Source organism: Streptomyces sp. NPDC001568 (genome assembly GCF_042893755.1).
Classification (GTDB): domain Bacteria; phylum Actinomycetota; class Actinomycetes; order Streptomycetales; family Streptomycetaceae; genus Streptomyces.
This window is the reverse complement of sequence record NZ_JBIAVF010000027.1, coordinates 1-46,872: the sequence shown is the minus strand read 5'-3', so window position 1 is coordinate 46,872 and position 46,872 is coordinate 1. Positions and strand designations below refer to the sequence as shown.

Annotated in this window: 42 protein-coding genes and 3 pseudogenes; 27 read left to right on the top strand and 18 right to left on the bottom strand. The window is 73.9% G+C overall.

Features of this window, described 5'->3' with window-relative positions:
• Positions 1-197: 197 nt before the first annotated feature.
• Together ACFY0I_RS36290 and ACFY0I_RS36285 are read right to left on the bottom strand one after the other, a co-directional pair.
• A complete protein-coding gene (locus ACFY0I_RS36290) occupies positions 198-560 on the bottom strand; it encodes a PRC-barrel domain-containing protein (protein ID WP_388903852.1) in 363 nt (120 codons plus the stop codon).
• A 335-nt stretch (positions 561-895) separates the two neighbouring features.
• Entirely contained in the window at positions 896-1,057 is a 162-nt protein-coding gene (locus ACFY0I_RS36285; protein WP_053676175.1) for a hypothetical protein, read from the bottom strand.
• Positions 1,058-1,324: 267 nt separating this feature from the next.
• On the opposite strand from ACFY0I_RS36285, the gene ACFY0I_RS36280 reads away from it, so the two are divergent.
• The 3 genes from ACFY0I_RS36280 (at position 1,325) to ACFY0I_RS36270 (ending at position 3,120) form a co-directional block, all read left to right on the top strand.
• Complete coding sequence (locus ACFY0I_RS36280; protein WP_388903850.1) at positions 1,325-1,978, top strand: GAP family protein; 654 nt, start codon at positions 1,325-1,327, stop codon at positions 1,976-1,978.
• Between the two features lie 112 nt (positions 1,979-2,090).
• Positions 2,091-2,474 carry a VOC family protein gene (locus ACFY0I_RS36275; protein WP_388903849.1) on the top strand — a complete coding sequence of 128 codons (384 nt, stop codon included), beginning with the start codon at positions 2,091-2,093 and terminating at the stop codon, positions 2,472-2,474.
• Positions 2,475-2,604: 130 nt separating this feature from the next.
• Positions 2,605-3,120, top strand: coding sequence for an SRPBCC family protein (locus ACFY0I_RS36270; protein ID WP_388903847.1), 516 nt, complete (start codon positions 2,605-2,607; stop codon positions 3,118-3,120).
• Positions 3,121-3,225: 105 nt separating this feature from the next.
• On the opposite strand, the gene ACFY0I_RS36265 is transcribed toward ACFY0I_RS36270, so the two are convergent.
• On the bottom strand, positions 3,226-3,675 hold the full coding sequence (locus tag ACFY0I_RS36265; protein WP_388903846.1) for a PRC-barrel domain-containing protein: 450 nt from the start codon (positions 3,673-3,675) through the stop codon (positions 3,226-3,228).
• 229 nt (positions 3,676-3,904) lie between these two features.
• Positions 3,905-4,663 carry a helix-turn-helix domain-containing protein gene (locus ACFY0I_RS36260; protein WP_388903844.1) on the bottom strand — a complete coding sequence of 253 codons (759 nt, stop codon included), beginning with the start codon at positions 4,661-4,663 and terminating at the stop codon, positions 3,905-3,907.
• Between the two features lie 243 nt (positions 4,664-4,906).
• Between ACFY0I_RS36260 and ACFY0I_RS36255 the strand changes: the two genes are divergently transcribed.
• The 4 genes from ACFY0I_RS36255 (at position 4,907) to ACFY0I_RS36240 (ending at position 9,192) form a co-directional block, all read left to right on the top strand.
• Positions 4,907-5,578: a DUF4097 family beta strand repeat-containing protein gene (locus ACFY0I_RS36255; protein WP_388903843.1), complete on the top strand. Its 672-nt coding sequence runs from the start codon at positions 4,907-4,909 to the stop codon at positions 5,576-5,578.
• Between the two features lie 51 nt (positions 5,579-5,629).
• Entirely contained in the window at positions 5,630-7,906 is a 2,277-nt protein-coding gene (locus ACFY0I_RS36250) for a DPP IV N-terminal domain-containing protein (RefSeq protein ID WP_388903842.1), read from the top strand.
• 76 nt (positions 7,907-7,982) lie between these two features.
• Positions 7,983-8,732 (top strand): nucleotidyltransferase domain-containing protein, encoded by a 750-nt coding sequence (locus ACFY0I_RS36245; RefSeq protein ID WP_388903841.1) that lies wholly within the window; start codon positions 7,983-7,985, stop codon positions 8,730-8,732.
• A gap of 184 nt (positions 8,733-8,916) precedes the next feature.
• Positions 8,917-9,192, top strand: a complete 276-nt coding sequence (locus ACFY0I_RS36240; protein ID WP_362880992.1) for an isoamylase early set domain-containing protein — start codon at positions 8,917-8,919, stop codon at positions 9,190-9,192.
• Between the two features lie 123 nt (positions 9,193-9,315).
• Here the strand turns inward: ACFY0I_RS36240 and ACFY0I_RS36235 are convergent, their stop codons facing one another.
• Entirely contained in the window at positions 9,316-9,732 is a 417-nt protein-coding gene (locus ACFY0I_RS36235; RefSeq protein WP_388903840.1) for a DUF4232 domain-containing protein, read from the bottom strand.
• On the opposite strand from ACFY0I_RS36235, the gene ACFY0I_RS36230 reads away from it, so the two are divergent.
• From ACFY0I_RS36230 to ACFY0I_RS36220, 3 genes are all read left to right on the top strand, one after another.
• Complete coding sequence (locus ACFY0I_RS36230) at positions 9,722-10,060, top strand: hypothetical protein (protein WP_388903839.1); 339 nt, start codon at positions 9,722-9,724, stop codon at positions 10,058-10,060. The genes ACFY0I_RS36235 and ACFY0I_RS36230 overlap by 11 nt on opposite strands.
• Positions 10,061-10,270: 210 nt before the next feature.
• Positions 10,271-11,506 carry a sensor histidine kinase gene (locus ACFY0I_RS36225; protein ID WP_388903838.1) on the top strand — a complete coding sequence of 412 codons (1,236 nt, stop codon included), beginning with the start codon at positions 10,271-10,273 and terminating at the stop codon, positions 11,504-11,506.
• Between the two features lie 47 nt (positions 11,507-11,553).
• On the top strand, positions 11,554-12,207 hold the full coding sequence (locus ACFY0I_RS36220) for a response regulator (protein WP_388903837.1): 654 nt from the start codon (positions 11,554-11,556) through the stop codon (positions 12,205-12,207).
• A 33-nt stretch (positions 12,208-12,240) separates the two neighbouring features.
• On the opposite strand, the gene ACFY0I_RS36215 is transcribed toward ACFY0I_RS36220, so the two are convergent.
• From ACFY0I_RS36215 to ACFY0I_RS36190, 6 genes are all read right to left on the bottom strand, one after another.
• Positions 12,241-12,576, bottom strand: coding sequence for a transglycosylase family protein (locus tag ACFY0I_RS36215; RefSeq protein WP_388903836.1), 336 nt, complete (start codon positions 12,574-12,576; stop codon positions 12,241-12,243).
• Positions 12,577-12,696: 120 nt separating this feature from the next.
• Positions 12,697-14,208: an MFS transporter gene (locus tag ACFY0I_RS36210; protein WP_388903835.1), complete on the bottom strand. Its 1,512-nt coding sequence runs from the start codon at positions 14,206-14,208 to the stop codon at positions 12,697-12,699.
• 302 nt (positions 14,209-14,510) lie between these two features.
• On the bottom strand, positions 14,511-14,975 hold the full coding sequence (locus ACFY0I_RS36205) for a carboxymuconolactone decarboxylase family protein (RefSeq protein WP_388903930.1): 465 nt from the start codon (positions 14,973-14,975) through the stop codon (positions 14,511-14,513).
• 231 nt (positions 14,976-15,206) lie between these two features.
• Positions 15,207-15,797, bottom strand: a complete 591-nt coding sequence (locus ACFY0I_RS36200) for a response regulator (protein WP_388903928.1) — start codon at positions 15,795-15,797, stop codon at positions 15,207-15,209.
• A gap of 103 nt (positions 15,798-15,900) precedes the next feature.
• Positions 15,901-17,082, bottom strand: coding sequence for a histidine kinase (locus ACFY0I_RS36195; RefSeq protein WP_388903834.1), 1,182 nt, complete (start codon positions 17,080-17,082; stop codon positions 15,901-15,903).
• 5 nt (positions 17,083-17,087) lie between these two features.
• The gene (locus ACFY0I_RS36190; RefSeq protein WP_388903832.1) at positions 17,088-19,400 is read right to left on the bottom strand and encodes an MMPL family transporter; all 2,313 of its coding nucleotides are present in this window, start codon (positions 19,398-19,400) and stop codon (positions 17,088-17,090) included.
• Between the two features lie 253 nt (positions 19,401-19,653).
• Between ACFY0I_RS36190 and lpdA the strand changes: the two genes are divergently transcribed.
• The gene (gene lpdA, locus ACFY0I_RS36185) at positions 19,654-21,045 is read left to right on the top strand and encodes a dihydrolipoyl dehydrogenase (protein WP_388903831.1); all 1,392 of its coding nucleotides are present in this window, start codon (positions 19,654-19,656) and stop codon (positions 21,043-21,045) included.
• Positions 21,046-21,071: 26 nt separating this feature from the next.
• Here lpdA and ACFY0I_RS36180 read toward each other — a convergent pair whose 3' ends face one another.
• A complete protein-coding gene (locus ACFY0I_RS36180) occupies positions 21,072-24,545 on the bottom strand; it encodes a BTAD domain-containing putative transcriptional regulator (protein WP_388903830.1) in 3,474 nt (1,157 codons plus the stop codon).
• A gap of 204 nt (positions 24,546-24,749) precedes the next feature.
• Between ACFY0I_RS36180 and ACFY0I_RS36175 the strand changes: the two genes are divergently transcribed.
• The 10 genes and pseudogenes from ACFY0I_RS36175 to ACFY0I_RS36130 all read left to right on the top strand — a co-directional run bounded on the left by ACFY0I_RS36175 (position 24,750) and on the right by ACFY0I_RS36130 (position 35,173).
• Positions 24,750-25,634, top strand: a complete 885-nt coding sequence (locus tag ACFY0I_RS36175) for an NAD(P)-dependent oxidoreductase (protein ID WP_388903828.1) — start codon at positions 24,750-24,752, stop codon at positions 25,632-25,634.
• Between the two features lie 224 nt (positions 25,635-25,858).
• Positions 25,859-27,220, top strand: coding sequence for a hypothetical protein (locus ACFY0I_RS36170; RefSeq protein ID WP_388903827.1), 1,362 nt, complete (start codon positions 25,859-25,861; stop codon positions 27,218-27,220).
• Positions 27,217-28,128: a hypothetical protein gene (locus ACFY0I_RS36165; protein ID WP_388903825.1), complete on the top strand. Its 912-nt coding sequence runs from the start codon at positions 27,217-27,219 to the stop codon at positions 28,126-28,128. Before ACFY0I_RS36170 ends, ACFY0I_RS36165 begins: the two co-directional genes overlap by 4 nt.
• 120 nt (positions 28,129-28,248) lie before the next feature.
• The gene (locus tag ACFY0I_RS36160; protein WP_388903823.1) at positions 28,249-29,145 is read left to right on the top strand and encodes a hypothetical protein; all 897 of its coding nucleotides are present in this window, start codon (positions 28,249-28,251) and stop codon (positions 29,143-29,145) included.
• 180 nt (positions 29,146-29,325) lie between these two features.
• Positions 29,326-30,750, top strand: a complete 1,425-nt coding sequence (locus tag ACFY0I_RS36155) for an SWIM zinc finger family protein (protein ID WP_388903822.1) — start codon at positions 29,326-29,328, stop codon at positions 30,748-30,750.
• Positions 30,747-33,380: a DUF6493 family protein gene (locus tag ACFY0I_RS36150; RefSeq protein WP_388903821.1), complete on the top strand. Its 2,634-nt coding sequence runs from the start codon at positions 30,747-30,749 to the stop codon at positions 33,378-33,380. Before ACFY0I_RS36155 ends, ACFY0I_RS36150 begins: the two co-directional genes overlap by 4 nt.
• A gap of 205 nt (positions 33,381-33,585) precedes the next feature.
• Positions 33,586-33,729, top strand: a complete 144-nt coding sequence (locus ACFY0I_RS36145) for a hypothetical protein (protein ID WP_388903819.1) — start codon at positions 33,586-33,588, stop codon at positions 33,727-33,729.
• Positions 33,730-33,907: 178 nt separating this feature from the next.
• Positions 33,908-34,333, top strand: a complete 426-nt coding sequence (locus ACFY0I_RS36140; RefSeq protein ID WP_388903817.1) for a hypothetical protein — start codon at positions 33,908-33,910, stop codon at positions 34,331-34,333.
• Between the two features lie 84 nt (positions 34,334-34,417).
• A pseudogene (locus ACFY0I_RS36135) lies at positions 34,418-34,543 on the top strand (hypothetical protein); the annotation flags it as partial.
• A 105-nt stretch (positions 34,544-34,648) separates the two neighbouring features.
• On the top strand, positions 34,649-35,173 hold the full coding sequence (locus tag ACFY0I_RS36130) for a hypothetical protein (RefSeq protein WP_388903816.1): 525 nt from the start codon (positions 34,649-34,651) through the stop codon (positions 35,171-35,173).
• A 42-nt stretch (positions 35,174-35,215) separates the two neighbouring features.
• On the opposite strand, the gene ACFY0I_RS36125 is transcribed toward ACFY0I_RS36130, so the two are convergent.
• The 4 genes from ACFY0I_RS36125 to ACFY0I_RS36110 form a co-directional block, all read right to left on the bottom strand.
• A complete protein-coding gene (locus tag ACFY0I_RS36125; protein WP_388903814.1) occupies positions 35,216-35,752 on the bottom strand; it encodes a GNAT family N-acetyltransferase in 537 nt (178 codons plus the stop codon).
• Positions 35,753-35,972: 220 nt separating this feature from the next.
• Positions 35,973-36,566 (bottom strand): flavodoxin family protein, encoded by a 594-nt coding sequence (locus ACFY0I_RS36120; RefSeq protein WP_388903812.1) that lies wholly within the window; start codon positions 36,564-36,566, stop codon positions 35,973-35,975.
• 186 nt (positions 36,567-36,752) lie between these two features.
• Positions 36,753-36,956, bottom strand: a complete 204-nt coding sequence (locus ACFY0I_RS36115) for a cold-shock protein (RefSeq protein ID WP_281209045.1) — start codon at positions 36,954-36,956, stop codon at positions 36,753-36,755.
• A 159-nt stretch (positions 36,957-37,115) separates the two neighbouring features.
• Positions 37,116-40,631 (bottom strand): BTAD domain-containing putative transcriptional regulator, encoded by a 3,516-nt coding sequence (locus ACFY0I_RS36110; RefSeq protein ID WP_388903810.1) that lies wholly within the window; start codon positions 40,629-40,631, stop codon positions 37,116-37,118.
• A 134-nt stretch (positions 40,632-40,765) separates the two neighbouring features.
• Here ACFY0I_RS36110 and ACFY0I_RS36105 point away from each other — a divergent pair, with 134 nt between their 5' ends.
• From ACFY0I_RS36105 to ACFY0I_RS36080, 6 genes and pseudogenes are all read left to right on the top strand, one after another.
• Positions 40,766-41,515, top strand: a complete 750-nt coding sequence (locus ACFY0I_RS36105; protein ID WP_388903809.1) for an SDR family oxidoreductase — start codon at positions 40,766-40,768, stop codon at positions 41,513-41,515.
• 61 nt (positions 41,516-41,576) lie between these two features.
• A complete protein-coding gene (locus ACFY0I_RS36100; RefSeq protein WP_388903808.1) occupies positions 41,577-42,248 on the top strand; it encodes an NAD(P)H oxidoreductase in 672 nt (223 codons plus the stop codon).
• Positions 42,249-42,266: 18 nt separating this feature from the next.
• Positions 42,267-42,598 (top strand): annotated as a pseudogene (locus tag ACFY0I_RS36095) (TetR-like C-terminal domain-containing protein); the annotation flags it as partial.
• Between the two features lie 3 nt (positions 42,599-42,601).
• A complete protein-coding gene (locus tag ACFY0I_RS36090; protein ID WP_388903807.1) occupies positions 42,602-43,489 on the top strand; it encodes an alpha/beta fold hydrolase in 888 nt (295 codons plus the stop codon).
• A gap of 82 nt (positions 43,490-43,571) precedes the next feature.
• The gene (locus ACFY0I_RS36085) at positions 43,572-43,910 is read left to right on the top strand and encodes a DoxX family protein (protein WP_388903806.1); all 339 of its coding nucleotides are present in this window, start codon (positions 43,572-43,574) and stop codon (positions 43,908-43,910) included.
• Between the two features lie 76 nt (positions 43,911-43,986).
• Positions 43,987-44,601 carry a GNAT family N-acetyltransferase gene (locus ACFY0I_RS36080; protein ID WP_388903805.1) on the top strand — a complete coding sequence of 205 codons (615 nt, stop codon included), beginning with the start codon at positions 43,987-43,989 and terminating at the stop codon, positions 44,599-44,601.
• A gap of 427 nt (positions 44,602-45,028) precedes the next feature.
• Here the strand turns inward: ACFY0I_RS36080 and ACFY0I_RS36075 are convergent, their stop codons facing one another.
• A complete protein-coding gene (locus ACFY0I_RS36075; RefSeq protein WP_388903926.1) occupies positions 45,029-46,471 on the bottom strand; it encodes an MFS transporter in 1,443 nt (480 codons plus the stop codon).
• 240 nt (positions 46,472-46,711) lie between these two features.
• Positions 46,712-46,872, bottom strand: a pseudogene (locus tag ACFY0I_RS36070) (2-oxoacid:ferredoxin oxidoreductase subunit beta); the annotation flags it as partial.

Sequence of the window (46,872 nt, the reverse complement as noted above, 5' to 3'; positions counted from 1 at the left end):
CCGCGGGGGCCCACCGTGGCGAGGTCAACTAGGCCCCCAACCCCCACTAACCGGGCACCACGGGGGGGGGGGGGGGGGCAACCGGTGGGTGGCCCCCCCCCCCCTCCGGGTACTGCCGGTCGTCCGCCTCGCGCCCACGCTCGGACCGCGGATGCGGTCGACGCGCGCGTCGGATCCGTCGCGCGCGTCGAATGTGCTCAGACGCCTCGGGGGCCGTCGTAGTAGCCGCCGACCTGCTGGTGGTACTCCGCGTTGCCGAGGTGCTTGTCCTTGTCGAACTCCGGAGCGTTCTTGATCTGCTCCTTCGTGCGGTCCACGTAGATCTTCTCCTCGCCCGGGTCGATCCGGGTCACCGTGCCGGCCGGGAGGAGTACTTCCTTGCCGAAGATCCACGGGCCGGTGTCGACCACGATGTAGGCGGAGCCGACCTCGTCCGAGTGCTTGTCGACCTTGCCGATGGAGCCGTCGGCGGCCTCGACCTTGTAGCCCGTCAGGTCCGTCAGGTCCACGCCGGTCAGTCGGCCGGACGTCTCGCGGTAGCCCCACACGTTCTCGGTCATACGAAACCCTCCAATAAGGCTTGGAACTCGGCGCCCGTCCCCGGGAATTCCCGAGCTACGGACCGCCTCACACTCACAAAAACTCGCCTGCCCCGGCGAATTCGCCTCACACCCGGAAAGCGATGAATCTTTCCGACGCTCCCGGACGGGCCGGGACCTGGGCGGCCGGCGGGTTCGGAGGCGTCGGTTCCCGACTGCTCCCGGCGACCGCCCAGGCCACCACCGCGCCTACCCGGGAAAGGCCGTCCATAACAATCGCGGCGCACATGGATGTGGGGCCCGCCCCCTCGACCGGGGCGGGCCCCACACCACATCGCCGCAGAACAGCGGCGTGTCTACCAGCGGTACCACCGACCGCTACCACCCTTGGGACGGGCGACGAATCCGACCAGCCACAGCACCAGAACGGCGATGGCGACCCACCAAAGGATCTTCACCGCGAAACCGGCACCGAAAAGGATCAGAGCGAGCAGAAGAACAAGAAGCAGGGGAACCATAGTTATTACCTCCGAGACTCCGAGTGCCCCCGCTTCCCTCGATCATGCATACGAGGTATTCCTGTTCCCCGGGCGCACGGCGCGGCACGCTCGGGGCTTTCGTTCCGGTTGGCGGTGCGCCGCGCGGGGGGCCGGTGGCGCGCGACGCGGCGACACGGCTCGGCGTCGGCGCGGGAGGCCGACGGTCGCACGGACCGACGGGTAGATTGCGCAGCCGAGTCCTGGACCCGCGGGGCCCGCCCGTCCCGGGAGGAAGGTGGCCGGCCCGTGGGCGTCGTACTCGCCGAGGTGACACCGCTCGCGTTGGGCATCGCCCTGTCCCCCTTCCCCGTCCTGCCCGCGATCCTCCTGCTGTTCGCGCCTCGGCCCCGGGCGGCCGCCGGCGCGTTCTTCGCCGGCTGGACGGTCGGAATCCTCATGGTGGCGACCGCGAGCACCGCCCTCGCCTCGGTCATCGAGCGCCAGGAGGAGACACCCACCTGGGCGTCCTGGACCAAGGCCGTGCTCGGTGTCGTGCTCATCCTGCTGGCGCTCGGGCAGTGGCGCTCCGGCGCCTCGAAGGACACCCCGGCGTGGATGCGGGCCCTCAGCGCCGCCACGCCGGCCAAGGGGCTGCGGTGGGGGTTGCTGCTCTCGCTCGCCAACCCCAAGAACCTCCTGCTGACCGCGGCGGCCGGACTGACCGTCGGCGCGGCCGAGTTGGGCACCGCCGGCGCCTGCGTCGCCGTGGCGGTGTTCACCGCGATCGCCGTGTCCACCGTCGCGCTGCCCCTGCTGTCGCACCTCGTTCTGGGCGAGCGCGTCCTCGCCCCGCTGGGGCGGGCGAGGACCTGGCTGGAGACCCACAACTCCGCCGTGACGGCGGTGGTCCTGGCCGTGATCGGCGTACTCCTGACCGTGGAGGGCGCCACCGGCCTCTGACCGGGCCACCGCCACACCACGGGCGCCGGGGTGACGGGTTTCCGGCCCGCCCGGCCGCTTCGCGGGCACAACCCGGTGGCGTTCGGCGCGGGGATCGGGAAGGCTCGCGCTCATGGTTTCGGTAGTGCAGAACGTGGCGATCGATTGTGCGGATGCCTATGAGTTGGCCCGGTTCTGGAGCAGTGCGACGGGCTGTCCACTGCATCCGGAGGACAAACCGGGGGACCTGGAGACCCAGGTGCTCCTGACCGAGGGGCCGGTGCTGTACTTCAACCAGGTGCCCGAGGCCAAGACGGGCAAGAACCGCATCCACCTGTGCCTGCGACCCGAGACCTCCCGCGACGAGGAGGTGGACCGGCTGATGGCCCTCGGTGCCCGCTTCGTCGGCGACCACCGGAATCCCGACGGCTCGGGCTGGGCCGTCCTCGCGGATCCCGAGGGCAACGAGTTCTGCGTTCTGCGCAGCGATTCCGACCGGGCCGCGACGGAACTCTGACGCTCCCGCGCCGGCCCCGACGGTGGTGGTCGACCGCCCGGGCCGGCGGCGGCTGCCGGCCGCCGAAGTTACCGCGGGGTAGCCGGCGGGGGCGTCCGAGGGTAGCGTCGGCAGCCGAGAGGGGAGTCCCATGCCTCGTACGTTCACGGTGTCCGACAGCATCGTCGTCCTTGCCCAGCCCGCCGATGTCTACCGGAGGGTCTCCGATCCCGCCCGGATGGGCGACTGGAGCCCGGAGAACCTCGGCGCCACCGTGCACGGCGGCGCCGCGGACGCGCGCGTGGGCATGGTGTTCGACGGTCGCAACAAGCGCGGCGCCTTCCGGTGGACCACCCGGTGCACCGTGACGGCCGTCGAGGAGGGCCGTCTGTTCCGGTTCCGGGTGCACGCGATCGGCGTCCGCCGGCCGCGCGTACGCGGTCCCATCGCCACCTGGGAGTACCGGTTCGAGCCCGTCCCGGAGGGCACCCGGGTGACCGAGACGTGGACCGACGACCGCCGCTCGTGGCCCGACTTCGTGGCCCACGCCTTCGACCGGATCGCCACGCGGGGGCACACCTTCGCCGACTTCCAGCAGCGCAACATCCGTACCACCCTGCGCAACCTCAAGCGCGCCCTGGACGAACCGGCCCCCGCCGAACGGTGATCCGACCGGTCGCCGGTCCCGGCGTCGGCCACGGCCCGGAGGCCGGCGCGACGCCGGGGTGACACGCTCCTCGGCGGGCGGGCCGCGGGGCTCCCGGCGCCCGACTCATCGTCCCGGCTGTACCGGCCGCAGGCGGGAGACGGCGTGCTCCTGGCCGGTCGTACCCTCACGCATGACCTGTGCCCGGTCCATCACCGCCCACCCGGCGTCGCCCTCCGCGTTGACCTCGTCGCGTGCGGGACGCACCCCGTAGTGCCCGTACAGCTGCTCCTCCTCCGACACGGACAGGACGCTCCCGCAGTCCAGCGCGGCGCAGGGTGCCTGCTCGATCAGGGTCACCGGGTACGGCACCACCAGGCGCCCGTCCTTCCACTCGGCCGTCCGGAGCGGGACGAACACGCCGCCCAGGCCCGAGGCCCGGTCGGTGATCCTCACCCACTCGGGCCTGCCGGTGGTGTCGTCGACCAGGACGTACTCCACCTGTCCCAGGCGCTGCCCCTGGTCCGTGTGCGCCGCGCATCCCGCCATGGCCGTGAGCTGGTCCTGAGTGATCACTACTGCTCCTTACCCGACTGCCGTGTGCTGTCGTTCGTATTCCGTCGTCCGTCTTCCGTCTTCCGTCGGCTACCCGCGCAGGCCGACGGGAAGCACGACGCCCACGCCGTTCGCGTACCGGCGGGTATCCGGGCACCTGCGGCCCGCTACGGGCGGCCCGCCGGGCGTTCCGGTGCGCGAGCCGAACGCGGCGCGGACGCGGCCCCGACGCGGTCGGGACGCGGCACGGTCAGGTGGTGCCGTCCGAAGGTGTCGCGGGCCCCGTGTGGAGGACGGCGCGGGCGTGCTCCGCGGTGCGGGCGACGCTCTCGGAGACGAAGTCGACGAAGCGGGCGACGGTTTCGAGGCGGGCCGCGGCCGGGGTGCCGGGGCCGAGCACGCGCACGCCCTGTCGTGCGGTGAGGCCGAGGTGGGCGGTGGCGCGGGCGGCGGCCACCGTCGATCGGTACAGGGCGTCGTCGTCGATGAGGTAGCGCTCGCGGCTGCGGCGTTCGCCGTGCTCCCGGCGCCCTTCGTGGCGTTCCCGGCGGACGAGCCCCCGGTCTTCGAGGAACGCGATCGCCTTGGAGACCGAGGCGGCGCCGACCTGTAGCCGTCGGACGAGTTCGGGCGCGGTGAGGGCGCCTTCGTCGGTGGTGCAGAGGCAGGCCAGCACGCGGGCCGCCATCCGGGGCAGCCCCGATCGCATGAGCACGGCCGCGAGCTGTTCCTCGTACGCGCGCACCGCCTCGGCGTCACGCCCGCACGCCCGCGCGGACGGCTCCGGGCCCCGGTTCGCGGGCTTCCCGCGGCGGTGGGCGCGGCGTTGCGCGGCGCGGTGGGCCGGGCCGGCGCGGTAGGCGGTGGGGCCGCCGTTGCGCCGTACCTCACGGGTGACGGTCGAGGTCGGCCGGTCGAGGCTCCGGGCGATCTCGGCGTAGGGGAGGCCGTCGGCCACTCCCCGCGCGATCCGTCGACGTTCCCTCGGGGTGAGTCGAGCTGCCGGCATCGCGGGCTCCTTCGGGTTCGATGGTGTCGCCAGTAAAGCGTTCATCGCAGGTTCATTGCAACGCGTGTGATGCCGTTCGTTGCGTTAAAGGCATCCATGTTGCAACGAAATTGAGCATCTGAACTGCATAAATGACAGACATGCGCAACGACGGTGTTGCCCAATAGGTGAACGCAACTTAATGTTTCCCTCATCGGAAACGACGGGCCGACGGAGCGCCCGCCGCAGATGAAGGAGCCCACCATGCTGAAGTTCGCCACCCCCGCCCCGGTCTCGGCCGTCCTCGACGTCCCCGCGGGCCACATCCGGTTCATCGCCGCCGACCGCCCCGACACCACCGTCGAGATCCTGCCCGCCGACCCCACCAAGGCCCGCGACGTCAAGGCGGCCGAACGGACCACCGCCGACTTCCGCGACGGCACCCTGCGGATCGCCGCCGCCGCCGCCAAGAACCGTGTCCTCGGGCACCCCGGATCCGTCGAGATCACCGTCCAACTCCCCGCCGGCTCCCACGTCGAAGCCACGACCGCCGCCGTCGAGTTCCGCGGCGTCGGACGCCTCGGCGACGTCACCCTCGAAGCCGCACAGGCCACCGTCAAGCTCGACGAAGTCAACAACGCCCGCCTCGCCCTGCATGCCGGCGACATCAACATCGGCCGGCTCGGCGGATCCGCCGACATCCGCACGCAGAAGGGCGACCTCCTCGTCACCGAGGCCACCCACGGCACCGTCGACCTGCGCACCGAGCACGGCGACATCACCATCGGCGCCGCCCGCCACACCTCCGCCACCCTCGACGCCGGCACCCGCTACGGCCGCATCCACAACACCCTCAACAACGCCGACGGTCCCGCCGCCGCCCTCACCATCCGCGCCACCACCTCGTACGGCGACATCACCGCCCGCAGCCACTGAACGAGCCCCGCACCCCGTAACCGGTAACGACCCCCGAGGATGACGACGCAGATGAGCACCACTCAGGACTACCGGGCCGCCGAGCAGCTCCTTCGCCGGCCCGCCCGCCCCGGCGAGCTCGTCGTCGGTGACAAGGTCAGGCCGCAGTGGATCGCCGGCGGCACCCGCTTCCGGTACGCGGTGAGCAACGGCGTCGGCCGGCGGTTCGTACGGGTCGACCCCGCGGCGGGGACCCGTGAGCCCGCGTTCGACCACGCCCGGCTCGCCACCGCGCTGGCCACCGCCTCCGGCCAGGAGGTCGACCCGGAGGCGCTGCCGTTCCCGGGCTACGAAGCGGCCGGGGACGCCGTGGAGTTCGGCGCGTTCGGCGCGTACTGGCGCTGCCGGCTGGACGACTACGTCTGCGAGCGGGCCGAGTTCACCCCGGCGGGCAACCCATTGGAGGTGCTGTCACCCGACGGGAAGGTCGCGGTGTCCCGGCGGGAGGGCGACCTGTGGGCGCGCTCCCTGTCCGACGACCGGGAGTGGGAGCTGACCACCGACGGCGAGCCCGATCACGGGTACGGCGCCGGGCCGCAGTCCACCGGCAACAGCACCCTGCTGCGCAAGATCGGCCTGCCGCACCTGCCGCCGGCGATCCTCTGGTCGCCCGACTCGACCAAGGTGCTGGCGCACCGCACCGACGAGCGCGACGTCCGCCGGACCCACCTCGTGGAGGCCGCGCCCGCCGACGGCTCCGCGCCGCTCCTGCACACCCAGCGGTACGCCTACCCGGGGGACGAGAACCTGCCGCGGGCCGAGCTCGTCGTACTGGACGTCGCGGCGGGCACGGTGGTCCGCGCGCGGGCCGAGCCGCTGCTCATGCCGAACGTGTCGCCGATCCTGACCAAGTGGGCGTGGTGGGCTCCGGACGGCTCGGCGGTGTACTACCTCGACCGGCCCCGCGACCTGCGCACGCTCACCCTGTACCGACTGGACCCGGTCACCGGCGAGGTCACCACGGTGCTCGGCGAGAGCGGGGGGACCCGGGTGGATCCCAACCAGTGGCTCTACGAGCCGCCGATCGTCAGGGTGTTGGCCGACGAGGTGCTGTGGTACTCGCAGCGGGACGGCTGGGGCCACCTGTACCGGTACGACCTGCGCACCGGCGCGCTGCTCGGGCAGGTCACCTCCGGGTCGTGGGGAGTGCGGCAGATCCTGCGCGTCGACGAGGCCGAGCGCGTGGTGTACTTCACCGCCGCCGGGCTGATCGAGGAGGATCCGTACCGGCGCACGGTGTGCCGGGTCGGTCTGGACGGTTCCGGGTTCGCCCGGGTCACCGATGACGCCTTGGACCACGTCGTCACCGTCCCGGACCACCAGGAGTACTTCCTCGACTCGGCGTCGACGGTCGACACCCCGCCGGTGTCCCGCGTACGCGACTGGGCCGGTCGGGTGCTGGTCGAACTGGAGCGCGCCGACATCGGCAAGCTCACCGCCACCGGCTGGACGGCGCCGGAGCGGTTCCGCGTGAAGGCGGCCGACGGGGTGACGGACCTCTACGGGGTGCTGTACCGGCCGCGGGGCTTCGACCCCTCCCTGCGCTACCCGGTGGTGGACAACCTGTACCCCGGCCCGCAGGTCAACCGGGTCGCCCCGTGCTTCGACCCCGGCGGCACGGGCCTCGACGCGGAGCCCCTCGCGGCGCTGGGCTTCGTGGTGGTGGCGCTGGACGGGCGGGGCACCCCGGGGCGGAGCAAGGCCTTCCACGACGCCTCGTACGGTCGCCTGGCCGACGCGGGCGGCCTGGCCGACCACGTCGCGGCGCTGCGGCAGTTGGCGGGGACCCGGCCGTGGATGGACCTGGACCGGGTCGGCGCGTTCGGCCACTCCGGCGGCGGGTTCGCCGCCGCGCGGGCGATGCTGGACTTCCCCGACCTCTACAAAGCCGCGGTCGCCCTCTCCGGCTCGCACGACGCCCGCTTCTTCAACCCGGGCTTCGTGGAGACCTACGACGGCGCGGCCAACCCCGAGGCGTGGGCCCGTACGTCCAACGTGGACCTGGCGGACCGGCTGACGGGCACGTTGTTGCTGGTGCACGGCGAGCTGGACGACCAGGTCCACCCGTCCCACACGCTGCGCCTGGCCGACCGGCTCCTGGCCGCCGACAAGGACTTCGAGCTGCTCATCGTGCCCGGGGCGGAGCACACGTTCATCGACTGCCTGGCCCACGTCCGTACCCGAGCCTGGGACTTCCTGGTCCGCACCCTGATGGGCACGCAACCCCCCGCGTACCGCCCGGCCCGCATCCCGATCGGCCCCGAACTGCTCGGTGAACTCTTCGCCTGAGCGGGCGGGGCGGGCCGGGCCGGGCCGCGGTGGAAGTCGTTCGCCCTCGGGTGCGGCGCCTGGCACGCTGAACGGCATGGACGCCCTTCGTACCGCTGATGCCCCCCACGTCCAACAGGCCCGTCGTCTCGTCCGTGACCGGTTTCCCGACGCGCTCTCGGTGATCCTCGCCGGGTCCACGGCTGCCGGGCGCGCCACCGCGAGCAGTGACCTGGACATCGTGGTGCTCGTCGAGGACGGTGGCGTGACCCACCGGGAGACCGTCCGCTTCGAGGGGCGGATCGTGGAACTCTTCGGCCATACCCGGGCCGGTCTCGTCGAACTCTTCGCCGCGGACGTCGCCAACCGGCGGGCCGCCATGCAGAACATGTACGCCACCGGTCTCGTCCTGGTCGACGTGGACGGCGAGGCCCTCCGCGCCCGCGCCCTGGCCGAGGCGGACCTGCGCGGAGGGCCGCCGGCGCTGGACCCGCCGGGGGTCGAAACGAAGCGCTACGGGTTGACGGACTCGCTCGACGACCTCGTCGACGCGACCGACCCCGTCGAGGGCCTGGCAGTGGCCGGGTACGTCCTCGCCACGGCGGCCGACCTGCTCTGCGACCACCGTCGCGCGTGGACGGGAGGCGGTAAGTGGCTGCCGCGGCGCCTCCTGGAGGCCGACCCCTCCCGGGGGGCCGCCCTGTTGGAGGGGCACCTGCGCATGTGTCGGACGGGTGACCCGACGGCCTTGGCCGACGCGGCGTCAGCGGTCCTCGGCCTGGTCGGCGGACCCCTGCGCGAGGGCTACCGCAGGACGTGGCGGGGCTCGGCGCCGTCGGCTCCGTAGCCGCCGCTCGATCCCACCGGCCGGTGTCGGCCGCACGCACCGGCCCGGGCGGAACCCCGGGCGGGTGCACGGGGTGTGGTGGGCGGGTGATGCTGGGGCCCGGGCGGTGGCGTCGGCGGGCGCCGGGCGCGTCCGCCCCGCAGGATGTGCGGGTATCCCCGCCTCCCCCCGTCTGGAGCCCGTCGTGCTGGAACGCACCCTGCGCAAGGACCGCACCAAGATCACCTTCGTTCTCCCCGCGGACACCCCGCCCGGCCCGGTCAGCGTGGTGGGCGACTTCAACGACTGGCAGCCCGGTGTCCACACCCTGCAGCCCCGCAAGGACGGGAACCGCGCCGTGTCCGTCGAGCTGCCCAGCAAGAGCAGCCACTCGTTCCGCTACCTGGCTGCCGGTGACTACTGGTTCAACGACGAGGCCGCGGGCGACCAGGACGGCCCCAACAGCCGCCTCCACACCTGAGACCCGCTCCGGGTCCGCGGGCCGGAAGGCCTCCGGTCCCGGTACGCCGGTCCGCCGCCACACCCGGTCGCGGTGACGGCGGACGGCCGGTGGACTGCCGACCGCGGTCGGCCGGTGGACGGTTCAGTGGACCTTGAACATGTAGCTCTTCACCATGGCGGCGTCGAGGTTCCAGAACGTGACCATGGGGTTGGAGTCGACGTTCAACGATCCGCCATCGGGCAGCTTGACGGTAACCGGCCCGCCCACCTCGTCGTTCACGGTGCGGTCGTGGAAGAACACCTTCACCGACGGCTTGTTCTCGGTACGGGACCCGCCCTCACGGAACAGGCGCACGGCCGCGTACGCCTTCTCCCCCGGGCGGATCGTGGCGGCCGCCCGCGCCGGGGACTCCATCGGGGGCGGCTGGACCTCGGTGTCCGTGACGAAGCGGACGATCGGGTAGTAGTACAGCGTGCAGGTCTTGTCGCCGGTGTTGACGGCGGTCATGAACAGGTTCCGCTCGGAGTCCTGCCGCTCGAACGTCCCGGTGATCGACACGTTCGCGGCGGTGCACGGCGGGTTCCCCGACCCACCGGGCTTCGCCGACGCGCTCGGCTTCGCGGACGCGCTCGGCTTCGCGGACGCGCTCGGCTTCGCGGACGCGCTCGGCTTCGCGGACGTACCGGGCTCGGCGGAGTCGCCGGAGCCCGGCGTGCCGGAGGCTGACGCGCTCGGGGCGGCGGACGCCGAACCGGAAGCCGAACCGGCCGGGGCCCCGGACGCGCCCGCGCTGCGGGAAGCGGTCCCCCCTGCGCGGTCCGCCCCGTCCGCCTCGCAGGCCATGGTCGACAGGAGCGCGACGACCGTCGCCGTCCCGAAGGCGTAGTACTTCAACCCCATGCGAGCTGCGCGCATGATGAACCCCCGTGTTGTGCTGTCCCAGGCTTCGTTGACGTGGTGACGTGGCTGAAAGATAGGTGCGCGGGGGGTGCGGGCGCGGCCCACCAGGAGGTGACCATCCGTTACCACGCGTGGGGTAGCGGATGTACCACCCTGGGTGTACGAGTGTCCGGACCGGGCCGTTTACGCTCGGGGCATGGCATTTCGGGGAGGGCCGTGGGGAGCCGTACGCGCCGTGCTCCCCCAGGTGGCCGACGCGGTGTACGCGGTCGGGTCGCTGGCGATTTCGGCGTCGATGCTCCACAACTGGCCCGACCCGACCCATCACTGGCGCGACGCCGACGCCGTGGCCTACGTCCTCGTGGCGGCCGTGTACCTGCCGTTGGCCGTACGCCGCCTCGCCCCCCTGCTCGTCTTCGCCGGCAACGCCGCCGTCGTCCTCACGTATCTGACCCTGGCGTACTACCACCCGGTGGTGGTGTGCGGCCTGGCTCTCGCGAACTACACCGTCGCCGCGCATCGTCCGCGCGAAGTGTCCGTCCCTTGCACCGTCGTCACCTGGCTGGTCCTCCTGTGGGGGACGCGGCTGGCCGAGCCCGGCATCGGCGCGCTCAGCGCCGCCTTCGTCACGGCGACGGCGGCCGTCACCTGGGTCACCGGGGACGTGTCGCGCCGCCTCGGGGAACGCGGCCGCCGGTTGGCCGCGTTGACGGAGCAACTGCGCCGCGAGCAGGAGGAGCGCACGCGACGGGCCGTCTCGGACGAGTGCATGCGGATCGCCCGCGAACTCCACGACGTGATAGCCCACCACGTGTCCGTCATCTCGATCCAGGCGGGCCTGGCCGACTACGTCTTCACCACGGACCCGCCGACCGCGCACAAGGCCGTCGGCGTCATCACGGACAGCGCGCGGGACGCCGGTGACGAGATGCGCCGCATGCTCGCCGTCCTGCGGCACGGCGTCCGACACACGGCGACCGACCGCACCGACGCCCTCCCCGACGCGGACGGCGCGGCTCCCGGCCTGGCCCGCCTCGCGGAACTCGCCGACCGGGTCCGGGCGGCGGGCGTCGCGGTCCGGATCACCGGGGACGCCCTCACCGAACCGCTGCCCGCCGGGCTGGACATGTGCGTGTACCGGGTGGTGCAGGAGGCCCTGACCAACGTGCTCAAACACGCGCCGACCGCCACGGCCACCGTCACGCTGACCCGCGACCGCGGCACGGTCCGGGTCCGCGTCACCGATGACGGTCCCTCCCGACCCCCGACCGAGGGGCGGGACGAACCCGGCCACGGTCCCGGCCACGGTCCCGGCCACGGTTTGATCGGCATGCGTGAACGGGCAACAATCTACGGCGGGACCGTCACGGCCGGTGTCCGCTCGCAAGGGGGATTCGAGGTCGATCTCGTCATGCCCGTACCGGACATGTGACGACGGGTCGGCGCCGAAGAGAGCCGTCGTCTGGGGGAACACGTCACATGCCCGAGGTCCTTGTCGTCGACGACCAGATCCTCGTACGCTCCGGGCTCGCCGCACTGCTCCGGGCCGCCCCGGACATCGAGGTCGTCGCGGAGGCCGACAGCGGCGAGGAGGCCGTGGCACTGGCAGCCGAACTGAGCCCCGACGTGATCCTCATGGACGTCCGCATGCCCGGCATGGGCGGCATCGCCGCGACGCGCGCCATCGTCGAGCGGTCACTGTCCCCGCACCCGAGGGTCATCATGCTCACGACGTTCGACCTGGACGTGTACGTGTACGACGCACTCCGGGCCGGCGCCAGCGGCTACCTCCTCAAGAACACCCCGCCGCAACGCCTCCTGTCGGCGATCCACACCGTCCACGCCGGTGACACGCTGCTGAGCCCCGCGGCCCTCGCCGGGCTCATGAAAGCCTGCGGATCCGGCCCGGAACGCATCCGTCCGCGCCCCGAACTCGATGCGCTGACCCCGCGCGAGGTCGAGATCCTGACCCTGGTCGGCACCGGCCTGTCCAACAGCGACATCGCGGGCCGCCTCGTCCTCAGCCCCGCGACCATCAAGACGCACGTGCACCGGTGCATGACCAAACTCGCCCTCACCAGCCGCGCCCAGGCCGTCGTCTACGCCTACGAGGCAGGCCTCATCACAGCCTGACGAACGACCGCCCGCCCGCCCCCGCACGAGGTGTCAGAGGTCGGCTTCCTTTCCGCAGACGGGCCAGGCCCCGGGGCCCTGTACCCGCATGACGCGCCGGGCGACGTCGATCTGCTGGGCCCGGTCGGCTTCGTTCGCGCGGGCGGCGAAACGGCTTCCGCCGAAGGCCGTCCAGGTGGACGCGGTGAACTGGAGTCCGCCGCTGAAGCCGTTCCCGGTGCCGATCGCCCAGTTCCCGCCGGATTCGCACGCCGCGACCCGGTCCCAGGGGGAGGGGGCGGTGGCAGCCTGCGCCGTCGGGGCCACGACCACGGGCAGGATCGCGCCCGCGGTGAGCAGGGCTGCCGCGATGGCTCGGGCAGCGAACATGAGGGGCCTCCTTTCATCGACCGCTCACCACCCTGACCCGGATCCACGCACGGCGGGTCGACCGATCGGGGTACCCGGGGGGACGACCGGCCGGGCCGGACGCGCCGCGCCGCGCCCCGGTCACCGCGGGGCGGCGGGGGCGGGTGCGGGGGCGGGGTGCAGGGGGGTGGTGCCGAGGCCGTGACGGTCCCGCGGTCCGAAGGTGGACCAGAGGGCGGCGGTGAGCAGCAGGAGGACGCCGAGGGCGAGGTGGACCGGTTTCCCGCCGAAGCGGTCGAAGAGGAAGCCGGTGGCGAGGATCGCGCCCGCGCTGACGATGCGGACGACGGCGTCGAGCAGCCCGTGCCAGGTGCCGAGCAGGGCGGCGGGGGCGCGGAGCTGGACGAGGAGCCCCGCGGACCTGAGGTAGACCGTGAAGCCGAGGCCGAACAGGACGAGGCCGACGGCGAGGGCCCACTGCGTCCGCCCGAGGAGCGCCACGGTCAGGGTGCCGACGCCGGCCAGGGCGGTGGCCCGGCGCAGGCTCGCGCAGATGCCTTCGGGGCCCGCGCGGGCGACGAGGAGACCACCGACGACGGCCCCGATGGTGGAGAAGGCCAGGAAGGAACCGGCGCGGGCCGGGGACATGTCGAAGGTCTCCCTCATGAGGGCCAGGAGGGAGAGGATGACCGTCGAGAGGGCGAGCACGGTCAGGGCGTGGAAGGCGATGAAGCGGCGCCAGGCCGGGCTGCCGGCGAGAGTCCTCGCGACCGCCCGGCGGGACGGGTGGGGCGCGGGCGTCGCGGTGACCGTCGTCCCCCCGGCCGTCGCCCCGGTCCTCGCGCCCGTCGTACCGTCCGTCGTCACGTCCGTCGTCGCGCCCGTCGTCACGCCCGGGGCCGCCGTGGGCGACTGGCGGGCCGCGACGGCGACGAAGGCGGCGAAGACGGCCAGGGCGAGGACTTGCAGGCCGGCGGCGAGCAGCAGCGCGCGGGAGCCGGGGAGGAGGGCGATGACCATGCCCGCGACGACAGGGGCGAGGAGTTCGCTCGCCGAGCGGACGGTTCCGCCGATGCCCTGTACCCGGACGAGCGTCGTCGCGTCGAGGATTCGCGGCAGGAGCACGAAGAGGGCCATTTCCCCGATGTGGTGGACGAGGTCCACCGTCGCCGCCGCCACGACGATCGCCCACAGGTGGGACGAGAGGAACGTGGAGCCGATGCCGATGAGGACGAACACGCCGATCTTGACGAGGTAGGCCACGACGAGGACGGCCTTCGGGTTGCCCCGGTCCAGGAGGGGGCCGGCGGCGACGGAGGCGACGACCTCCACTCCGTAGCCCACGCAGTACACGAGGCCGACCGTGCTGACCACGCCGGAGAGGTCGAGGGCCAGGTTGGCGAACGCGATGTCGTAGATGCCCTCGCCCAGGGAACGGGAGGTGACGAGCACGGCGAAGACGACGAGCAGCATCGCGAGCCGGCGTGAGGCGGTGGAGAGCGGGGCGCGGCCGGCGGTCCTCGGCCCGCGGCCGGCCGACTTCGACTCGGGCCCGGCCGACTTCGACTCGGGCCCGGTCGCCTTCGACTCGGGCCCGGTCGCCTTCGACTCGGGCCCGGTCGCCTTCGGATCGTGTCCGGTCGGCGCCGTCATCGGTGGGCCGACTCTCGGACGCCGGGGTGCCCGGTGGGGGCGCCGTCGGGTGTGCGGGAGAACGGAGTTGATCGGCCACCGGGGGTGGTGCGCGGCGGCAGGGTCCGGGAGGTGGTCCCGGGGGTGGGTAAGCCCCTTCGTTCGTCTACGTGTTGGAGTTCCATCCCGGGATTGTCGTACAGCCGTGCGCGCTGCGGCGTACGCGTCGGGCGGCCCGGCGGCGGTGCGGCCGGGGGACGCGGCGGGTCAGTAGGGGCCACGTCGAGTCGGGCCGGGCCGGGTCGTGTCGGGGCCGGTTCGGGTCAGTCCCACTGCTCGTCCGCGAGGGAGGCGACCGGGGCCGGCTTGCCGACGAGGGCCAGGGCGATGAAGAAGTTGATCTGGCCGATCGCGATGGTGAGGGTGGCGAGGGCCTTCTCGTCGTAGTGCTCGGCGGCCTGCGCGTACAGCTCGTCGGAGACCCGCTCCCCGCCCCGCGGGGCGGGCTGCAATACCGCTTCGACCAGGGCGAGCGCGGCCCGCTCGGCCCCGGTGAAGTACGGGGCGTCCTGCCAGGAGGACACGGCCGTGATGCGCTCCTCGGACTCCCCGGCCTTGCGGAGGAATCCGGTGTTCAGCACGGTCAGGTAGGTGTTCCCGACGATCTGCCCGGCCCGCAGGTGGACCAGGCTCATCGTGGTGCGCGGGACCGAACGGTTGCCCGTGGCCCGGAACAGGGCGGCGCTGACGTCGTTCAGCTCCGGAACGAACTCGGCCGGGTTCGCCATCCGCGAGATCGAGGCGCGGGGGGCGCGGGTGTCGACGTCGGCGTTGGCGTTGGCGTTGGCGTTGGCGCTGGTGTCGGTGGTCGTCATGGCGGTCTCCGAGGGTTGGTGCCGCTGCTCGCTGCGTCGGCTTCACCGCACTGACGGACGGAACGCCGGGAGTGTGACAGCTCCGGAGAAGGAGTTTTGGGTCGGGGTGGAGTCGCTGGGTCGGGCCGGGAGGAGGGGCGGCGGTCAGGGGCGGGTGAGGAGGCCTCGTTCCAGGGCCACGACCACCGCGTGGGTCCGGTCGCTGACGTCGAGTTTGGCGAAGACCCGGAGCAGGTGGGTCTTCACCGTGGCCTCGGCGATGACCAGGCGGCGTCCGATCTCCACGTTGGAGAGTCCGTCGGCGACCGCGTTCAGTACGTCGACCTCGCGGGCGGTCAGCGGCACCACCGCCGGCCTGCGCATCCGGGCCACCAGGCGGGCCGCGACGCGGGGCGCCAGGACGGTCTCACCGCGGGCCGCGGAGTGGATGGCGTCGACGAGCTGCTCGCGGGTGGTGTCCTTCAGCAGGTAGCCGATCGCTCCGGCCTCGACGGCGCGCTCGATCTCCTCGTCGGTGTCGTAGGTGGTGAGGATCAGCACCCGGGTGGGGGCCGGGCAGGCGACGATCTCGGCCGTGGCGCTCGCCCCGTCGAGTACGGGCATCCGCAGGTCGACCAGGGCCACGTCGGGCTCCAGTCGCTCGACGAGTTCGACTCCGGCGCGGCCGTCACCGGCCTCGCCGACGATCTCGACGGTGGGTTCCTGCGCCAACAGGGCCACGACGCCCGCCCGCATCACCGTGTGGTCGTCGACGACGATCACACGCAGGGGCCGCTCCGACCGGTCGGGCCGTGCGGGCTGTTCGGGCCGTGCGGGCTGTGGGCGCTGTGCGGGCATGTCAGTCCTCGGTGTTCGTGGGGATCAGGGCGAGGACGCGGGTGCCGTCGCCGAGCGAACTGGTGAGCGTCAGGTCGCCGCCCAGCTCGGCGAGGCGCTTGCGCATCCCGTTGAGACCGAAACCGCGGGAGTCCGCCACGACGAAGCCGCGCCCGTCGTCGGTGATCTCCAGTTCCACCCCGTACGGGCGCTGCGCGAGGACCACGTCGACGGTGGAGGCGTCCGCGTGCTTGCGGACGTTGGCGAGGGACTCCTGGGTGCAGCGGAGCAGGGCGATCCGCGTGGGTTGGTCGCACTCGACGTCCTCCAGTTCCGCGGTGACGGGCAGCCCGGTGTCCTCGGTGAAGCGGTCCAGGGTGCGGCGCAGGGTCGCTGCGACGGAGCCGGGGGCGAGGCCGCTCTGCGGGGCGGAGCCGACGAGGATCCGGGCCTCGGCGAAGTTCTCGCGTGCCGTCTGCTCGATCGAGAGCAGTTGCTGGGCGCTGCGGTCCGGATCGCTCTCCAGGCCGGATCGGGCCGCCTCGGCCAGCACGATGATGGAGGCGAAGCCCTGCGCGAGGGTGTCGTGGATCTCCCGGGCGAGCCGCTCGCGTTCCTCGGCCGCGCCCTGGAGCCGGTGGGCCTCGGCGAGGCTCAGTTGGGTGCTGGCCAACTCGGCGCGCAACTGGGCCCGTTCGTCGCGCAGTTCCAGCGCTCGGGGGGTCAGGAGGGCGACCAGGGCGCTCACGGCGTAGACCGCGAGGGAGGAGATGGTGTTGGTGGTGAGGTTCTCCGCGTTCCAGCCCGCGCGCAGGGTGCCGCCGACGGTGATGGCCACCGCGCCGAGGCCACTGAGGACGATCGCGGCACGCAGACCGTCGGCGAAGATCACGAACTGTGGGAGCGCGAGGGTGTAGAGCACGCCGTAGCCGTCGCGGAGGTAGGAGAGACCGGCGAGGGCGACGAGGAGCACGCCGAGGTGGACGTACCCTCCCCGGACGGGGTTGCCGGGCATTCTCCGGACGGTCCCGTAGCTGGCACCGAGGGCGGCCAGCAGCGCGAGCGACCCGTACTTCGTCGTGGTCGGGAGGTCCGTGAAGACCGTGGTCAGGATCAGGATTCCGATGACCGCCCAGGACAGGACGTCCCACCAGTGGAGCATCCATATCCAGAACGGGTCGCCGCGCCGGGGCCGTTGAAGCATGATCGTCAGCCTACGTTCCCCACCGTGCGGCCCGCCGGGCCGGTGGCCGGGTCCGCGACGGGACCGGGTGCGGGGGCCGTCCTTCGGGAGCGGCGCAGCGGGTTCCAGGCCCGCTCGCCCAGGAGGAGCAGCAGCGCGGGCAGGACCATGAGGCGGACGACGACGGCGTCCAGCAGGACGGCGAGGGCCAGGCAGAAGCCCATCTGCTTCATCTCCGTGAGGTGCAGGGCGACGAAGGCGCCGAACACCGTCACCATCACGACCGCGGCGCTGGTGACCACCTTCGCGGAGCGTTCGATGCCGTCGAGCACGGCCCGGCGGGCGCTCATGCCCCCGTCCATGGCCTCCTTGATGCGGCTGACGACGAACACCTGGTAGTCCATGGACAGTCCGAAGAGGATGACGAAGAGGAACAGGGGGACCCGGGAGGCGATCGCGCCGAGGGAGTCGAAGCCGAGGACCCCTTCCGCCCAGGTTCCCTGGAAGACCGCGACGAGGGCGCCGAGTGCCGCGCCGGCGGACAGCAGGTTGAGGACGACGCCGAGCAGGGCGATGACCACCGATCGGAAGGCCCACAGGGTCATCAGGAACGTCACCAGGAGCAGGAAGCCGAGCACCAGGGGCAGCTTCGCGTTCTCGTGGTCGACGTAGTCGCGGCCTCGTGCCACGTCGCCGGATACGGCGCTCTCGATGCCGGTCACCCGGCCGAGCGCGGCGGGCAGGTGGACCTGCCGGAGGCGGGTCAGGGAGTCCCCCGCCTCCTTCGACGTGGCGGTGTGCGCAACCGCCACCTCCAGCACGCTGATCCGTCCGTCGACGGAGGTGAGGATCCGCGGCTCGGCGTTCGCGGCGAACAGGGGGTCGCCCTGGGTCCGCCGCCCGAGGTCCGTCAGGGCCCGGTGGACGTCGGCGGTGCGGTCGGGGCCTGCGGCGCGGACGGTGACGCGGTGCTGGGACGACAGCTCGGGGAAGGCCGCGTTGAGCCGGTCGTAGACCTGGACGGCGGGGATGTCGCGGGAGAAGGTGTCGCGGCCCGGGTCGACCAGTTTGAGACCGAGGGCGGGTGCGGCGAGGCCCAGCAGGAGCAGTACCGACAGGCACAGGGTGAGTACGGGGCGGGTACGGGCGGGCTTCAGCAGGGCGCCGGTCAACCGTCCGGGGCGGTCCTCGCGGTACGCGCCGTGGTGACCGGCGCGGTCGCGGCGGCGGGGGGCGCGGGCCGGCTTGCCGCTGCGGGCACGGCGTTCGGCGCGGGCTTCGGCCCGGTGGGCGCGGCGTTCGGCGGTACGGGCCGCGCGGCGCTCCGCACGCTGCCCGATCTTCACCAGCAGGGCGGGCAGCACGGTCAGGGAGCTGACCACGGCGACCGCCACGACCAGGATGGTGCCCGTCGCGAGGGAGGAGAAGATGACGTCGGTGGCGAGGTACAGGGTGGCGGTGGAGACGATCACGGCGAGACCGGAGACCACGATGGCGCGCCCCGCGGTCGCCGCGGCCAGTTCCACGAGTGCCTCGGAGCTCAGGGTGCCCCGGGCGCGGGCCCGTTCCTCACGTTCGCGCTTGAGGTAGAAGAGGGTGTAGTCGACGCCGACCGCGAGACCGACGAGCAGGATCATGTTGGTGCCGACACCCGCGTCCGGGAGGAGGTGGGAGGCCGCCATGGACAGGCCGAGGGCTGCCGCGATCGAGGACAGGGCGAGCAGCAGCGGCACGGCGGCCATCACCACGGACCCGAAGACGAGCAGCAAGGTGATGAGGGTGACCGGGAGGGTGATGCGCTCGGAGAGCGCGAGGTCCTCGTCGCGCTGGTCGTTGACGCCCTTGCTGATGGCCGGCGACCCGGTCTCCTCCACGATCAGGCCGGGGTGGGCGGCGCCCACCGCCGCGGTCTGTTCGAGGAGCGGGACGACGTTCTTCCTGCCCTCCAGTTCGGGGCCGTGCATGACCACCGACACCATCAGGACGTTTCCGTCGCGCGAGCGGACCGGTTCGGCCACCGTGTCGACCTCGGGCAGGGCGCGCATCCGCTCGGTGATGTCCCGGGCGGCGGCGCCGGCCCGGTCGGTGTCGAGGGGGAGGCCGTCGGCGCGGGAGCGGATCAGTATCTGTTCGGTGGGCCGGCGCTCCAGGCCGCCCTCGGCGGCCATCGCCTCGGCGCGGCCCGCCTCGCCGACGCGGAAGTCGACGGAGGTGGCCTGATTGGTGCCGACGGTGATGCCGACGCCGAGGCAGAGGATGACGAAGGCGAACCATCCGGCGATGGCGGTCCACGGGTGCCGGGCGCTCCAGCGGGCCGTGCGAACGGGAAGTGAGGTCATGTCAGGAGCATGCGGGGCGGGGCCCGGCGGCCATGACGTCCTGCGGACTGAACCCGCCGTCCACCGGTCGGTGGACAACGCCTCCCCCGGGCCGGCTCCCTCCGCCCTCGTCGGCCCGGTCCCGTCCGCCCCCGTCGCGGGCCCTCACCCGCCCTGAAGTTGATGGATCCCGGCCCCAAAAACCGTACCGGGCAGGCAAGATGACAGGATGCGCGATGGATGGTAAGACCATGCATTCGAAAGGTCATCGGCAATGGAGAATTCCGCGAACCGCGTGTACGACCTGGTCATCCTCGGTGGCGGGAGCGGGGGCTACTCCTGCGCCCTGCGCGCGACCCAACTCGGACTGGACGTCGTCCTCATCGAGAAGGGCAAGCTGGGCGGCACCTGCCTGCACAACGGCTGCATCCCGACGAAGGCCCTCCTTCACGCGGGTGAGGTCGCCGACGAACTGCGGCGCAGCGAGTCGTACGGGGTGAAGTCGACCTTCGAGGGCGTGGACATCGCGGGGGTGCACGCGTACAAGGACGGCGTGATCGCCGGCCTGTACAAGGGCATCCAGGGCACCTTGAAGGCGCGCAAGTCCCTCACCCTGGTGGAGGGCGAGGGCCGCCTGGTGTCCCCGACCGAGGTCGAGGTGGGCGGCGTCCGCTACCGGGGCCGGCACGTGGTCCTCGCCACCGGCGCCCAACCCCGCTCGCTGCCGGGCCTGACCATCGACGGTGACCGGGTCATCTCCTCCGACCACGCCCTCTTCCTCGACCGGATCCCCGAATCGGCGATCGTCCTGGGCGGCGGCGTCATCGGCGTCGAGTTCGCCTCCGCCTGGAAGTCCTTCGGCGTGGACGTCACCGTCGTCGAGGGCCTGCCCCACCTGGTGCCCGCCGAGGACGTCGACATCTCCAAGTCCCTGGAACGCGCCTTCCGCAAGCGCAAGATCAAGTTCGAACTGGGTTCGCGCTTCTCCGGCGTCGAACACACCGACTCCGGCGTCCGCGTCTCCCTGGAGAACGGCAAGCGGATCGAGGCCGAGCTGCTCCTCGTCGCCGTCGGCCGCGGCCCCGTCTCCGCGGGCCTGGGCTACGAGGAAGCCGGCGTCACCGTCGAACGCGGCCACGTCGTCGTCGACGAACTGCTGCGCACCAACCTGCCGACCGTCTCCGCCGTGGGCGACCTGGTGCCGACCCTCCAGCTGGCCCACGTCGGTTTCGCCGAGGGCATCCTGGTCGCCGAGCGGGTGGCGGGCCTTCCGGTGACGCCGATCGACTACGACGGCGTCGCGCGGGTCACGTACTGCGAGCCGGAGATCGCGTCCGTCGGGCTGACCGAGGCCAGGGCGAAGGAGCTCTACGGCGAGGACAAGGTCGTCATCGGCAAGTTCAACGCGGGCAGCACCGGCAAGAGCAAGATCCTGAAGTCGGCCGGCGAGGTGAAGCTCGTCCAGCTGGTCGACGGCCCCGTCATCGGCCTGCACATGATCGGCTCCCGGGTCAGCGAGCAGGTCGGCGAGGCCCAGCTGATCTTCAACTGGCAGGCCCTGCCCTCCGAGGTGGCCTCGCTCGTCCACGCCCACCCGACCCAGACCGAAGCCCTCGGCGAAGCCCACCTGGCCCTGGCGGGCAAGCCGCTGCACGTCCACGGCTGACGCCCGCCGCCCGGCGGTGCCCGGTCTCAGGGGTCGACGTGCTCCGGGTTGCGGGACATGCCCCGGGCGAAGGCCGCTTCGGACGCCGCCGGGCCGGCCGCGCTCAGGCAGGCCGACCACACCCGGTCGACGTCGTACCGTTCCGCTTCGGGCAGCGGAGCACCGGCCGAGAGGCGGGCCGCGTGCGCGAGGCCGAGCAGTTCCGCGGCCCGTTCCGCGGCTCCGCCGGTCGCCGCCGCTCCGGCCAGCCCCTCCCACGCCAGGGCCTGGGCCCGTACGTCGCCCAGCCCGCGCGCCACCGCCAGCCCCTCGGCGTGCAGCGCGCGGGCCCGGGACGACTCGCCCCTCAGTTCGGCCGTGAATCCGAGTTCGGCGAGGGCCAGGGCGGCGCCGGGCCCGTACCCGGTGGCGCGGAACCAGGCCAGGACCGCGTCCATGTGCGTTTCCGCCTCACGGAGGTCCCCGGTGCGCCGCGCGGTCATGCCGAGGCCGATCCGGGCATCGGCCTCGCCCGCGCCGTGGCTCTGTTCCCGCGCCAGCTTCCAGGCGCGGGCGTGCCGCTCCCGGGCCGCGGTGTGGTCGCCGGTCAGGAGGGCCAGTCTGCCGAGGGCGCAGAGGCGTTTGGCGGCCTCCGTCCACAGCCCGAACTCCTCCGCGAGCGCGAGTCCTTCCTCGTGCAGCCGGGCAGCTCGCGGGTAGTCACCGGCGATCTCGTGGAGGGCCGCCCGCGGGAACACCGTCTGGAGCTGCCCCCAGCGGTCGCCCAGCGCGGCGAACAGCCGGGTGCTGCGCTCGGCGTCACGGCGCACACCGTCGAGGTCGCCGTGCGCGAGGGCGTGCCGGGCCCGGACGCTCAACGCGGCCGCCGTTCCCCAGGTGTGGCCGAGCTCCTCGGACGCGGTGAGGGCCCGTTCGGTGAGCTCCTCCCCGGCGGTCACCTCGCCCGCGCCCATCTGCGCGGAGGCCAGGAACCACAGGGCGGTGGCCCGCGCCTGCGGGTCCCGTACCGCCACCTGCGGCGCGTCGAGGGCGGCCACGGCCCGCCGCGCCGCCTCCCGGCCCGTGGCGGGCGAGGCGCCCTCGCTCAGGGCGAGGCCGGTCCGCCAGGCGGCCGCCGAGGCGACGGCCGCGTCCCGTTCCGCGTCCCGTTCCGGCTGCCCTCCCGGCGGGGACGGGAGGGCCCGCGCCGCGGTGAGGCAGTCGTCGAGGAGCCGGCCCGCCAGGGCGGGCCTGCCCCGGAGCAGCCAGTACCAGGTCAGGGCGCGGGCGGCGTCCAGCGCCTCCACGACCGCCCCGCGCGCGAGCGCCTCCTCGACCGCCGGACGGAGATCGGCCTCGGCCGCGTCCAGCCGCGTCAGCCACTGCCGTTGCCGCGGGCCGCGCAGCAGCGGCTCTGCGCGCAGCGCCAGTTCCCGGTGGTGGGCGCCGTGCCGGGCGAGGGCGTCCGGCTCCTCGCCGGCCTCCCGGAGCCGCTCCAGGGCGTAGTACTTGACGGATTCCAGCAGCCGGTACCGCGTTTCGTCGGGGCGGTCGACGAGGACCAGGAGGGAGCGGTCCGCCAGGCGGGCCAGCACCTCCGGAACCTGGGCGGCCGGTACGTCCGTACCGGCGCAGACGGCGCGGGCGGCGGCCGCCGAGGCGTCCCCCGCGTGCACGGACAGGCGGCGCAGCACCGCCTCCTCGGCGGGGTCGAGCAGGCCCCAACTCCAGTCGATCACCGCACGCAGGGTCCGCTGGCGCGCGGGCACCCCGCGCAGGCCCCGCGAGAGCAGCGCGAACCGGTCGTCGAGCCCGGCGAGCAGTCCGTGCACGCCCAGCGAGCGGGCCCGGGCGGCGGCGAGCTCCAGGGCCAGGGGGAGCCCGTCCAGGCGCGCGCACAGGGCGGCGACGGCCGCGGCGTCCGTGGGCCGGGTGGCCGGGGTGGCCGGGGTGCCGCCGGGCGGGGGCCCGGAGCCGGACGGGAGCCCGGAGCGGGCGGTGAACAGGGCCACGGCATCGGCCGGCGACAACGGGCCCAGCTGGTGCACCGCCTCCCCCGCCAGCCCGAGGGGCTCCTGCCCGGTCGCCAGGACCGACAGCCCCGGAACCCGGGGCAGCACCGCCGCCAGCAGGTCGGCGACCGAACCGGCGAGGTGCTCGCAGTTGTCGAGCAGCAGCAGAACGCGCCGCTCACGGAGCGCGCCCGCCAGCAGCTCCACGGCACTCGGCCCGGCCGTCCCGGCGCCGCCGGGGGGCTGTGCGCCGGGACGCGTGTCGGGACGCACGTCGGGACGCGTGTCGGGATGTACGCCGGACCGGGCATCCGGCTGTACACCGGGCGGCACGTCGGGCTGTACGTACGGCTGTACGTCGGACAGCGCATCCGGCTGTACGTCCGGCTGTCGGACCCCCAGGACCCCGAGGACGGTCCCCGCCACGGCCTCGGCGGACGAGCACGCCGGGAGCGGGGCGAGTTCGGCGAGCCAGACCCCGTCGGCGTATCGGCCGGCCACCCGGTGCGCGCACTCGAAGGCCAGCCGGGTCTTGCCGACGCCACCGGGGCCGGTCACCGTCACCGCCCGGGAGTGCTCCAGCAGCGCCTCCACGGCGGCGAGATCGTCGGCCCGGCCCACGATCCGGGTGAGGGGAGCGGGAATCCGCCGCGCGGCGGCCGCCGTACCGGAACCAGGGGCTTCCGCCCCCGGTGCGGATGCCGGCGCCCCGACCGGGGCCGCAGGCGTGGGGGCCGGATCGACGGTCGGGGCCGCGCCCGGCTCCGGGCTCCCCTCCATCGCCGGCCCGAAGGTTCGTTCCACCTCCGGGTCCTGACGCAGGATCGCCTGGCGCAGTGCCGTCAGGGCGGGGCCCGGGTCCAGGCCCAGGTCACGGGCCAGTCGCTCGCGGAGGTCCTCGTACGCGGCCAGGGCGCCGGCCTGCCTGCCCGCCCGGTACAGGGCCCGCAGCTGTACGGCCCGCAACCGTTCGCGCAGTGGGTGCGCCGCGACCAGCTCGTCCAGCTCGCCGAGGACCGCGTGCTGTTCGCCGAGGTGCACCCGCAGGTCCAGCAGCTCCTCCAGCGCGGTCAGGCGCTCCTCCTCCAACCGCCCGGCCGCGGCGCGCACCGCCGGGTCCGCGGTATGGCCCGCGTACGCCTCCTCACCGCTCCACAACTCCAGTGCCGCACGCAACAGTTCGACCCGTCGGCCGGCCGTCGTGGCCTGCGACCGGGCCCCTGCGAGCAGCCCGACGAACCGTTCCGCGTCGAGTTCCCCGGGCTCCAGGCGCAGCCGGTAGCCGCCCTCGTCGTGGACGAGCCGTGCCCGGCCGGCGCCGCCCGGCTCGGCCCGGTCGAGGGCGGCCCGGAGCCGGGAGACCTGCCCCTGGAGACTCCCGTACGGGTGGACCGGCGGCTCCGCCTCCCCCGGCCCCCACAGGGCGTCGACCAGTCGGTCCGCGGAGACCGGCCGGCCGGGCGCCACGAGCAGCCGGGCCAACAGGGTGCGCGCCTTCGCACCGGTCACGGTCACCGGATCCCCATCATCAGCCCGGACCGTCAACGGCCCCAATACCCCCACGCGCATGACGATCACCCTAATCGCCGCAGGCCGGCGGCCCCGCCGGCGGACCGGCAGCCGACGTACGGCGAACCGGCAGCGCGGCGCCGCAGGCTGAGCCCCGTTCAGCAGGACAACGACGCACCCGTCGTCTTCGAAGGAGACACCGTCATGACCGCGCAGACCGCCCCCCGGACCACCGTCACCGTGCTCGGCCTCGGCAACCTCGGCCAGGCTCTGGCCAACGCCTTCCTGGCCCAGGGGCATCCCACCACCGTCTGGAACCGTTCGCCGCACAAGGCGGACGGCGCGGTCGCCCGGGGGGCCTCCCGGGCGGCCACCGCGGCCGATGCCATCGCCGCGTCCGAGCTCGTCGTGGTGACCGTCCTCGACTACGACACGGTCGGCGAGCTGCTCCGTCCGGCCGCCGGGGCCCTCGCCGGGCGCACCCTCGTGAACCTCACCACCGGCACCCCGGGCGCCGCCCGTGAGCTCGGCGCGTGGGTCACGGACCAGCGGGCCGCGTACGTGGACGGCGCCGTGTACGCGGTGCCCCAGACCATCGGCACCGCCGACTCCTTCGTCCTCTACAGCGGCGACGAGGCGGCCTACAAGCAGCACCGCCCGGCGCTCGACCTGATCGGCGAGGGCGTCTTCGTCGGCACCGCCCCGGACCTGTCCTCCGTCTACGACACCGCTCTGCTCAGCGGCATGTACGGGATGTTCTCGGGCTTCTTCCAGGCCGTCGCCCTCGCCGGTACGGAGGGGATCGGGGCGGCGGCGGTGACCTCGCAGCTCGTGCGGTGGCTGACCGCCGCCGCCGAGGCGCTGCCCGCCTTCGCGGAGGAGATCGACCGCGGCGACTACGACACCACCACCTCCAACCTGGAGATCAACGCGGTGGGTCTGCGCAACATCCTGACCACGACCGAGGCGCAGGGCCTGTCCACCGACCTGCTCGCGCCGCTCCAGCGGCTGTTCGACGACCAGGTCGACGCGGGTCACGCCGCGTCCAGTCTGTCCCGGACCATCGAGTCCCTGCGCGCCGGCCGCTGAGCCCGGGCGGGGCCTTCGTCCGGGGCCGGGGAAGCCGGCTCAGCTGCGGGGGTGGCCGACCCCGGGCGGAGGGGGCGCCGCATCGCCCCCTCCGCGCACGGGCGTTGGAATCACGCTCAGGAGCGACGAGGTCCCCGCTTTCATGTCAGAAGTACCCGGATTCCGTACCGCCGGGGGTGGTCCACTGGTGGCCGTCCCCCTCCGTACGGCACGGGAGAGCCCGCATGCGGTCCTGGCAGTCCCTCACCTCCGCCCTCGCGGCGCTGCACGATCCGAGGCTGCGCCGGCCCTCGGTGTACGAGATCTCACGGCGCAACACCACCGCGATGGGCCGCGCCACCTCCGCGCTCCGCTTCCTGGCCGCCCTGGTCTTCGCCGCCGCCCTGGGGCGGGTCCCCCTCGGGTCCGGCGGCTCGCCCTGGTGGTGGGTCGTCACCGTGCCCGCGTTCGCCGGTTCGGCGCTGGCGGTCGTGCACACGCACCAGGACCTCATCGAGGCGATGATGCGCTCCCGGCTGGCGCCGCTGCGCGTCATCGGACGCGAACTCGACCTGCACGGCTGGCAGAAGGTCAACTTCCCGGCGGTCCTGGAGACGTTCGGGCCGCTCGTCCTCGCCTGGACCGTCGGGGCGCCGGCGGGGCCGTTCACCGGGCATCCGGGGGCCCAGCTCATCGCGACCGCCGCCACCCTCCTCTACAGCGGCCTCGGGACGCTGCACTGGATCGTCGAGTCGGTCTTCTACCAGTTCGAGCCGACGAAGGCCTGGTCGGTGGCGTTCGCCCGGCTGGCCCGCGCGGTCGTTCCCGCCCTGCTCGGCACCGTCTACGGCCTGCTGCTCTCCCGCAACGCGGACGCCACCGGCGCCAACGCCGGCCTCCCCTGGCTCGCGGCCGTCTTCCTGCTGCTGTACCCCGCCACCGTGGTCTACGAGAGGATCCTGACCAGCGCGCTGAACGAGATGCGGCCGGCCATCGTGGCCCAGCGCCTCAAGGACGCCACGATCGTCCACTCCAGCATCAGCAACCCGCTGCACTACGTGCTGCTGGCCGCCCGCGAACGGCCGGCAGCCGATGCCGAACCGCTGATGATCTACCTCCGGGGCGAGCTCCGACGGTGCCTGGACGAACTCGACCACCAGCATCCGTCCGCCACGATCGGCGAGATCGTCGACGCGGTCCGCGCCGGGCTGCTGCCGGACGACCGTCACCGCCTCGCCTTCGCCTCCCCCGGCTCCCCGCGCCGACTGAGCCCCATGGACGCCTCGCTGGCCCGCAGCATCCTCGCCGACCTGTGCTGCAACGCCCTGAAGGAGGTCCGCGGCGGCCACCGCCCGCGGGCCGTGGTGACGGCGGTGTACGAGGAGGACGTACTCACCCTGGTCGTCAGCGACGACGGCCCCGGCTTCGGCGGCGGCGCGGACGCCGCCTCGGGCACCACCGCCGGCGCCGCGCCGGGCACCTCGCTGGTGCGGCTGCGCCAACTCCTCGGCCAGTTGCGGGGCAACCTCACGTTCCGGCCCGGCGACGTCACCGGCACCGTGGTCACCGCGAGTTGGTCCCTCACCCCGCAGGACGGCACATCATGAACCGTCCGCTGACCGTCCTCGTCCTGGACGACAACCCGACCACCGCGCTCGGCGCGCTCAACTACCACCTGGCGGCCTCGGCCGGATCCGCGGACCGCTTCGAGATGCGGCACCTCTCCGACCCCGCGCGGCTGGACAACTACCTCGACGCCTACCGCGACGAGATCGACGTCGTCGTCATCGACGTGGAGTTCGAGCTGACCAGTACGCGTACCTGCCTCACCGCCTTCGACACCGTCCTGCGCCGGGGCGGCCCCGTCGCCATCGGCCTGTCCACCTCGCAGTACGGACGCACCCTCTTCCCGTTCGCCGTCTGCCAGCTACTGCCACCGCCGACCGGACGGACCATCGTCGGCTGGACGTACAAGGACGACCGGCCCGGGCGCGGATTCCCCGAACTCGTCCGGATCCTCGACGCGATCGCCGCCGGATCCCCGCAGGCCAGGCCCCGCACCCTGGAGCTGTGCACGCCGGACGCGGCGCCGGAGACGGGCGCCTTCATGCAGGAGATCCTGGCGGGCCGGACCGACGTACGCCTGTGGTCGATGCTGTCGCGGACCAACTACGAGGCGGCCGACCTGGCCGCGGGAACCTCCGCGTCGGTCTCCACCGTGCGCAAGCGCTTCAAGAAGTACGTGGCCGCCATCACGGCGTTCGAGAAGGCCATGCAGGGCAACGTCGTCCACCCGCTGGGGGCCCAGGCCGTACTGGGGCGCCCCGGGGCGCAGGAGGAGCGGCCCGGCAAGTCCGATCCGACGCAACGGATCGTCGAGACCTTCGCCCACGCGCACCGCACGTTCTTCCAGGCCCCCGAGCTGGAGGAGATCGTCGTGGCCCGGGACAACCGACTCAGCAGGCTCCGCGGCCGGCGCCGCAAGCCCGGCCCCTGGTGGACGCCGCAGCCCTGACGCAGGTCCTCCGGGCCGTCCCCACCCCCCTTCGCTCCCCCGCCCCACCCGGGCGGGGGTCGTACACCCGCACCCGATGACACCCGCACCCGAAGTCACCCGCACCCGAAGGAGACAGTCATGCGACTGAGGCTCGTATCGGCAACCCTCGTCGGCGCCCTGTGCGTCGGCGGCCTGTCCGCGCCGGCCTTCGCCGGCGAACCCGCCGCGCCGGACCGGACGGTGACCACGCAGGAGGTGGCCGCCGCGCTCGGCGACGTACCCGGCCTGCTCGCCGGATCCGACGGGGTGACGGTCTCCGCCGACCGCGACTCCGCGGCGTCCGCCACCACCGGCGGCGCCACCGTGGACGTTCCCAAGGCGGCCTCCGGCGAGGTCACCCTGGCACCGGAGGCGGGCACCGGGTTCGCGGTGTCCCTGCCGGCCGGCGCGGCCGACGGACCGGGCACGCTCGTGGCGCCCGGAACCGTCGCCTACCCGTCGGGCGACGGCAGTGCCAACGCGGTCCAGGCCCTGGAGGGCGGCGGGGCCCGCATGTTGACCGTCATCTCGGTGCCCACCGCGGCCACCGAGTACCGGTACGACGTGAGCGTCCCCGGCGGGGGCTCCATCGCCCTCACCGAGGACGGCGGGGCCGTCGTACGCGACGGGTCGGGCGGGACCGTCTCGCAGGTCGCGGCCCCCTGGGCGACCGACGCGAACGGCGCTCCCGTCCCGACCCGCTTCAGCACCGACGGGACGTCCCTGACCCAGGTCGTCGACCACCGGGGCGGCGGCCACGCCTACCCGATCGTCGCCGACCCGGTGTGGCTGGTCGGCGCGGCGCTCGCCGCGTACGTCGTCCTGCGCTGGGCCCTCGGCGCCTGCGGACTCGGCTACCTGTCCGGCGCCGCCCAGGAAGCGTTCTTCCACGGCTGGGTCTGGCAGAACGTACGCCGTGCCGGACGCGAGGGCTGCGTGTGGGGCCTGCTGACCGGCGGCGCCGGCGGCCTGGCCCGGGCCCTGATCAGGCGCTGACACCCTTCCCCGCCTCGTCCCGGCCCGGCCCCGTCCCGGCCCGGCCCCGTACGCCGACGCCCGCCCGCCCGCCGTCACACCGGCGGGCGGGCGGTGGGCTGTCGGAGGCCGGGGCCTGCGCGGAGGGGCACCTTCCCTCCTCGCGCGGCGTTGTCAGTGGCTCCGCCTAGCGTCTCGAACATGACGCGGACCGCACACACTTTCGCCTACGCACGCCCTTCCTCGCTGACCGCCGCCGAGGCGGGTCAGGCGCTCAACCTGGAGACGGCGGGGGGTCTCACCCCGACCGGGGCCGATGCCCATCCCCAGTTCTTCGCGGGGTTCCTGAGCGCGCCTCAGGCGGCCGCGCGGGCGCTGCTGGCCGTCGCGGACGTGGCCGCGGCCCGCTACTACCGGCGCACCCTGCGCGCCTCGCTCGACCCGGTCGTCACCGGCAACGGCGACCGGCTGCGCTTCGAGTCCTTCTCCGGGTGCTGCGGCGTGTACGCCCGGCTGGACGTGCTGCCGGACGGGTTGCGGGGCGCCGACACGGGCCACGGCACGACCAACGTCGACGTCAACAACCCGCTGCGCGAGGCGTTGTCGCGGCTCAGCGGAGACGATCCGCTGCACCTGCGGGTCGGCCCCGACGAGATGGCGGTGACCACCCTGGACGGACCGGTCGTCGAGAAGAAGGTGCCACTGCCGGACCGTTGGCTGCGCGGCTTCGCCGAGTCCCAGGCCGTCACCACCGGCTTCGACCTGCGGGCCGAACTGAGCGCCGCCGAGACCGCGCGCTTCCTCCGTTCCCTGCCCCGCACCGCGGTGGGCGGCGGCAACGCGAGCGGCGCCCTGTGGGTGGTTCCCGCGGGTCGCACGCTGCGCCCCACCACCCGGCCGGTGCCCGGCGCGGTCTGCCTGCCCGGGCCCGAACGGCTCGCCGCCCTCCAGCGGGTGCTGCGGCACGCCACCGGCCTGCGCGTGTACGGTCCCGCGCCGGCCGGCGCCAACCCCACTGCCTCCGCCTGGGAGGTGGGCCTGCCCGGAATGCGGCTGACGCTGACCCTGTCGCCGGAGGCCGACCGCGGGTTCTCCGGCGAGGGCGGCGTCCTGGAGGCACTGGCCACCGACGCGGCCGCCGAGGACGCGGAACTGATCTCCGTCCTGCTGGCCTGGGAACCGCGCATCGATCCGGCCGACCTCGCCGAGCAGTCGGGGCTGCCCGTGGACCGCGTACGGGCCGCCCTGACCCGCCTCGGGACGGCCGGCCGCGTCGGCTACGACATCGCCGAGGCCGCCTGGTTCCACCGTGAACTCCCCTACGACGCCCGGCGCGCCGAGCGGCACAACCCTCGGCTGGTGGCCGCCCGGGCCCTGTTGGAGACGGGCGCGGTCACCCTGGAACGCCCCGGCACCGCCGTGGTGGCTTCCGGTGTACGCCGCTACCAGGTGCGCGAGTCGGGCGGTGCGCTCAGCTGCACCTGCCAGTGGTGGGCCGACTACCGGGGTCGCCGCGGCCCCTGCAAGCACGCCCTCGCCACCCGGATGGCCCTTCGGGCCGCCGCCTCCACCTCCGCTTCTGCTGTCACCGCCACCTCCACTGCCCTTCCCGGAGCCGCACGATGAACGCCACCGACGACGTCCTCGAAGCCGTACGGGCGGGTCGTGCCGCCGCGCTGCCGGGACTCCTCAAGCCGCTGGAACCCGCCCGGCGCCGCGAGCTGCTCACCGGTCTGAAGGAGTTGCGCCGCGAGCTGCGGTCCTCGCGGTGGGAGCGCTGGCAGGACCGGGACCTGATGAGTCCGGCCCTGGTGGTCGCCGGAGCCGGCTGCATCACCGGGGCGGCGGCCGCGGCCGCCTGGATCGGCGCCGCCGATCTGCGCCGGTGGCGCCCGGAGCCGGTGACCGCCGCGTTGCTCGACGTCCTGGCCGGCCGGGAGCCGAAGTGGCTCGGTGACCTCGCGCACCGGCTGGCCGCCCGGGCCGCGACCGCCGAGCAGGACTATCCGCTGATCAGCGAGCTCGTCCGGCTCTCGGGCTGTCCGATGCCCACCACCGACGGCTGCGTCGAGGGTTGGGCGGCGGCCGTCGGCGCCTCCCGATCCCCGCTCGTGGACTCCCTGCGCCGGGACCCGCACGTCACCGTTCTCGTCCCGCGGCTCTTCGAGACCGCCGAGCCGATCCGGGCCTTGACCCCGGGCTGGATCGCGGACGACCCCGACCGGTGGCCGGCCGCGCTGGCCACCCTGGCCGACGAGGGGTGCGTGGACCGGAGCGTCCTGCTGGACGGGTGCACCGCCCGGCTGCTGCGCGGCGGCAAGCCCGCCCAACTGAGGCCCTACCAGGCCATCCTGGAGGCCCTCGTCCCGACCGTCGAGGAGGAGCGGGAGCGGGCCGCCGACTGGATCGCGCTGGCCTCCGACGCCCCGTCCGGCATCGCCGGGGACGCCCAGCGGACCCTCGCCCGGCTCGCGGCCGTGGGCCGGCTGACCCCGCGCATGCTCGCCGAGATGTCGGCCGCCGTCCTGTTCCGCCCGGAGAAGAAGCTGGTCCGCGCGCAGCTCGTGCTGATCGGCAAGGAGCTCACCCGGGACCCCGCCTCCGCCCCCGAGCTGCTGCCGGAACTCGCCGAGGCCTTCGGGCACGCGGACACCGACATCCAGGAGCGGGCGCTGAAGCTGGCCGCCGCCCACCTCACCGACGATCCCGATCTGCGGGCCGAGCTCGCCGACCGGGCGCAGCTGCTCAGTGCGACCCACCGGGCCCGGGCGGTGGAGGTCTTCGGACCCGGCGCCGCTCCCGCCGGGGAACCCGGCCCGTACGAGGAGATCCTGCCGCCGCTCCCGGCGCCGGCGCAGCTCGCCCCGACCCCGGGGACGGTCGCCGAGACCGTGGAACTCGTCGCGGCCGTCGTCAACTCCGGCGCCGCCGGCGTCGAGGAGTTCGAGCGCGCCCTCGACGGGATGGTGCGGCACGCGCACCGGGACCGCGCGGCCCTCGCCGGGGCGCTGCGTCCGGCTCTGGCGGGCCGCTGGTGGCTCGATCCGGAACAGTCCCGCTACTACACCCATGAGCTGCCCGGCCTGGAACACGTCGCCGCCGCCGTGATGGACGTGCCGCCGACGGGCAAGCGGCCGAAGGCTCTCGCGTCGTGGCGCAGCGACTGCCACCACAGCGCGCTGCGGGCCGTCCTGCACGCGCGCGTGATGGAGGTCGCGGGACGCATCGCCTCCCGGCCGCTGCCCTTCCTGCTCGCGACGCCCACGGTGGAGACGGGTTCCCTGGACGCGCGCGTGCTGGTCGCGCGGCTGGCCGCGTACGACCGCCTGGGCGCGGAGCCCGCTCCGGCGGACTTCGCCCAGGCCCTGCTCCGGGTGCGTCGCGAAGCGGCCGTCATCCCCGAGGCCGCCGCTCTCGGGACCCCCGCGGGGGACCGGCTGGCCGCCTGGCTCGGCGCCGCAGGCGAGCCGGTGACCGTCGCCCGGCGCACCGCACCGGCCCAACGGTTCCCGTACGGCGGGGGCGCCCCCGAACGCCTGGTCATGGATACCGGGAAGCGGAGGACCGTGCTGCGCGAGTTCCCGCACCGGTTCCACGAACTGGCGGCCGCACGCGAGTCGGCCGACCGCTGCTGGGACAGCCGCGAGGACGCCAACCTGATCGCGGTCCTCCCCGAGGACCGGGAGACCCTGGCCGCCTGGTGCCTGCCCGTCGTCACGGCCGGGTCCGTCCACGAGGAGCGCGAGGGCGCGGCGGCTCTGCCCCTGCTGGCCGCGGCCGGTGGGCCCGCGGGACCGGCCCTGCACCTGGCGGTCGCCACCGGACTCGGCGCCCGGCATCCCGAGGACCGGTTGAGGGCCGTGGACGCCCTGCTCACCCTCGCGGCCGGCGGCGATCTGGACGCCGTACGCCTCGGCGGTGACCTGGCCGAACTGATCGGCCTGGGCACGGTCAAACCGAACCGGCTCGCCGACTCGCTGCGCACCGCCGCCGCGACGGGCGCCTGTGCGACGACCTGGGCCGTGTTGGCGGTCGCCCTGCCCGCGCTGCTCACGGGAACGGCCGATCCGCGCGGCGCCGGCGACCTGCTGGCGACGGCCGCGGAGTGCGTCGAGCAGACCGGCGCGGTCTCGCCGGAACCGGCCGGGCTGGCCGTGGCCGCGGCCCGCGGCGGCAAGTCCCGCCTGGTCACCCAGTCCGCCCGCCTGCGCGACGCCCTCCGCCGCAACGAGGAGAACGCAGCAGCCCGCGACTGAACGACCGGCCGGTGGTGGGGCCTTCCGCATCGGGAGCCCGGGCTCCTGATGCGGAAGGGTCCGCACTGCGTCACCAGGACGTGGCGCGTGCTCATGACCGGCGCGGTCATCCCGTGAGGGACCTCGGATCCGCCCCGATCGGCAGGACATCCGCCACCGGCCGCGGATTCGCCCCGGCGGCAGGATCCCCAGGGACGGCGCGTGGGTGGCCCGGCCGGTCCCGGTCGCGGTCGCGGTCGCGGTCGCGGTCGCGGTCGCGGGCATGGTCGTGGCCACGTCCCCGGTCGTGGCCGTGTTCCTGGTCGAGATCGTGATCGTCTTCATGACGCCTCCTGGACGGGATGTGTGATGCGTTGTCCCCAGTTTCCTGCCGCACCGTGCGCCGCACATCCCTCCTGAGGCTCGTCCCGATCACCCGCGAGAGTGGGCCCTCTTCTCCCCCACGAAGGGGATGCCGTCAGTCCAACTCCTGTTTGGTCGGGCATGGTTGGCTATGCAGCAGAATTCGAACAAAGGAAGCCGGCCGCATGGCAGAGAACAGCGTTCCCATCCCTCCGAAGGGCCGCATCGGAGTCACCTACACCGAGATAGCCGCGCACTACGGGATGAGTGCCCGCTACATCTCGGAGAACCCCCGGTGGGGCCGGCACGAGCGGTGGCCCGAGAGCATCGGCAAGCGCGGGCGGAACAAGGAGTTCGATCCGGCGGCCGTCGCCGGCTTCTTCAACGAGCACCACATCCGCGAGACGGCCCCGCTCGACCCCGATCGCCTGTACACCGTCGTCGAGATCGCCGAAGCGGCGAACCTGCAGCCGGACACCGTCAGGTCCGACATCAGTCGCGGCCGGTGGCCCGCTCCCGACCAGTGGTCCGAGGGCGAGACGAAGCTGTGGCGGGGCGACACCGTGCGCGCGCACCTGTCCGCCCGTCGGACCTACCGCAGGGCCGGGTAGCGCCACTCCGGCCTCGGCCGGTCCCAGGCCTGGGTCACGCACCCGCCGAACGTCGCGCCCGGCGCCACGTGGGAATACAGCAACACCAGCACCATCCTCCTCGGGTTGCCGGTCGAGAAGGTGAGCGGGCAGACCCTGGGCGCCTCCGGGACCGGGTGTTCGCACCCTCCGTCGTCCACCGGCGGACATCTCACCTTGAGCGATGCGTGACACACGCGAGGTGACCAACCTGCCACGCCGACACCGTCCGCTGATGCGGGTCCGGCGCATCTGGGGGAGGCTGGGTGTGATCGGTCGCCGGGCGAGGAGGGTGTCGTGGACGTTTCGGTGGACGGCCGCAGGCCGGCCCGCGCGGGCCGGGGCTCGGCACAGGACGGCGCTCGGCACGGAGCACGCCACGGCGTGCGGCACGGATTGCGGATCGCCGGCGTCGCGTGCGCCGCTGCGGCCCTCGTCGCGGGAGTCGTACCGGCCGCCTCCGCGCAGACCACCCCGGCCCCGGATCCCGTCGTGGTCGTCGACTGCTTCGCGCAGGCCCAGGTGCGGCCCGAGGAGTACCTGCTGGCCTGCGGCGACGGGAACAACCGCCTCGTCGACCTGCACTGGGACACCTGGGGCTCGCGCACCGCGACTGCCACCGGCACGGACATGGTCAACGACTGCCGCCCGTACTGCGCGGCGGGCCGTTTCCGCGCGTACCCGGTGACGGTGACCCTCGCCAACCCGGAGCGCTGGCCCGACCACCCCGACCTGGACCGTTTCACGACGCTCCGGCTCCTCTACACCGACAAGGCCCCCCACCCGGTCCCGAAGGACTCGACCTACCGACTGACGTACTGACCCTGCCGCGCGGCGGCCGGTGCCGCCGGGGCGGTGGGACCCTCAGGGGTCGGGCCAGTCCGCGTCGACGTAACCCATCTTCCGGTTCATCGCGATGGCGTTCGTGTTGGCCGGGTGGTGGACCGTGCGGATCCGGTGCACCCCGTACAGTCCGGCGAAGCGCGTGCCGATCGTCTTCATGGCGATGGACAGGCCGCGCCCCCGGTACCCGGACAGGACCCCGGTCATCTCGTTGAAGAGGTGGCCGTCGTGGTGGGACGTCGCGGCCATCCCCACCCAGGTGTCGCCGTCCAGCGCGATGACGATGCCGCGCGGGTCGTGGGAGGGGGTGTCGAAGCGGCGCGCGAGGTACTCGTCGAAGGTGTGGAACGCGCCCCGTTCCGGGATGTCGGCGGAGCACGTCCGGTTCAGTTCGTACAGCGTCCTGCGGTGCGCGGGAGTGTCCGTCAGCTCGTCGAACGTGGTCAGTCGGATGCCTTCGCGGCGGGCCCGCGCCACGTAGGCACCGAAGCGGCGGGGGTCGAAGGTGGTCAGGTCGAGCGCGAGTTTCACCCACTGGGGGTCGGCCGGTATCGACATGGATCCATCCAACCGCGCCGGCTCCGCGATGGGGAGGGCCGGGCGGGCAGTGGGGTCGGGAACGAGGCCAACGGGTCGGCGTGAGTGGCGGAGCAGCGGCGGGGTGGGCGACCGGCACCCGGTACGGGTTCGCCGTACGGGAGGTTCCGCAGGCGCCGCCGCCGGGCGCTCTGCCCCGGGGCGGCGCCTCGTACGACGGTCACGGGCGCGATCCGGGCCGCTACGGCTGCTCGTGGGTGAAGCGCGCGAGGGGCGCCTCGCCCTCGAAGAAGGTCTTGGCGCGGATCATCGCCCGCTCGTCGTCCCGTACCTGGCCGGGCCGCGAGCCGTTGCCGAGGAGGACGCCGCCGAAGCGCATCCGCAGGTAGGCGGCCGTGTTGGTGAGGGTGGTGGCCAGGCCGTCGGCGACGGCCTCGTCGTGGTCCGCCATGGCCGTGACGCCCCACAGGGTGCGGCCCGCCATGCGCTGCTTGAAGTCCAGCTCCGGGACGGCCAGCCAGCCGGACCAGTAGTCGAGGTAGCGCTTGGTCTGCGCGGAGAGGGTGTACCAGTACAGGGGTGAGGCGAGGACTATGTCCGTGGCCCCCAGGGTGGCCCGCCGCAGGGTCTCCTCGTTCTCGCCCACCGTCCAGGCGTCGCCCTCGTGGCGGCCGTCCTGGAAGTCCGGCAACGGGAGTCGGGACAGGTCGACCCACTGCTGCGGGACGTCGGCGGGCAGTTGGCCGGCGGCCGTACGGGCGAGGATCTCGCTGTTGCCGTCGGGGCGGGAACTGCCGAGGACGAAGAGGAACGAGCGGGCGGCATCGGTGGTCATGTCTGCTCCGGTGAGGGCCGATCGGTTGCGGTCGACGCCTCCAACCCCGTTGCCCGCCGGAGATATTCCGGCGCGCCGGCCGATCCGTCAGGTCCGCCCGGGTGCTTCGGGGCCGCCGGATGCGCGGGCCGCACCCCTTCGGGCAGTGGGTCGGGTCCGCCGCCCGGCGGGCCCGACCCGGTCGACTCAGAGCGGGCGGACCTGTTCGGCCTGCGGGCCCTTGGGGCCCTGCGAAGTGCTGAACTCGACCCGCTGGTTCTCGTCCAGCGAGCGGTAACCCGAGGAGTCGATCGCGGAGAAGTGCACGAAGACGTCGGCGGTGCCGTCGTCCGGGGCGATGAACCCGAACCCCTTCTCCGCGTTGAACCACTTCACAGTCCCCTGAGCCATGCCGTGCCTTCCGTTCGTCAGGGCCTCGCGCTGTCGTCGCGTCCGGCTCCCGCGATCATTACTCCCCAGCCGTCGGCCGGTAAAACGGCCCCTTTTCCGGCAGGCCGGGAGCGGTCGCCGGCGTGGCGGGAACACGCTGTTCGCCCTATCCGGCCGAGGTCAGGGGCCGGACGTGGCCCCGTACTCGGCGAGGCGGTCGTACGCCGTTTCCGGGACGTGCCCCGCGCCGTGCAGGAACGCGCGGTCGAAGGCGGCCGGGCCGAGGGCGGCTCGGGCGGTGGCGGTGACGCGATCGGCGTCGGCGCGTTCGGCGGGCGGGAGCGGGGCTCCGGCCCGGCGGCGGGCGGCGTCGGCGGAGCCGAGGAGCGCGGCGGCAGCGGCGGTCCGGCCCGCCCGCGCCAGGGCCGCGGCGAGTCCTTCGAGGGCCAGGGCGAGGGCGCGCGGGTCCCCGGTGGTGGTGGCCGTGGCGAGGCCGGCCTCCTGGAGGGCGAGGGCCCCGGCGACGTCGCCGCGCAGTTCGGCGCAGTAGCCCAGTTCGGCCAGGACCAGGGCGTTCGCCCCGTCGAGGCCGACCGAGCGGTGCCAGTCCAGGACGCGCCGCAGGTGGGTCTCGGCGGCACGGAGGTCGCCCGCGCGGCGGGCGCCGAGGCCGAGGCCGAGGACGGCGTTGATCTCCCCGGCCTGGAAGCCCTGTTCGGCGGCCAGTCGGCGGGAGCGCTCGTGCAGGTCCTGCGCGGCCTCGAGGTCGCCGGTCAGCAGGGCGCCGCGGCCGAGGCCGGAGAGCAGGTCGGCGGCCTGGGTGGTCAGGCCGAGGCGTTCGGCGGTGTCCAGGGCCTCGTGGCGCAGACGGGTCGCCTCGGGGTAGTCGCCGTGGATCTCGGCGAGGGTGGCGAGCGGGTAGACCGTCCCGAGCAGGGCGGCGGCGTCGCCGGTCGCGGTGAACAGAGCGGCGCTGCGGGCGCCGTCGAGGCGGGCGCCGTCGAGGTCGCCCCTCAGCAGCCGTTGGGCGGAGCGGTCGGCGAGGGCGGCCGCCGTTCCCCAGTCGTCGTGGGCGGCCGTGAACCCTTCCAGGGCCAGGGCGGTGAGGTCGTGGCCCTGGGTGAAGTCGCCGGTGACGCAGAGGGCGTGGGCGAGGAACCAGCGGCTCCGGGCCAGGTCGTGTTCCGTGGCGACGGCCTCGTGGGCGCGCAGGGCGTCGTGGATGCGGTCCGTCCGGTCCGCCCCCTCCCCCGCCATGATCGCGAATCCGGTACGCAGTACCTCGACGCGGGCGCGCAGCGCGGGCGCCGCCGCGGCCGGGGCGGCGACGAGGGCGGCTTCGAGGGAGCGGCGCCCTTCGCCGAGGCGGCCGCGCAGGACCCAGTACCAGGACAGGGCGACGACCAGGCGCAGGGCGGCATCGGCGGGTGCCGCCCCGGTCGTGGGACCGGCCGTGTCGGTGGTGAGGGCGTGCGCGAGGGCGGCGCGGAGGTTGGCGGCCTCGGTGTCGAGGCGCTCCAGCCAGGTCTGCTGGTCGGCGGTGCGCAGTCGGGGCGCGGCGCTCTCGGCCAGGGCGAGGTGGTGGGTGAGGTGGCGGGTGCGGGCGGACGGCGTCTCGGCGGCCTCGTCGAGGCGTTCGGCGCAGTACGCGGCGACCGATTCGAGCAGCCGGTAGCGGGGGCCGGCCGGGGTGTGGGTGAGGGTGAGCAGGGAGCGGTCGACGAGGCGGGCCAGCAGGTCGAGGACGTCGGCGGCTTCGATGCTGTCGGCGGCTTCGGCCCCGTCGCCCGCGCAGACCTCCTCGGCGGCTCGGAGGGTGCAGCCTTCGGCGTGCACGCACAGGCGGCGCAGTACGGACCGTTCGGCGGCGCCGAGCAGGTCCCAGCTCCAGTCGATGACGGCGCGCAGGGTCTGCTGGCGGGCGGGCGCGCCGCGCCTGCCGGAGCTGAGCAGGCGGAACCGGTCGTCGAGGCGGTCGAGGACGCCTCGGGTGCCCAGGGCTCGGACCCGGGTCGCGGCGAGTTCCAGGGCGAGCGGGATGCCGTCGAGGCGTCGGCAGATGGCCTCGACGGTGTCCCGGTCGTCGGGGTGGAGGACGAGGCCGGGCGCGCCGGCGGTGGCGCGAGCCGTGAACAGCTCGACGGACGAGGCGAGTTCGAGGGTGGGCACGGTCCACAGGGTTTCGCCGGCGAGGGCGAGGGGTTCCTGGCTGGTCGTCAGGACGCTCAGCCCGGGGGCGGTGCGCAGGAGCAGTTCGGTGAGGGCGGCGACCTCGTCGGCGAGGTGTTCGCAGTTGTCGAGCACGAGGAGCAGTTCGCGGTCCCGCAGGGTGGCGGCGAGGCGCCGGCCGGGGGTGAGGCGCTGCTGGTCCGGCGCGGGTATGCCCCACACGGCGTCGTCGCGGATGCCGAGGGCGGTGGCGACGGCTTCGGCGACCTCGGTGGTGTGCGGGCCCCCGGAGTGGGGCGAGCGGGCGGCGGCCGCGAGTTCGACCAGCCAGACCCCGTCGCGGAAGGCCGTCTCCAGGCCGGTGGCGGACTCGACGGCGAGGCGGGTCTTGCCCACCCCGCCGGGGCCGGTGAGGGTGACCAGGCGGCGGGTGGCGACGAGTTCGCGTACGGCGGCCACCGCCTGCTCACGGCCGAGGAGCGGGGTGAGCGCGGCGGGCAGGTTGGTGCGGGCGGGGTCGGGGGCGGTACGTGCGGGGGCGGTACGGCCGGGCAGCCCGGCGGGGAACTCGGCGGAGGGGCCCGCGAACGGGCCGGGTGCGGGGCCCACCGTCCGGAACTCCGCGAACGGGTCGGGTGCCGAGCCCACCGTCCGGAATCCCGTGAGCGGGTCGGGTGCCGAGCCCGCGCCCTGGAACCCCGCGAACGCCCCGGACGCGGCCATCGCCGTGGCCCCGGGCGGGGGTCCAGCCGTGGCGGCGGGCCTCGTCGGCCGGGCCGTGAGGCCGGGGTCCTGGGTCAGGATGGCTTGGCGGAGCTCGGCCAGCGCGGGGCCTGGGTCGAGGCCGAGTTCGTCCGCGAGCCGGGCGCGCAGGTCCTCGTACCCGGCGAGCGCCTCGCTCTGCCGGCCCGCGCCGTACAGGGCGCGCAGGTGGGCGGCCCGCAACCGTTCGCGCAGGGGGTGACGGGCGACGAGCTCGGCGAGTTCCCCGACCAGCTCGGCGTGTTCGCCGAGGGCGAGGCGGGCCTCGGCCCGTTCCTCCCGTACCAGGAGGCGCTCCTCCTCCAGCCGGTCGGCGGCGGCCCGGGTGAAGGTCTCCGCCTCGAAGCCGGCGAAGGCGGGGCCGCGCCAGACGGCGAGGGCGTCGGCGAACAGCGCGGCGCGTACGGAGGGTTCGGTGGCGGCGCGGGCGCGGCCCGCGAGGGCGGTGAAGGCGGCGGCGTCGAGGGTGGTGTCACCGGTGCGCAGGACGTAGCCGGGTGCCTGGGACTCGATCAGCGCACGCGCCCCCGGTTCGGCTTCGTCGAGGGCCCGGCGCAGTTGGGAGACCTTCGCCTGGAGCGCCCGGGTGGGGTTGGCGGGGAGTTCCTCGCCCCACAGGTCGTCGATCAGGCGGTGGCCGGCGACGGGTCGGCCCGCGTCGACGAGGAGGGAGGCGAGCAGGGTCCGCACCTTCAGCTCGGGCACCCGTACGGGTGTTCCGTCGGCCGTCCAGACACCCAGCTGTCCCAGCACCCCGAATCGCATGTGATCACCGTAACCCGGCCCCGAACAGGGCCGTAACGGGATCCGAACCGGATCCGAGCCGACCGCTCGCAGTCTTCTTCCTGTCGGAGCCGCGAGGGCGCCGGCGGCAGAACACGTACGAGAAGGAGAACGTCATGGGCAAGCTCGACGGCAGGACGGCACTGGTGACCGGTTCGAGTCGGGGCATCGGTCGGAGCATCGCACTGGCACTGGCGGCGCAGGGCGCACGGGTCGCCGTCCACTACGCGGGGAACGAGGCCGCCGCGAAGGAGACCGTGAACACGATCGAGGCGGCGGGCGGGCAGGCGTTCGCGATCCGCGCCGAGCTGGGGCTGCCGGGCGACGCCGAGGCCCTGTGGGCGGCCTTCGACGAGCACGCCGACGGGGTGGACATCCTGGTGAACAACGCGGGCGTCGCAGGTCCGGGGCTGATCGACGAGGTGTCGGAGGCCGACTACGACAAGGTGTTCGCGGTCAACGCCAAGGCGCCGTTCTTCATCATCCAAAAGGGCCTGGCCCGACTGCGGGACGGCGGCCGCATCGTCAACGTCTCGTCGGGCGTCACGAAGGTGGCCTTCCCCGGCATGACCTCGTACGCGGCCAGCAAGGGCGCGGTGGAGGTGCTCACGCTGACCCTGGCCCAGACGCTGGGCGGGCGCGGGATCACCGTCAACGCGGTGTCGCCGGGGACGATCGAGACCGACATCCACCCGTGGATGGCCGACCCGGCCGCCAAGGCGCACGCGGCGGGCTTCTCCGTCTTCGACCGGGTCGGGCAGCCGGACGACGTCGCCGACGTGGTCGCCTTCCTCGCGACGGACGACGCCCGCTGGGTGACCGGCCAGAACATCGACGTCAGCGGGGGCTCGGGGCTGGGCATCTGACGCCCCGTCCCGCCCTCCTGCTCCCCCGCTCCCCTTCCTCTCCCCTCCCTGGAGGTCTGCCGTGTCCCGGACCCTGCTCGTCCTCGCCCACCCCCGCAGCGATTCCCTCACGGCGCAGGTGGCGGAGCGCATCCGGCTCCGCCGGCAGGCGGAGGGGGTCACGGTGGACCTCCTGGACCTGTACGCGGAGGGCTTCGACCCGCGGCTGACGCCGGTCGACGAACCGGACTGGCAGGACCGGGAGAAGCGGTACTCCCCCGAGGTGCACGCCCACATGCGGCGCGTCGAGGAGGCGGACGAGGTGGTGGTGGTCTTCCCGGTGTGGTGGTTCGCGCCCCCGGCCGTGGTGAAGGGCTGGATCGACCGGGTGTGGAACTACGGCTTCGCGTACGGGAGGAGCACGCCGAGGCTCCGCGGCAAGCGGATGCTGTGGCTCGGGCTGGCCGGTGGCCCGGCCTCCGAGTACGAGGACTCCGGCCTCGGCGCCGCCCTCGAACTCCAACTCCGGGTGGGGGTCTCGGAGTTCTGCGGGGTGGAGGGGGCGCAGGTGCGGCTGCTGCACGGCACGGAATTCTCGGGGGTCCCGCAGGCGCTCCGACCGGAGCGGGCCGGCGAGGTCTTCGCCGCCGCCGATGCCGCGGTGACGGCGTACGACGCGGCGGCGGCGCACGACGGGGTGGCCGCCCACGACGCGGTGACACCGGCCGCCGCGGCGGTGCCGAGCGGGATATGACGTTGCCCCCACTTCCTATTCGCCGACGCCTACCGGGCGTCGGCCTGGAGCACCCCGGCCGCTACGCGGCGACGCAGATGCGGTTCGACCCGGACGAGGTGGCGGGCTCCAAGGGCCTCGCCCGCAGCGTGGAGCTGACGTACGGCATGCTGCGCGGCTACGGACTGACCGAACCGGACCTGACCGATGCGGGGCGGCTCCTGCGCAGCACCTTCCACGGCTACGTCCATCTGGAACTCAGCGGCGGTTTCGGGCACTCCCGCGAGGTGCGCCACTCCTGGGCGCGCTCGCTCGACGCACTGCACGTCCTGCTGGACAACTGGCCGCCGCGGCCCGACGGGAGCGACTGACCGATGAACACGACAACCTCCACGAAGGGCACCACGGGTGCGACGCCCGCGAAGGGGACGAGCCCCACGACCGGCACCCTCGCCGTACCCGGCGCCACCCTGTACCACGAGCGCCGGGGAAGCGGCCCGGTACTGCTGCTGATTCCGGGCGGCGGGGCGGACGCCGGACTGTACGCGGGGATGGCCGGGGACCTCGCCGCAAGCGGGTACACGGTGGTGTCCTTCGATCCGCGCGGCCAGTCCCGCAGCCCCCTCGACGGGCCCGCCACCGACCATCGGCCGGCGCACTGGGCGGACGACGCGTACCGGCTGCTCGAACTGCACTCCCCGCACGAGCCGGCGTACGTCCTCGGTTGCAGTGCGGGGGCCGTCGCCGCGCTGGAGCTGCTGGCCCGTCATCCGGAGCGGGTGCGCCGGGTGGTGGCGCACGAGCCGCCGCTGGTGGAGGTGCTGGAGGACCCCGCGCCGCGCCGGGCCCTGTTCCGCGAGGTGCGCGAGGTGTTCCGGGCGCGGGGAGCGGCGGCGGCGATGGCCCACCTCGGTGCGGGACTCGGTGAGGGACCGGACCGGGAGGCGACCGAACTGCCGCCCGAGGTACAGGAGATGGCGCCGCGGATGTACGGCAACCTGCCGGTGTTCCTGGAGCACGTCCTGTGCCCGTTCACGTCGAGCGTGCCGGACGTGGCGGCGCTACGGAACGCCGCGGACCGGCTGGTGTGGGCAGCCGGGCGGGATTCGCGCGCGATGCCTGCCCTGTACGGGCCGGCCCTGAGGCTGGCGGAGCTGACCGGGGCGCCCTTCGCGGAGTTCCCGGGCGGACACGTCGGTTGCACCGAGCACCCGGGGGAGTTCGCCGCGCTGCTGTTGGCGGAACTCGCGCGGGAAGAATAGTTCCGGGCGGCTGTCACATCCGTTCCGGGCGGCGGGTCATAGGGGTGTCCAGCACAGCAAGCCCGCCGCCGAGGAGCCCCCGATGTCCACCACCGCCACCGTCTTCACCCTGATCGCCGCCTTCATGGCCGGCTTCTCCGGCGCCTCGATCTTCTTCGGCGCCAAGTTCACCGTCGAACCCCTCGCCGCGTACGGCGTCCCGCGCGGCTGGTGGAACTGGCTCGGCGCCGCCAAGCTGGCCGGGGCCGCCGGCCTCGTCGTGGGCCTGTTCGTCCCCGGCGTCGGTGTCGCCGCCGCCATCGGCCTCGTCCTGTACTTCAGCGGCGCCGTCGTCACCGTCCTGCGCGCCCGCTCGTACGCCCACGTCGCCTTCCCCATGATCTACGCCGCCCCCGCCGTCGCCGTCCTCGCCCTGATCTGACCGGCGGTCGCGGCGGGGCGGTTCGAAGCGGGCCCCCGTCCCACTCCTCAAGATCATCGGGTGCAGAATGACCCGTATGGCGATGACAAACGTGCCGAAAACGGCAACCCTCGAGGACACGTCCTCGATCAGCCGCACCCTGACCCGGGCCTTCGACGACGACCCGATGATGCGCTGGTTCTTCCCCGACGACGCCGCGCGGGAGACGGCGCTGGGCCGCTACTTCGCCACTCTGTTCACCCGGCAGTACGTCCACCACGGCGTGTGCGAGCGCACCGGGGCGGCGGCCGCGTTCTGGGTGGCGCCGGAGGCCCAGGCCAAGGCCGTGCCCGACGCGGACACCGTGCGGGAGCTCCAGGACATCCTCGGCGACCGGGCCGAACTGTTCGGGGCGGCCGTCGAAACGGCCGCCGGGCACGCTCCCGGGGAGCCGCACTGGTCCCTGTCGCTGATCGGAGCCGACCCGGCCGCCCAAGGCCGGGGCCACGGAGCCGCCCTGCTGCGCTCGGGCCTCGCCCGGGCCGACGCCTCGGGCCTCCCGGCCTACCTGGAGTCCTCCAAGCCGTCGAACCTGCCCTTCTACGAGCACTTCGGCTTCACGGTCCGCGAGGAGATCCACCTGCCCGGCGGCGGCCCCACCCTGTGGAGCATGTGGCGCGAACCCCACCGGCCGGCCGGCCGGCCCGGCTGAGACGACTCACCGACCCGCCGAACGGCCTCCGGCCCCGGCCCCGGCCCCGGCACCGGCACTGGCACTGGCACCGGTAGGTCGAGGCCGCAGCCTGGCGTACGTCACGCTCGCCTGACCCCTGCGGCGCTGGACCCGGGCGAAGCCCCCCACCCGGACCGGCTCACGCAGGAGGTCGAGGAATGCGCCACCGCTCCGGAGCAGGCGCGAGCCGCCCTCGGTGAGGCGGCCGGTCGTATCGCCGCCGGGTACGAGTGGGACCGGCGGAAGTCGCCGCCTGACAGGGCGTCGGCCAGGGCGGCGGAGCGGATCGATGGGGCTCTCGGCGCGTGCCGGCGCCCCGGCCTGACGGCGCTCGGTGCGAGGCCGTCATGTCGGGGTGTCGCCGGGTGGGTGGGCCGGATCGTGGTGGGGCCCCCTTCGCGCGGGTCTACTGTTCCGGGCTGCCGATCGGCGGGATGTGGCGGAGGAGGGCGGTCACCGCGAGGGCCGTCACGAGGGCCAGGGCGGCGCTGACCAGGGATGCCGTGTGGAAGCCGGTGGTGAAGGAGTCCCGGGCCACGGTCAGCAGATCGGAGCCGAGGCCGTCGGGAAGGTGCGCGGCCGCGTCCGTCGCGCCGCCGATGGTGTCGCGGGCCGAGGTGAGGGCGTCGGCGGGGAGGCCGGACGGGGCGGTGGCGGTGACCTCGTCGCGGTAGACGGCCACCGCGACGCTGCCGGTGCCGGCGATGCCGAGGGCCAGGCCGAGGTCGTAGGCGGTCTGCCCGGTCGCCGCGGCCGAACCGGCCTTCTCCGCCGGGGCCGAGCCCACGGCGAGCGCGGTGCCGAGCACGCTGATCGGGGCGATGCCGAACATGACGAGCGCGAGGCCCAGGGAGACGGCCGGCACGCCGGCCTGCGTGGCCAGCCAGAAGCCGGGGAGGGTGACGGCCAGGCCGCCGAGGATCACGTACGCGGGGCGGGTGCGGCGGGCGAGCACCGGGGTGAGCTGGGAGCCGAGGACGAGGCCGGCCGCGCCGGGCAGCAGCCACAGGCCCGCCGCGAGCGGGGACAGGTCGCCGATGGCGAGGAGGTACTGGGGGACGAGGTACTCGATGCCGTTCAGCGCCATCATGCCGAGCAGCAGCGTCAACAGGGCTCCGGTGAAGGCGCGGTGGGTGAACAGGCGCAGGTCGAGGAGCGGGGCGGCCAGCCGGTTCTGGCGGCGGACGAAGAGGACGGCGAAGACCGCGCCGACCACGATGGCCGCCAGGTGCGGGGCGCGCGGTCCGAACTCGGCGAGCTTCTTGACGCCGTACACGACGGGGAGGATCGCGAGGAGGAACAGGGCGGCGCTGGGCAGGTCGATGCGGCCGGCGGCCGGGTCCCGGTACTCGGGGAGCAGCAGGGGCGCCAGCAGGACGACGGGGACCATGACCGGGACTCCGAGGAGGAACACCGAGCCCCACCAGAAGGAGTCCAGCAGGACCCCGCCGACGACGGGGCCGATCGCGATCCCGACCGAGAGGGCGGTGACCCACATGGCGATGGCCGTGGCCCGCTGGCGGGCGTCGGTGAACATGTGGGTGATCAGGGCGAGGGTCGACGGGAGCACGGCGGCTCCCGCCACGCCCAGCAGGGCCCGGGCCGCGATGAGGGTCTGCGGGTCGGGGGCGTAGGCGGCGAGCAGCGAAGCGGCGATGACGCCGGCCGAGCCGGCGAGCAGCAGCTTGCGGCGTCCGACGCGGTCGCCGAGCGTGCCCATGATCACCAGGAACCCGGCGGTCATGAACCCGTACATGTCGGTGGTCCAGAGCAGTTGGCTGCTGGAGGGGTGCAGGTCGGCGGTCAGGTACGGGGTGGCCAGCCACAGGACGCCCAGGTCGGCGGTCATCAGGGCGACGGGGAGGAGGAGTACGGCCAGGCCCAGCCACTGGCGGGGGCCGGCCTTCGCCGTCAGAGGTCGGGGGGCCTCGGGGGCGTGCGGTGAGTCGGGGGAGGCGGGTGAGGTGGTCGTCGGCGTCATGGGAGCACTGTGCGAGCGCGTGCTTCGGGTTCGGTTCGGATGCGGTTGCGGTCCTGTTCCGACGCCCTCCCCGCCGCGCACTCCCCCCGCCGCGTACTCGCCCCGGCGCTACCCCCCGGTGACGGTCCAGGCGTCCTGGCCGGTCAGGAGGGCGTTCAGGTCCCCCTTCCCGTACTGGTCGACGGCGGTGTCGAGTTGCTCGGCCATGAGGGTGTCGTAGACGGGGCGTGGGGTGCTGCGCAGGACGCCGATGGGGGTGTGGTGGAGGG

Coding starts and splice junctions, on each gene's coding strand:
- ACFY0I_RS36290 (WP_388903852.1), bottom strand. CDS start 560: ATGACCGAGAACGTGTGGGGCTACCGCGAGACGTCCGGCCGACTGACC.
- ACFY0I_RS36285 (WP_053676175.1), bottom strand. CDS start 1,057: ATGGTTCCCCTGCTTCTTGTTCTTCTGCTCGCTCTGATCCTTTTCGGT.
- ACFY0I_RS36275 (WP_388903849.1), top strand. CDS start 2,091: ATGGTTTCGGTAGTGCAGAACGTGGCGATCGATTGTGCGGATGCCTAT.
- ACFY0I_RS36270 (WP_388903847.1), top strand. CDS start 2,605: ATGCCTCGTACGTTCACGGTGTCCGACAGCATCGTCGTCCTTGCCCAG.
- ACFY0I_RS36260 (WP_388903844.1), bottom strand. CDS start 4,663: ATGCCGGCAGCTCGACTCACCCCGAGGGAACGTCGACGGATCGCGCGG.
- ACFY0I_RS36255 (WP_388903843.1), top strand. CDS start 4,907: ATGCTGAAGTTCGCCACCCCCGCCCCGGTCTCGGCCGTCCTCGACGTC.
- ACFY0I_RS36250 (WP_388903842.1), top strand. CDS start 5,630: ATGAGCACCACTCAGGACTACCGGGCCGCCGAGCAGCTCCTTCGCCGG.
- ACFY0I_RS36245 (WP_388903841.1), top strand. CDS start 7,983: ATGGACGCCCTTCGTACCGCTGATGCCCCCCACGTCCAACAGGCCCGT.
- ACFY0I_RS36225 (WP_388903838.1), top strand. CDS start 10,271: ATGGCATTTCGGGGAGGGCCGTGGGGAGCCGTACGCGCCGTGCTCCCC.
- ACFY0I_RS36220 (WP_388903837.1), top strand. CDS start 11,554: ATGCCCGAGGTCCTTGTCGTCGACGACCAGATCCTCGTACGCTCCGGG.
- ACFY0I_RS36215 (WP_388903836.1), bottom strand. CDS start 12,576: ATGTTCGCTGCCCGAGCCATCGCGGCAGCCCTGCTCACCGCGGGCGCG.
- ACFY0I_RS36210 (WP_388903835.1), bottom strand. CDS start 14,208: ATGACGGCGCCGACCGGACACGATCCGAAGGCGACCGGGCCCGAGTCG.
- ACFY0I_RS36205 (WP_388903930.1), bottom strand. CDS start 14,975: ATGGCGAACCCGGCCGAGTTCGTTCCGGAGCTGAACGACGTCAGCGCC.
- ACFY0I_RS36200 (WP_388903928.1), bottom strand. CDS start 15,797: ATGCGGGCGGGCGTCGTGGCCCTGTTGGCGCAGGAACCCACCGTCGAG.
- ACFY0I_RS36195 (WP_388903834.1), bottom strand. CDS start 17,082: ATGCTTCAACGGCCCCGGCGCGGCGACCCGTTCTGGATATGGATGCTC.
- ACFY0I_RS36190 (WP_388903832.1), bottom strand. CDS start 19,400: ATGACCTCACTTCCCGTTCGCACGGCCCGCTGGAGCGCCCGGCACCCG.
- lpdA (WP_388903831.1), top strand. CDS start 19,654: ATGGAGAATTCCGCGAACCGCGTGTACGACCTGGTCATCCTCGGTGGC.
- ACFY0I_RS36175 (WP_388903828.1), top strand. CDS start 24,750: ATGACCGCGCAGACCGCCCCCCGGACCACCGTCACCGTGCTCGGCCTC.
- ACFY0I_RS36170 (WP_388903827.1), top strand. CDS start 25,859: ATGCGGTCCTGGCAGTCCCTCACCTCCGCCCTCGCGGCGCTGCACGAT.
- ACFY0I_RS36165 (WP_388903825.1), top strand. CDS start 27,217: ATGAACCGTCCGCTGACCGTCCTCGTCCTGGACGACAACCCGACCACC.
- ACFY0I_RS36160 (WP_388903823.1), top strand. CDS start 28,249: ATGCGACTGAGGCTCGTATCGGCAACCCTCGTCGGCGCCCTGTGCGTC.
- ACFY0I_RS36155 (WP_388903822.1), top strand. CDS start 29,326: ATGACGCGGACCGCACACACTTTCGCCTACGCACGCCCTTCCTCGCTG.
- ACFY0I_RS36150 (WP_388903821.1), top strand. CDS start 30,747: ATGAACGCCACCGACGACGTCCTCGAAGCCGTACGGGCGGGTCGTGCC.
- ACFY0I_RS36140 (WP_388903817.1), top strand. CDS start 33,908: ATGGCAGAGAACAGCGTTCCCATCCCTCCGAAGGGCCGCATCGGAGTC.
- ACFY0I_RS36125 (WP_388903814.1), bottom strand. CDS start 35,752: ATGTCGATACCGGCCGACCCCCAGTGGGTGAAACTCGCGCTCGACCTG.
- ACFY0I_RS36120 (WP_388903812.1), bottom strand. CDS start 36,566: ATGACCACCGATGCCGCCCGCTCGTTCCTCTTCGTCCTCGGCAGTTCC.
- ACFY0I_RS36115 (WP_281209045.1), bottom strand. CDS start 36,956: ATGGCTCAGGGGACTGTGAAGTGGTTCAACGCGGAGAAGGGGTTCGGG.
- ACFY0I_RS36110 (WP_388903810.1), bottom strand. CDS start 40,631: ATGCGATTCGGGGTGCTGGGACAGCTGGGTGTCTGGACGGCCGACGGA.
- ACFY0I_RS36105 (WP_388903809.1), top strand. CDS start 40,766: ATGGGCAAGCTCGACGGCAGGACGGCACTGGTGACCGGTTCGAGTCGG.
- ACFY0I_RS36090 (WP_388903807.1), top strand. CDS start 42,602: ATGAACACGACAACCTCCACGAAGGGCACCACGGGTGCGACGCCCGCG.
- ACFY0I_RS36085 (WP_388903806.1), top strand. CDS start 43,572: ATGTCCACCACCGCCACCGTCTTCACCCTGATCGCCGCCTTCATGGCC.
- ACFY0I_RS36080 (WP_388903805.1), top strand. CDS start 43,987: ATGGCGATGACAAACGTGCCGAAAACGGCAACCCTCGAGGACACGTCC.
- ACFY0I_RS36075 (WP_388903926.1), bottom strand. CDS start 46,471: ATGACCGCCGACCTGGGCGTCCTGTGGCTGGCCACCCCGTACCTGACC.